Annotated in this window: 51 protein-coding genes, 1 tRNA gene and 1 pseudogene (1 of these 53 running past the window's edge); 34 read left to right on the top strand and 19 right to left on the bottom strand. The window is 62.4% G+C overall.

The window, feature by feature from the left end; genetic code table 11:
* Window positions 1-276, bottom strand: the 5' end (the start) of a protein-coding gene (locus HHL21_RS18990; RefSeq protein ID WP_229496595.1) for an RluA family pseudouridine synthase. The gene continues 729 nt to the left of window position 1, outside the view; 276 of the gene's 1,005 nt are visible here — the first part of the coding sequence; the start codon lies at window positions 274-276; its stop codon lies beyond the left edge, outside the window.
* 682 nt (window positions 277-958) lie between these two features.
* On the opposite strand from HHL21_RS18990, the gene HHL21_RS18985 reads away from it, so the two are divergent.
* From HHL21_RS18985 to HHL21_RS18950, 8 genes are all read left to right on the top strand, one after another.
* Entirely contained in the window at window positions 959-4,012 is a 3,054-nt protein-coding gene (locus tag HHL21_RS18985; RefSeq protein WP_169468781.1) for an Rne/Rng family ribonuclease, read from the top strand.
* 76 nt (window positions 4,013-4,088) lie between these two features.
* A complete protein-coding gene (gene chrA / locus HHL21_RS18980; RefSeq protein ID WP_229496596.1) occupies window positions 4,089-5,420 on the top strand; it encodes a chromate efflux transporter in 1,332 nt (443 codons plus the stop codon).
* Window positions 5,413-6,522: a GTP 3',8-cyclase MoaA gene (moaA, locus tag HHL21_RS18975; RefSeq protein WP_169468777.1), complete on the top strand. Its 1,110-nt coding sequence runs from the start codon at window positions 5,413-5,415 to the stop codon at window positions 6,520-6,522. The genes chrA and moaA overlap by 8 nt, the downstream gene beginning before the upstream one ends.
* A 190-nt stretch (window positions 6,523-6,712) precedes the next feature.
* Window positions 6,713-7,330: a molybdenum cofactor guanylyltransferase MobA gene (gene mobA, locus HHL21_RS18970; protein ID WP_169468775.1), complete on the top strand. Its 618-nt coding sequence runs from the start codon at window positions 6,713-6,715 to the stop codon at window positions 7,328-7,330.
* Complete coding sequence (moeA, locus tag HHL21_RS18965) at window positions 7,327-8,610, top strand: molybdopterin molybdotransferase MoeA (protein ID WP_169468773.1); 1,284 nt, start codon at window positions 7,327-7,329, stop codon at window positions 8,608-8,610. Before mobA ends, moeA begins: the two co-directional genes overlap by 4 nt.
* A 172-nt stretch (window positions 8,611-8,782) precedes the next feature.
* Complete coding sequence (locus HHL21_RS18960; RefSeq protein ID WP_169468771.1) at window positions 8,783-9,019, top strand: type II toxin-antitoxin system Phd/YefM family antitoxin; 237 nt, start codon at window positions 8,783-8,785, stop codon at window positions 9,017-9,019.
* Window positions 9,019-9,456, top strand: coding sequence for a type II toxin-antitoxin system VapC family toxin (locus HHL21_RS18955; protein WP_169468769.1), 438 nt, complete (start codon window positions 9,019-9,021; stop codon window positions 9,454-9,456). The genes HHL21_RS18960 and HHL21_RS18955 overlap by 1 nt, the downstream gene beginning before the upstream one ends.
* Before the next feature lie 150 nt (window positions 9,457-9,606).
* Window positions 9,607-10,191, top strand: coding sequence for a TMEM175 family protein (locus HHL21_RS18950; protein ID WP_169468767.1), 585 nt, complete (start codon window positions 9,607-9,609; stop codon window positions 10,189-10,191).
* Window positions 10,192-10,202: 11 nt separating this feature from the next.
* On the opposite strand, the pseudogene HHL21_RS18945 reads toward HHL21_RS18950, so the two are convergent.
* The 5 genes and pseudogenes from HHL21_RS18945 to cqsA form a co-directional block, all read right to left on the bottom strand.
* Window positions 10,203-11,726, bottom strand: a pseudogene (locus HHL21_RS18945) (acyl CoA:acetate/3-ketoacid CoA transferase); the annotation flags it as partial.
* Window positions 11,727-11,749: 23 nt separating this feature from the next.
* Window positions 11,750-13,069: a DNA recombination protein RmuC gene (locus HHL21_RS18940; RefSeq protein ID WP_169468763.1), complete on the bottom strand. Its 1,320-nt coding sequence runs from the start codon at window positions 13,067-13,069 to the stop codon at window positions 11,750-11,752.
* A gap of 4 nt (window positions 13,070-13,073) precedes the next feature.
* The gene (locus HHL21_RS18935) at window positions 13,074-13,472 is read right to left on the bottom strand and encodes a group II truncated hemoglobin (protein WP_169468761.1); all 399 of its coding nucleotides are present in this window, start codon (window positions 13,470-13,472) and stop codon (window positions 13,074-13,076) included.
* The gene (locus HHL21_RS18930; RefSeq protein WP_169468759.1) at window positions 13,456-14,223 is read right to left on the bottom strand and encodes a sterol desaturase family protein; all 768 of its coding nucleotides are present in this window, start codon (window positions 14,221-14,223) and stop codon (window positions 13,456-13,458) included. The genes HHL21_RS18935 and HHL21_RS18930 overlap by 17 nt, the downstream gene beginning before the upstream one ends.
* Window positions 14,224-14,265: 42 nt before the next feature.
* Window positions 14,266-15,510 (bottom strand): alpha-hydroxyketone-type quorum-sensing autoinducer synthase, encoded by a 1,245-nt coding sequence (gene cqsA / locus HHL21_RS18925; RefSeq protein ID WP_169468757.1) that lies wholly within the window; start codon window positions 15,508-15,510, stop codon window positions 14,266-14,268.
* 191 nt (window positions 15,511-15,701) lie between these two features.
* On the opposite strand from cqsA, the gene HHL21_RS18920 reads away from it, so the two are divergent.
* Window positions 15,702-17,012: a sensor histidine kinase gene (locus HHL21_RS18920; RefSeq protein ID WP_169468755.1), complete on the top strand. Its 1,311-nt coding sequence runs from the start codon at window positions 15,702-15,704 to the stop codon at window positions 17,010-17,012.
* A gap of 16 nt (window positions 17,013-17,028) precedes the next feature.
* Window positions 17,029-18,030: a response regulator gene (locus HHL21_RS18915; protein WP_169468753.1), complete on the top strand. Its 1,002-nt coding sequence runs from the start codon at window positions 17,029-17,031 to the stop codon at window positions 18,028-18,030.
* 58 nt (window positions 18,031-18,088) lie between these two features.
* Here the strand turns inward: HHL21_RS18915 and HHL21_RS18910 are convergent, their stop codons facing one another.
* Entirely contained in the window at window positions 18,089-20,620 is a 2,532-nt protein-coding gene (locus HHL21_RS18910) for an ABC transporter permease (protein WP_169468751.1), read from the bottom strand.
* Window positions 20,621-20,626: 6 nt separating this feature from the next.
* A complete protein-coding gene (locus HHL21_RS18905; protein WP_169468749.1) occupies window positions 20,627-21,649 on the bottom strand; it encodes an adenosine deaminase in 1,023 nt (340 codons plus the stop codon).
* 598 nt (window positions 21,650-22,247) lie between these two features.
* Here HHL21_RS18905 and HHL21_RS18900 point away from each other — a divergent pair.
* The 14 genes from HHL21_RS18900 (at window position 22,248) to HHL21_RS18835 (ending at window position 39,189) form a co-directional block, all read left to right on the top strand.
* Window positions 22,248-24,170: a PrkA family serine protein kinase gene (locus tag HHL21_RS18900; RefSeq protein ID WP_169468747.1), complete on the top strand. Its 1,923-nt coding sequence runs from the start codon at window positions 22,248-22,250 to the stop codon at window positions 24,168-24,170.
* A 63-nt stretch (window positions 24,171-24,233) separates the two neighbouring features.
* Window positions 24,234-25,502, top strand: a complete 1,269-nt coding sequence (locus HHL21_RS18895) for a YeaH/YhbH family protein (RefSeq protein WP_169468745.1) — start codon at window positions 24,234-24,236, stop codon at window positions 25,500-25,502.
* 17 nt (window positions 25,503-25,519) lie between these two features.
* Window positions 25,520-27,046, top strand: a complete 1,527-nt coding sequence (locus tag HHL21_RS18890) for a SpoVR family protein (RefSeq protein ID WP_169468916.1) — start codon at window positions 25,520-25,522, stop codon at window positions 27,044-27,046.
* A gap of 480 nt (window positions 27,047-27,526) precedes the next feature.
* A complete protein-coding gene (locus HHL21_RS18885; RefSeq protein WP_169468743.1) occupies window positions 27,527-28,186 on the top strand; it encodes an energy transducer TonB in 660 nt (219 codons plus the stop codon).
* 87 nt (window positions 28,187-28,273) lie between these two features.
* Window positions 28,274-29,236: a MotA/TolQ/ExbB proton channel family protein gene (locus HHL21_RS18880; RefSeq protein WP_206085911.1), complete on the top strand. Its 963-nt coding sequence runs from the start codon at window positions 28,274-28,276 to the stop codon at window positions 29,234-29,236.
* Window positions 29,237-29,239: 3 nt separating this feature from the next.
* Entirely contained in the window at window positions 29,240-29,677 is a 438-nt protein-coding gene (locus tag HHL21_RS18875) for an ExbD/TolR family protein (protein ID WP_169468740.1), read from the top strand.
* A 72-nt stretch (window positions 29,678-29,749) separates the two neighbouring features.
* Window positions 29,750-30,178, top strand: a complete 429-nt coding sequence (locus HHL21_RS18870; protein WP_206085909.1) for an ExbD/TolR family protein — start codon at window positions 29,750-29,752, stop codon at window positions 30,176-30,178.
* A gap of 93 nt (window positions 30,179-30,271) precedes the next feature.
* Window positions 30,272-31,501, top strand: coding sequence for a tetratricopeptide repeat protein (locus HHL21_RS18865; protein WP_169468739.1), 1,230 nt, complete (start codon window positions 30,272-30,274; stop codon window positions 31,499-31,501).
* Window positions 31,502-31,897: 396 nt separating this feature from the next.
* Window positions 31,898-32,869: a bifunctional riboflavin kinase/FAD synthetase gene (locus tag HHL21_RS18860; RefSeq protein ID WP_169468737.1), complete on the top strand. Its 972-nt coding sequence runs from the start codon at window positions 31,898-31,900 to the stop codon at window positions 32,867-32,869.
* Window positions 32,870-32,939: 70 nt separating this feature from the next.
* Entirely contained in the window at window positions 32,940-35,846 is a 2,907-nt protein-coding gene (ileS, locus tag HHL21_RS18855; RefSeq protein ID WP_169468735.1) for an isoleucine--tRNA ligase, read from the top strand.
* Window positions 35,847-35,865: 19 nt separating this feature from the next.
* Entirely contained in the window at window positions 35,866-36,381 is a 516-nt protein-coding gene (gene lspA, locus HHL21_RS18850; RefSeq protein WP_169468733.1) for a signal peptidase II, read from the top strand.
* Window positions 36,382-36,402: 21 nt separating this feature from the next.
* The gene (coaBC, locus tag HHL21_RS18845) at window positions 36,403-37,623 is read left to right on the top strand and encodes a bifunctional phosphopantothenoylcysteine decarboxylase/phosphopantothenate--cysteine ligase CoaBC (RefSeq protein ID WP_169468911.1); all 1,221 of its coding nucleotides are present in this window, start codon (window positions 36,403-36,405) and stop codon (window positions 37,621-37,623) included.
* A gap of 11 nt (window positions 37,624-37,634) precedes the next feature.
* Entirely contained in the window at window positions 37,635-38,084 is a 450-nt protein-coding gene (gene dut / locus HHL21_RS18840) for a dUTP diphosphatase (protein WP_169468731.1), read from the top strand.
* A 16-nt stretch (window positions 38,085-38,100) separates the two neighbouring features.
* Complete coding sequence (locus HHL21_RS18835) at window positions 38,101-39,189, top strand: M48 family metallopeptidase (protein WP_169468729.1); 1,089 nt, start codon at window positions 38,101-38,103, stop codon at window positions 39,187-39,189.
* Window positions 39,190-39,236: 47 nt separating this feature from the next.
* Here the strand turns inward: HHL21_RS18835 and HHL21_RS21970 are convergent, their stop codons facing one another.
* Window positions 39,237-39,371: a hypothetical protein gene (locus tag HHL21_RS21970; protein WP_267869622.1), complete on the bottom strand. Its 135-nt coding sequence runs from the start codon at window positions 39,369-39,371 to the stop codon at window positions 39,237-39,239.
* A 46-nt stretch (window positions 39,372-39,417) separates the two neighbouring features.
* Here HHL21_RS21970 and HHL21_RS18830 point away from each other — a divergent pair, with 46 nt between their 5' ends.
* From HHL21_RS18830 to HHL21_RS18820, 3 genes are all read left to right on the top strand, one after another.
* Window positions 39,418-40,398, top strand: a complete 981-nt coding sequence (locus HHL21_RS18830; protein ID WP_169468727.1) for an XdhC family protein — start codon at window positions 39,418-39,420, stop codon at window positions 40,396-40,398.
* A gap of 75 nt (window positions 40,399-40,473) precedes the next feature.
* The gene (locus tag HHL21_RS18825; RefSeq protein ID WP_229496594.1) at window positions 40,474-41,376 is read left to right on the top strand and encodes a DMT family transporter; all 903 of its coding nucleotides are present in this window, start codon (window positions 40,474-40,476) and stop codon (window positions 41,374-41,376) included.
* A 9-nt stretch (window positions 41,377-41,385) separates the two neighbouring features.
* Window positions 41,386-42,258: a DNA-3-methyladenine glycosylase family protein gene (locus HHL21_RS18820; protein WP_169468725.1), complete on the top strand. Its 873-nt coding sequence runs from the start codon at window positions 41,386-41,388 to the stop codon at window positions 42,256-42,258.
* A gap of 83 nt (window positions 42,259-42,341) precedes the next feature.
* On the opposite strand, the gene HHL21_RS18815 is transcribed toward HHL21_RS18820, so the two are convergent.
* Window positions 42,342-42,418 (bottom strand) — tRNA-Met (locus tag HHL21_RS18815).
* 160 nt (window positions 42,419-42,578) lie between these two features.
* On the opposite strand from HHL21_RS18815, the gene HHL21_RS18810 reads away from it, so the two are divergent.
* The 5 genes from HHL21_RS18810 (at window position 42,579) to HHL21_RS18790 (ending at window position 46,828) form a co-directional block, all read left to right on the top strand.
* The gene (locus tag HHL21_RS18810) at window positions 42,579-43,160 is read left to right on the top strand and encodes an NUDIX hydrolase (protein ID WP_169468723.1); all 582 of its coding nucleotides are present in this window, start codon (window positions 42,579-42,581) and stop codon (window positions 43,158-43,160) included.
* Between the two features lie 9 nt (window positions 43,161-43,169).
* Window positions 43,170-43,898, top strand: a complete 729-nt coding sequence (aat, locus tag HHL21_RS18805) for a leucyl/phenylalanyl-tRNA--protein transferase (RefSeq protein WP_169468721.1) — start codon at window positions 43,170-43,172, stop codon at window positions 43,896-43,898.
* A 61-nt stretch (window positions 43,899-43,959) separates the two neighbouring features.
* Window positions 43,960-44,688 (top strand): arginyltransferase, encoded by a 729-nt coding sequence (locus tag HHL21_RS18800; RefSeq protein WP_169468719.1) that lies wholly within the window; start codon window positions 43,960-43,962, stop codon window positions 44,686-44,688.
* A gap of 53 nt (window positions 44,689-44,741) precedes the next feature.
* Window positions 44,742-45,785: a quinone-dependent dihydroorotate dehydrogenase gene (locus tag HHL21_RS18795; protein ID WP_169468717.1), complete on the top strand. Its 1,044-nt coding sequence runs from the start codon at window positions 44,742-44,744 to the stop codon at window positions 45,783-45,785.
* Window positions 45,782-46,828: an aldo/keto reductase gene (locus HHL21_RS18790; RefSeq protein ID WP_169468716.1), complete on the top strand. Its 1,047-nt coding sequence runs from the start codon at window positions 45,782-45,784 to the stop codon at window positions 46,826-46,828. Before HHL21_RS18795 ends, HHL21_RS18790 begins: the two co-directional genes overlap by 4 nt.
* 27 nt (window positions 46,829-46,855) lie before the next feature.
* Here HHL21_RS18790 and HHL21_RS18785 read toward each other — a convergent pair whose 3' ends face one another.
* The 6 genes from HHL21_RS18785 to HHL21_RS18760 form a co-directional block, all read right to left on the bottom strand.
* Window positions 46,856-47,929 carry a sulfate/molybdate ABC transporter ATP-binding protein gene (locus tag HHL21_RS18785; protein WP_169468714.1) on the bottom strand — a complete coding sequence of 358 codons (1,074 nt, stop codon included), beginning with the start codon at window positions 47,927-47,929 and terminating at the stop codon, window positions 46,856-46,858.
* A 1-nt stretch (window position 47,930) separates the two neighbouring features.
* The gene (gene cysW, locus HHL21_RS18780; RefSeq protein ID WP_169468712.1) at window positions 47,931-48,848 is read right to left on the bottom strand and encodes a sulfate ABC transporter permease subunit CysW; all 918 of its coding nucleotides are present in this window, start codon (window positions 48,846-48,848) and stop codon (window positions 47,931-47,933) included.
* Window positions 48,845-49,696 (bottom strand): sulfate ABC transporter permease subunit CysT, encoded by an 852-nt coding sequence (gene cysT, locus HHL21_RS18775; protein WP_169468710.1) that lies wholly within the window; start codon window positions 49,694-49,696, stop codon window positions 48,845-48,847. The genes cysW and cysT overlap by 4 nt, the downstream gene beginning before the upstream one ends.
* Before the next feature lie 106 nt (window positions 49,697-49,802).
* Window positions 49,803-50,576 (bottom strand): sulfite exporter TauE/SafE family protein, encoded by a 774-nt coding sequence (locus HHL21_RS18770; protein WP_169468708.1) that lies wholly within the window; start codon window positions 50,574-50,576, stop codon window positions 49,803-49,805.
* A gap of 117 nt (window positions 50,577-50,693) precedes the next feature.
* Window positions 50,694-51,332, bottom strand: coding sequence for a peroxiredoxin (locus HHL21_RS18765; protein ID WP_169468707.1), 639 nt, complete (start codon window positions 51,330-51,332; stop codon window positions 50,694-50,696).
* Between the two features lie 101 nt (window positions 51,333-51,433).
* Entirely contained in the window at window positions 51,434-51,823 is a 390-nt protein-coding gene (locus HHL21_RS18760; RefSeq protein WP_169468705.1) for a diacylglycerol kinase, read from the bottom strand.
* 151 nt (window positions 51,824-51,974) lie between these two features.
* Between HHL21_RS18760 and HHL21_RS18755 the strand changes: the two genes are divergently transcribed.
* Window positions 51,975-52,754 (top strand): IclR family transcriptional regulator, encoded by a 780-nt coding sequence (locus HHL21_RS18755; RefSeq protein ID WP_169468703.1) that lies wholly within the window; start codon window positions 51,975-51,977, stop codon window positions 52,752-52,754.
* 181 nt (window positions 52,755-52,935) lie between these two features.
* Here the strand turns inward: HHL21_RS18755 and pbpG are convergent, their stop codons facing one another.
* The 3 genes from pbpG to HHL21_RS18740 form a co-directional block, all read right to left on the bottom strand.
* Window positions 52,936-54,009: a D-alanyl-D-alanine endopeptidase gene (gene pbpG, locus HHL21_RS18750; protein ID WP_169468701.1), complete on the bottom strand. Its 1,074-nt coding sequence runs from the start codon at window positions 54,007-54,009 to the stop codon at window positions 52,936-52,938.
* A 155-nt stretch (window positions 54,010-54,164) separates the two neighbouring features.
* Window positions 54,165-54,860 (bottom strand): nitroreductase, encoded by a 696-nt coding sequence (locus HHL21_RS18745; RefSeq protein WP_169468699.1) that lies wholly within the window; start codon window positions 54,858-54,860, stop codon window positions 54,165-54,167.
* Window positions 54,860-55,774 carry a DMT family transporter gene (locus HHL21_RS18740; protein WP_169468696.1) on the bottom strand — a complete coding sequence of 305 codons (915 nt, stop codon included), beginning with the start codon at window positions 55,772-55,774 and terminating at the stop codon, window positions 54,860-54,862. Before HHL21_RS18740 ends, HHL21_RS18745 begins: the two co-directional genes overlap by 1 nt.
* A 348-nt stretch (window positions 55,775-56,122) precedes the next feature.
* On the opposite strand from HHL21_RS18740, the gene phaP reads away from it, so the two are divergent.
* Window positions 56,123-56,692 (top strand): TIGR01841 family phasin, encoded by a 570-nt coding sequence (gene phaP / locus HHL21_RS18735; RefSeq protein ID WP_169468694.1) that lies wholly within the window; start codon window positions 56,123-56,125, stop codon window positions 56,690-56,692.
* Window positions 56,693-56,858: the final 166 nt, after the last annotated feature.

Here is a 56,858-nt window from a genome sequence, read left to right as displayed (position 1 = left end):
CTGGCTGGCTTTTTCGGCGATGCGGACCGGCGGGATGCGCACCACGTCGCCGCTTTCGAGGCGGTACATCTGGTCGATACGGCCCTTGTTGACACGTACTTCGCCCGAGCGCAGGATGCGATAGACGTGACTTTTCGGCACGCCCTTGCAGATCCGCAGCAGGTAGTTGTCAATACGCTGGCCAGCTTCTTCTTCGGTAATTGTGACGAACTGCGCTTGCGGTTGTTGTGGCGCCGGCTGTGATGAAGGGGGAACAACATCGTTTTGCATCTTCATTTGCTCTGTCTTCCCAGAAAATCTCTCTAAGTCCTTCATTTTGAATATATAATCGACAGGCGGCGGTCAAACCTCTGCTGGTGTAAGAATTAAAACGATATTTTACACAGGGGCGTCTCCATCGGCCTCGCCAAATTGCAAATTCGATGGAAAAAAATGTGTACGCACATTCCTGCGCGAATCAGGGTTGCACCGTAGTTGTAATCGGATACCGCGCATGAGTGCTGAATTGGATTGCTTGGAATTTTAAGGATAAGTACCGGCAAGCCGGCCTGTAGGCGGGCTCGCCGGATGATGGCGTCGATAACGCTTGTCGTTTTCGCCCGACCGGATTTGCGCCTCGTACCTGAGGCTTGTGAGGTAAAGGCAGACTGTATGCCTGGGTATCCAAGCCTTTGTATGTTCGCCAAACCGCGGTCTGGCCATTGATTTGCTCACCGCCTGGCTTTCAGCCGTGCCCCAGTTTGACCGGGCTGCATTCGGCAAGTTGCAGGTGATGCGTGCACTCGGCATGTCGATCGACCCCACAGCGCCTGTTACGGCCATGACGCGCAGCGTCAGCGCGCCGTACGCTTAGGCATACCCACCTCCGGCACTCCACCTTCTCGCGTACATCCCGTGTACTTTTTGCCGCTTTAAAAAGCGGCACTGGATCGGCCTGCGGGCCGCGGAGTTAATAAAAATGAAACGTATGTTGTTTAACGCTACGCAGCAAGAAGAGCTGCGCGTAGCGATTGTCGACGGTCAGAAACTGATCGATATCGATATCGAAACGGCGGGTCGCGAACAGCGCAAGTCGAATATCTACAAAGGCGTGATCACCCGCATCGAGCCATCGCTGGAAGCCTGCTTCGTCAGCTACGGCGAAGACCGCCACGGCTTCCTGCCATTCAAGGAAGTCGCGCGTACCTACTTCCGCGAAGGCGTCGACGTGCGTAACGCATCGATCAAGGATGCGCTGCGCGAAGGCCAGGAGATCATGGTCCAGGTCGAGAAGGAAGAACGCGGCAACAAGGGCGCTGCCCTGACCTCGTTCATCTCGCTGGCCGGCCGTTACCTCGTGCTGATGCCGAACAACCCGCGCGGTGGCGGCGTATCGCGCCGTGTCGAAGGCGAAGAGCGCCAGGAACTGCGCGAAACCATGGACAAGCTCGACCTGCCGCAAGGCATGTCGGTGATCGCCCGCACCGCAGGCATCGGCCGCAACGTCGAAGAACTGCAGTGGGACCTGAACTACCTGATGCAACTGTGGCGCGCGATCGAAGGCGCCGGCAAGCAAGGCAATGGCGCTTTCCTGATCTACCAGGAATCCTCGCTGGTGATCCGCGCGATCCGCGACTACTTCCAGCCGGACATCGGCGAGATCCTGATCGACACCGACGACATCTACGAGCAGGCCCATCAGTTCATGAGCCACGTGATGCCCGACATGGTGCACCGCGTGAAGCGTTACAGCGACGACGTGCCGCTGTTCTCGCGCTTCCAGATCGAACACCAGATTGAAACCGCGTACTCGCGCACCGTGCCGCTGCCATCGGGCGGCGCCATCGTGATCGACCACACCGAAGCGCTGGTCTCGGTCGACGTCAACTCGGCGCGCGCGACGCGCGGCTCGGACATCGAAACGACCGCCTTCAACACCAACTGCGAAGCGGCCGAAGAAGTTGCCCGCCAGCTACGCCTGCGCGACCTGGGCGGCCTGATCGTGATCGACTTCATCGACATGGAAGTGGCGAAGAACCAGCGCGAGGTGGAAACCCGCCTGAAAGACGCGCTGCACCACGACCGCGCCCGCGTCCAGATGGGCAAGATCTCGCGCTTCGGCCTGATGGAACTGTCGCGCCAGCGCCTGCGTCCGTCACTGTCCGAAGGCAGCCACGTGACCTGCCCGCGCTGCTCCGGCACCGGCCACATCCGCGACACCGAATCGTCGGCCCTGCAAGTCCTGCGCATCATCCAGGAAGAGGCGATGAAGGAAAATTCGGCCACCATCCACGTGCAAGTGCCAGTGGACGTCGCCGCCTTCCTGCTCAACGAAAAGCGCGGCGAAGTGCTGAAGATCGAGAACCGTCACCGCATCAGCGTGATCCTGATCCCGAACAAGCACCTTGACACGCCGCATTACAAGCTCGAGCGCATCAAGCACGACGACCCGCGCCTCGAAGACACCCAGGCCAGCTATAACCTGGCTGAGCAGGCTGAGACCGACATGGCCTACAGCAAGCGCCAGAAGGAAGACGTCAAGCCGCGCCAGGAAGCCGTCGTCAAGACCATCACCCCGGCCCAGCCTGCGCCTGTGGTGGACCGCTCGACCGTCGAAGTGCCGAAGGTTACCGCGCCAGTGCTGACCGCACCGGCGGAACAAGGGTTCTTCGCCAAGCTGAAGGCCTTCATCTTCGGCCCTGAAGAAACCGTCGTGGTCGCCCCGCCAGCACCTGCAGCGCCGAGCAAGCCGGCAGCCGGCGACCGTGGCGACCGCAATGTCCGTGGCCCGCGTGGCCGTGGCCGTGGCGCCAAGCAAGGCGGCCGTGAGCGTGACGAGCGCGAACCAAAAGCTGGCCAGGACGACACCGTCAAGGCAGCGGAAGCCGACACCAAGCCAGCGCGTCCACCGCGCCAGCCGCGTCCGCCGCGTGAGCCACGCGAGCAGGCCGAGGTAACGGCAGCGGCGCCGCGTGGCGAGCGTGCAGAGCGTGGCGAGCGTCCTGAGCGTCCGGCACGCCAGCCGCGCGAGCGCGCCGAGCGCACCCCGGCCATCGAAAGCCGTACCGACGAGCTGGCAGTGGCGCCTGTCGTGGCAGCCGCGGCAGCTGTCGTGAATGTTGGCGGCGAAGTTGCCGAGCAGGAAGCACTGGCGCCGAAGACCATCATCACCATCGGCCCGAACGGTGAAGAGATCGAAGTCGAAGCTGGCGGCGATGAACCGCGCCGCCGCCGTCGTCGTGGCGGCCGCAACCGCAATCGCCGCGATCGCGACCAGGTTGACGGCATGGAAGGCCAGGAAGGCGAACTCGAAGGCGAAGGCGAACAAGCTGCTGAAGCAACGTTCAGCGTTGCTCCTGAAGCAAGCGCCGTAGCGGCAGTGCCAGTTGAGGCGGCTGCGGTCGCGGAAGCGGCACCCGTCGTCGAAGCTGCCCCGCTAGCTGAAGAGAAAGCGCCAGTCGCGGAAGCGCCAATGGCAGCGACCGCGGTCGTCGCCGCAGCCGTCGCTGAATCCGGCGCTGCGCCGGTTCCATCGGCAGAGTATGTGGCTTCCGAAGCGATGGCCGAAGCATCGGCTGCAGCTGAAGTGACGGCGGCTCCGGTTGTGGCCGAAGCTGCAGCACCAGCTCCAGTAGCAGTTGAGCCGATCGCAGCAGAGGTAGCTCCGGCGCCTGTAGCGGCAGAGCCATCGTATGCCGAGCCGACCATCTTCACGCCTGATCCGGTAGCGGAACTGGTCGCGGAGCCTGTTGCAGCCGAGCCAGCGAAGGTGGAAGCAGCACCTGCGCCAGCCCCTGTTCCTGTTCCAGCTGCTGTAGCCCCGGCAGCCGCGGCTGCACCGGCACCGATCGCCGACATCAACGAGCTGCTCGGTTCGGCAGGCCTGGTGATGGCATCGACCGATCCTGCAAAGCTGCGCGCAGCGCAGGAAGCAGCGGCGCAAGTTGCTCCACCGGCCCGCAAGCCGCGCGAGCGCAAGCCATTGCCGCCGCAAGCTGACGAGCCGCTGATCCAGGTCGATACCCGTCAATAATCCGATGGGTGGTTGATACATAAAAAGGGAAGCTTCGTGCTTCCCTTTTTGTTTGATGACGAGGCTTATGCAAACGATGCTTCCCCGCGACACCGCTCCTCCCCCAGTTACCCTGTCCCGGGCCTTCTGGTACTGGCTCAAACTCGGCTTCATCAGCTTCGGCGGCCCCGCCGGCCAGATCGCGATGATGCACACCGAACTGGTCGAACGCCGCCGCTGGATCTCGGAGCAGCGCTTCCTGCACGCGCTCAACTACTGCATGCTACTGCCCGGTCCCGAAGCCACCCAGCTTGCCGTCTACATCGGCTGGCTGATGCACCGCACGCGCGGCGGCATCATTGCTGGCGCGCTGTTTGTGCTCCCATCGCTGCTGCTCCTGATGTTGCTGTCATGGATCTACCTCGCCTACGGCAGCCTGCCCGTCGTTGCTGGAACCCTCTACGGCATCAAACCAGCCGTCGTGGCCATCGTCCTCGCCGCCGCCTGGCGCATCGGCACGCGCTCACTGCGCAATCCCGCGATGATTGCAATCGCCATCGCCGCCTTCCTCGCAATTGCAGTTGTCGGCCTGCCCTTCCCCGCCATCGTCCTGGCAGCCGCAGTGATCGGCCTGACCGGTGGCCGCGCATGGCCGCACCTGTTCCAGGTCGGCGGCGCGACACTCGACAGCAAGGCGTCGTACGGCCTGGCGATCATCGACGACATAACCCCAACCCCGGCGCACGCACGCTTTTCACCCAAACACCTGTTGAAAGTCGCCTTGATCGGGGGCGGACTCGGCGCAGCGGTCTGGCTGCTGCTGGCAAGCCGCTACGGCGCCTCCCACACGCTGGCGCAGATGGGCTGGTTCTTCACCAAAGCCGCCATGCTGACCTTCGGCGGCGCGTACGCCGTGCTTCCGTACGTCTACCAGGGCGGCGTCGAGCAGTACCACTGGCTGACCGCCACCCAGATGATCGATGGCCTCGCCCTCGGCGAAACCACGCCCGGCCCGCTGATCATGATCGTTGCCTTCGTCGGCTTCGTCGGCGGCTGGACCCACGCACTGTTCGGCACCGACAGCCTGCTGCTGGCCGGCGTTGCCGGAGCGGCAGTGGCTGCCTTCTTCACATTCCTGCCGTCATTCATTTTCATTCTCGCCGGCGGCCCGCTGGTCGAGTCAACGCGCGGGAACGTCCGCATGACTGCGCCGCTGACGGCGATCTCGGCAGCCGTGGTCGGCGTCATCGTCAGCCTTGCCTTGTTCTTCGGGCAGCATGTATTTTTCGTTGACGGACGCATCGACTGGCCAGCGGTAGCGATCAGCGCGGCGGCATGCATCGCACTGTTCCGGTTCAAGACAGGGACCATCAAACTGATTGCCGCCTGCGCCCTTGCTGGCCTCATGCTATCGTATTGGAATGGCTGAAAAAACAATCATGTTCCGGGACGAACGCAACACCTCGCCCGTGATTCCGCGAGTCCTCGAAACGCCCACCGGCCTGCTGGGCGATACGCTCGCACGCCCGCTGCACGACCTGCGCATCTCGGTCACGGACCGCTGCAATTTCCGCTGCGTGTACTGCATGCCGAAGGAAGTGTTCGACAAGGACTACGCCTACCTGCCGCAAACCTCGCTGCTGTCGTTCGAAGAAATCACCCGCATCGCGCGCCTGTTCGTCGCGCACGGCGTTGAAAAACTACGGCTCACCGGCGGCGAACCGCTGCTGCGCAAGAACCTCGAACGCCTGGTCGGCATGCTGGCCGAGCTGCGCACACCGGGCGGCAAACCGCTCGACCTCACGCTGACCACCAACGGCTCGCTGCTCGCGAAAAAAGCGCAGTCGCTGAAAGACGCTGGCCTGAACCGCGTGACGGTATCGCTCGACTCGCTCGACGACGCCATCTTCAAGCGCATGAACGACGTCGACTTCGCGGTCGCCGACGTGCTGAACGGCCTCGATGCCGCGCACAAGGCCGGGCTAGGACCGATCAAGGTCAACATGGTCGTCAAGGGCGGCATGAACGACCAGGAAATCGTACCGATGGCGCGCCACTTCAAGGGCAGCCCATACATCCTGCGCTTCATCGAATACATGGACGTCGGCGCATCGAACGGCTGGAACATGCGCGAGGTGGTGCCGTCGGCCGAAGTGGTGCGCCGCGTCTCGGCCGACATGCCGCTGCTGCCGATCGACGCGAACTACACCGGCGAGACCGCGGCGCGCTGGCGCTACGCGGACGGTGGCGGCGAGATCGGCGTGATCTCCAGCGTCACCCAGGCCTTCTGCCACGACTGCTCGCGCGCGCGCCTGTCGACCGAGGGCAAGCTGTACACCTGCCTGTTCGCGACGCGCGGCAGCGACCTGCGCGCGCTGCTGCGCGACGGCCGCAGCGACGCCGAAATCTCGACCGCGATTGCCCACATCTGGCGCGCGCGGACTGACCGCTATTCTGAAACGCGAACGATTAACACCGAGGGATTGGTACTCGGAGCGAGAAAAGTCGAAATGTCATACATCGGCGGCTAATCACGATAGGGAGAGTCGTCATGACAGATCAGAAAAAATTGGAATGGCGTCGAACTAAATCGACAACAAACGACTGGACGTTATTTTTTTCGTTACTTCGAGAATTTGAGAATATGGACTCGTTTAAGCGAAATCAACCTCCGCCATACAAGCCTCGAAAGCAATCAGCCAGCAGGAAGCGTTTCAAGCAATGACAGAACGTACCAAGATTACCGGATTGATCCTGGCAGGCGGGCGCGGTAGCCGCATGGGCCACGTCGACAAGGGCCTGCAAACGTTCCGCGGAAAGCCGATGGCGACGCACGTTATCGAACGGCTTGCGCCGCAGGTGGCATCGGTTGCCATCAACGCAAACCAGAACCTCGATCAGTACGCGGCGTTCGGCGTCCCAGTCTGGCCGGACGATCTGCAAGGCTTCGAAGGTCCGATGGCCGGGCTCGAAACAGGCCTGCGCCGCTGCACTACCGACTATCTCGTGACCGCGCCGTGCGACTCCCCGTTCCTGCCGGCGGATCTCGTCGAACGCCTGTCGGCGGCGCTTGAAGAAAACGGCGCCGACCTGGCGCTGGCGGAAACCGAGGAGCCGGGCGACAGCGGCGAAATGCGCGTCCAGCCGCACCCGGTCTTCGCCCTCGTCAAAAGAGCTGCCCTGCCCCATCTCGCCAATTTCCTTGCTACCGGCGGCCGCCGCATGGATGGCTGGTACGGCGCGATCAAGGTCGTGCGGGTGCGCTTCGACGACGCCAGCGCCTTCCGCAACATCAACACCCTGCGCGAACTGCAGCAGTTCGAGAGCGAAGAAGAATGAAGAACACGACACTGAACGACGTTACCAGCTGCCTGTCCGACTACGATCCAGATGCGCTTCCCGTGCGCCACGCGCAGCGCATCATCAACGACTTCATCACCCCTGTCAGCGCGATTGAAAAAGTCGCGCTGCGCTCCGCGCTGGACCGCGTCCTTGCCGCCGACATCATCTCGCCGATCAGCGTTCCGGCCCACGACAACTCGGCGATGGACGGCTACGCACTGCGCGGCGCGGACCTGAGCGAATCGTCAGCCACGACGCTGAAGGCAATCGCCACGGTGTATGCGGGCCGGCCATCGGGCATCGTTCCACAACCAGGCGAATGCGTCCGCATCATGACGGGCGGCGTCATGCCGGAAGGCTGCGACAGCGTAATCCCGCAGGAACATGTGGGCTCGATCGGCGAGACCACCATCACGATCACCCCTGGCACCATCCGTACCGGCGACAATCGCCGCTTCGCCGGCGAAGACCTGCTGGCGGGCAGCGCGGCGATCGCAAAAGGGAAAATCATCCGCCCGGCCGACCTTGGCCTGATCGCGTCGCTGGGCATCGCGGAAATCCCGGTGATGCGCCGCCTGCGCGTCGCGTTCTTCTCCACCGGCGACGAGCTGCGTTCCATCGGCGAACCGCTTGAAGCCGGCTGCGTCTACGACAGCAACCGCTACACCCTGTTCGGCATGCTGACGCGGCTCGGCTGCGACATCGTCGACATGGGCATCGTGCGCGACGATCCGGCAGCGCTGGAACAGGCGCTGCGCACTGCATGCGAAAACGTCGACGCGGTGATCACCTCGGGCGGCGTGTCGGTCGGTGCCGCCGACTACACGAAGCAGATCATGGCCGAACTGGGCGACGTCACGTTCTGGAAGATCGGCATGCGGCCCGGCCGTCCACTGGCCTTCGGCCGCATCAATTCGAACGGCAAGAGCGCCTTCCTGTTCGGCCTCCCCGGCAATCCGGTAGCGGTGATGGTGTCGTTCTACTTCTTCGCCCGCGCGGCCCTGCTGCGCATGATGGGTGCGGAGGCGCCGCAGCTGCTGGTGAAGGTGAAGTCGGCTGGCGCATTGCGCAAGAAGCCGGGACGCACCGAATACCAGCGCGGCATCTTGTCGACGAACGAGCATGGCGAACAGCAGGTTCGGATCACCGGCTCGCAGGGATCAGGCATCCTGCGCTCGATGTCGGAGGCGAACTGCATGGTCGTGCTGCATGACGAGCAAGGCAATGTCGCTGCGGGACATATGGTCGACGTGATTCTGTTTGAGGGCCTCGCATAGCTCGAAACGGAGGACCTGTTCGAGTTGCGCTGGCGGAAATAGCTATCGGAGAACTGCCCGTGGCCGGTTCCGGTGAGCGCCTTTATCAAAGTCGAAGTCACGAGGGCGAGCACCTTCGTCCCCGATTCCCATGCTATGATTTAATGACCATCTGGATAGTCATGAGGAAATCATGCACACCTTCACTCTGGCAGAGGCCAAGGCCCAACTAAGCCGGCTGATTGCAATGGTGGAAGCGGGTGAAGACGTCACCATCACCAAACGCGGCCAAGCCGTTGTGCGCCTCATCCGCAGCACGCCGGCTCGTCAACAGCTTCCCAGCCTGGCGGAACTTCGCGCCCGATTACCGCAACAAACCGAGGCTGCGGGCGAATTCATTCGAGGGCTTCGGGATAGCGATCGTTATTGATGCGTTACGTTGATACCAGCGTATTAATCGCATACCTGATACCCGAAGCCAGCAGCGCCGTTGCCGAGGCATTTATGTTGAGTGCCGGCGCGCCGCTTGCCATCAGCAGCTGGACGGAGGTCGAGTTGCTGTCGGCGCTCGGGGTGAAAGTGCGTACAAGGCAGCTCAGCAAAGCGGCGGCCCATGACGTGGTCGACACCTACAGTCGATCGGTTGCGCCCCAGCTGTATCGCATTGCGGTAGACGATGCTGATCATCGTCAGGCGGTGATTCTGTTAGATGGCTGGCGTACGGCATTGCGTGCAGGTGATGGATTGCATCTCGCTGTCGCCGCAGCACATGGGGCGGCTGTCTATACATTAGATCGCGGCATGGCCATATCAGGCGCAACCCTTGGCATTCCTGTCAGGCTGTTAGGCCCGCATCGCTGCGTATGAAGCATATGGGCCAAAATCGAACACTGATTTGGCGGGATCAGCATAACTGAGGCAGGGAAGTGGAAAAAAACCTTGAAGCATTTAGCGATGGCGGTACGCTCAGTTAGCTAGCCGATGGCGGCTGCCGAAAGTAAATACGGAGAAAAGTGGATGGGCAAAAACCGGCTTGAAGCATTCAGCGATGGCGTCATCGCGATTATCATCACCATCATGGTGCTGGAACTGAAGGTCCCGCACGCAACGGACCTGCAGGCACTCGCGCCTTTGTGGCCAGTATTTGTCAGCTACGTGCTCAGCTTCATTTACGTCGGCATCTACTGGAACAACCATCATCACCTGATGCACGCGGCGCACTCGATCAGCGGCCGCGTCTTGTGGGCTAACCTGCACCTGCTGTTCTGGCTCTCCCTGATTCCGTTCGTCTCTGGCTGGATGGGAGAGAATCACTTTGCCACCCTCCCGGTCGCCGCCTACGGTTTCGTGCTGTTCATGTGCGCAGTCGCTTACGCTGTGCTGGTGCGCAGCCTGACCAGCCATCACCAGGAGAACACGATGCTGGCCGAGGCGATTGGTTCCGACCGCAAGGGCAACCTGTCGCTCGTGCTCTACCTGTCCGGCATTGCGCTGTCATTCGTACACCCGTGGATCGGTTTCGCGGTGTACGCGGCTACGGCAGCGATCTGGCTGGTTCCCGACACACGTATCGAGAGCCGGCTAGGTCAGGAACATCACTAGACTCATGATGCGAAGAGATCGGCGGACATCAGCTTGAGCGATGCGCTCACCGCCGGTTTGAAATCCATCTGCGCCAGCACATCGCGCTCGAGGTCCACACCCGGCGCGATTTCAATCAGCTCCAGTCCACTCTCGACCAGCCTGAAGACGCAGCGCTCAGTAATGTAGATTGCTTCCTGGCCGCGACGGTATGCATGCTCGCCCGAATACGTGCGATGCTCAACCTGATCGACAAACTTCGTGCTGCGGCCTTCGCTCACGATCCGCAGTAGCCCACCTTCCACAGCGATCTCCAGCCCGCCTGCGGTAAAGGTCCCGACGAAGACCACCTTCTTCGCGTTCTGGCTGATGTTGATGAAGCCACCCGCTCCAGCAAGGCGTGAACCGAATTTGCTGACATTGAGGTTACCGTGCTGGTCCGCCTGCGCCAGCCCGAGCACCGCCACATCGAGCCCGCCGCCGTCATAGAAATCGAACTGGTAGGGCTGGTCGATCACCGCTTCGGCATTGGTCGCCGTACCGAAATCGAGGCCCGATGCCGGCATGCCGCCGATCACGCCGGCTTCCGCCGTCAGCGTGATCTTGTCGAGCATCTGCCGTTCTGCCGCCGCCTGCGCCACGCCTTCCGGCATGCCGATGCCGAGGTTGACGACGTCGCCCTCATGCAGTTCCATCAAAGCGCGCCGCGCGATGATCACGCGCTCCGACAACGGTGCAGGTTTGATGGACGATAGCGGAACACGGACTTCGCTCGCATACGCTTCGCTGTACGTCGTTCCGAACGTCTGCTGGTGGTACTCGGGCTTTTCGGAGACGACGACGTAGTCCACCAGGATGCCGGGCACCTTCACCTGGCGCGCGTTGAGCGTTCCGGCATCGACGACTTTTTCGACCTGCACGATTACGATACCGCCGGAGTTATGCGCCGCCATCGCAATCGCCAGCGCTTCGAGCGTCAGCGCTTCCTTTTCCATCGTGACGTTTCCATTGGCGTCAGCGGTGGTGCCGCGGATAATGGCCACGTCGATCGGCTGGGCCTTGTAGAACAGGTATTCGTCGCCGCCGATCGTCATCAGCTCGACGAGATCGTCGCGAGCGCGTTCGTTGATCTTGCCGCCGCCGTAGCGCGGATCGACGAAGGTGCCCACACCGACTGACGACAGCAGGCCCGGTTTGCCGGCGGCGGTGTCGCGGAACAGCTGGCTGATGACGCCCTGCGGCAGGTTGTACGCTTCGATCTCGTTATCGATAGCGAGCGCCTGGAGCTTGGGCACCAGCCCCCAGTGGCCGCCGATCACGCGCTTTACCAGGCCCTGGTGCGCGAAATGGTTCAGCCCCCGGTCCCTGCCGTCGCCCTGACCTGCCGCATACACCAGCGTGAGGTCGCGCGGCAGGCCGGTGGAGGTGAAGCGCTGTTCAAGCGCCACTGCGATGTTCTCCGCAAAGCCCACGCCGACAAAACCGCCGGTTGCGACAGTCGCCCCGTCGCAAATCCGTTGTACCGCTTCTGCTGCCGTAACGACCTTGTTGCGCATCCGGGCTCCTGGCTTTTCAACCGTTAAGGGGTGTCGCTATCTCCTGCTTCGATTTCGGGTCCAAGCAGCAGCTGCGCCGCTTCGCTCGGGAGTGCTTCCACCGATTTCAGCCTGCGCGCCATCTGGCGGCTGCGGACTTCGGCGTTCTCGATGTTCTTGGCCGCCTTCTCCAGCGTCATTTTGGTCGCGTGGAGCACATCGCCAAATTTACCGAATTCGGTCTTCACAGCGCCCAGCACTTCCCACACTTCCGACGAGCGCTTCTCCAGCGCCAGCGTGCGGAAGCCCATCTGCAGGCTGTTGAGGATCGCGGCCAGGGTCGACGGCCCGGCGATCGACACGCGCAGCGTGCGCTGCAGGTCGTCGGCCAGACCCGGACGGCGCATCACTTCGGCGTACAGGCCCTCGGTCGGCAGGAACAGGATCGCGAAGTCGGTGGTGTGCGGCGGCGAGACGTACTTCTCGCAGATCGTCTTGGCCTCGTTGCGTACAGCGCGTTCGAGTTCTTTGCCGTAGAGCGCGACACCTTCGGCGTCGGCCCGGTCGGCCGCTTCCACCAGACGTTCGTACTGCTCCTTCGGGAACTTGGCGTCGATCGGAAGCCACACCGGCGCGCCGCCGTCGACCATGCCTGGCAGCTTGATCGCGAATTCGACGCGGGCGTTGGTGCCGGCGACCGTCTCGACGTTCTTCGCATACTGGTCGACGGTCAGCACCTGCTCCAGCAGCATCTCAAGCTGCACCTCGCCCCAGGTGCCGCGCGTCTTGACGTTGGTGAGCACGCGCTTCAGGTCGCCGACGCCCAGCGCCAGCTGCTGCATTTCACCCAGGCCCTGGTGCACCCTCTCCAGCCGCTCCGACACCTGCTTGAACGATTCGGTCAGGCGGGTTTCCAGCGTGGCGTGCAGCTTTTCGTCGACGGTCTTGCGCATCTCTTCAAGGCGCGCCGCGTTATCGGCCTGGAGGTCCTTGATCCTGGTTTCCAGCGTCGCGCGTACTTCCATCATCCGCTGCGAGTGCGACTCGGTCAGCGTCGTCAGCGTGCGCTGGAGGGTGTCCGCAAAACGTTTGAGCGCCACCGCCTGTTCCTCGCGCCCGCTGCTGGCTTGCAGCATGCTTTGCTGGCGCAGGCTGTCGAGCTGCTGGACAGTGGCGCCGTGGAACTGCGCGAGCGTTCCGCCCAGTTCCTGGCGGGTCGCCTGCGCACTGGCCTGCAGTTCGGCGCGCAGTTCGCGCTCCATCCGTTCGGAGTCGCGCCCGCGCCCGCGCAGCAGCAATGCCAGCTGCAGCGCGATCACGACGACGGCGAGTGCGGCCAGTGCAAGAAATTCAAGTTGGGTCATGTAGTCAGTCGGCCTTGTTGCGCATCCAGTCGGCGGTCTGGTAGAACGACTCCATCAGCCGCAGCCGCAGCGCTTCTTCGATGCCGACGTCTTCCATCGCCCACGCCATCGCGCGCAGCCATTGGTCGCGTTCGCCGGATCCGATGGCGAACGGCAGGTGGCGCGCGCGCAGGCGCGGGTGTCCGTACTTTTCGACGAACAGGTCCGGCCCGCCCATCCAGCCGGACAGGAACATGAACAGCTTGTCGCGCGAGCTGTCGTTCGGCTTCGGATGCATCGCGTGGATGCCCGCGAATTCCGGCTCCAGCTCCATCAGGTCGTAAAACCGGTCGACCAGTTCGCGCACGCGCGCTTCGCCGCCGATGACTTCATACAGGGTAGTAGGTTCACTCATGTGCGCCATGATAGCGCAGCGGAACCGCGTCGTCTTCCTTGCGCTGCATGGCGGCCTCATATTCCGGCATGTTGGTGCCCATCCAGCGGTCCCACAGGTTGAAGTACAACATGAAGTGGCCCTTGGCGCGCGCATGGTGCATGTTGTGGTGGGTGCTGGTGATGAACCAGCGTGCGATGCCGGGGCTGTAAAACTCGTAGCCAAGGTGGCTGATCACGTTCAGCACGGTGAGCACGACGATGTACGCGGCCACGGCATACGGGTGCACCGGCAGCACGAAGGCCAGCGGCGCGTACCAGGCCACTTCAACGACTGCTTCAAGCGGATGGAAGGCGTAGCTGGCAAACGGCGTCGGGTTGGTGAAGGTGTGGTGCAGCTTGTGCACGTGGCGGAAGACCTTCGGATGGTGCATGAAGCGGTGCGCCCAATAGTAGTAGGTGTCGTGGACGATGGCCATGATCGCCACCGATGCGGCGAGGTAGGTCCAGCCATGGTCAGCCACATCGAAGTAGCCGAGGCTCCATCCCGCTTCCGCGATCAGCCAGGTGACGGTCAGCAGCGATGAGAGGATCAGGATCGAGACGACGGACCAGAAGATTTCGCGTCTTACCTGCGCTGGACGCGGGCGCTGCTGGATGCGGTGCGCCGCATAGCGCTCGCGCCCCAGGGTCCAGACCAGCAGGTATGCGCCGCCCGCGCACAGCGCGTACACGGCGAGGAAGAACGCGGAGATTTCGAAGAACAGGGACAAGGTGGACATTTTGGACACTCCTTCATTATTTTTTTATTTGGATGCGCGGATTCAGACCAGCGTCAGGCGGCGGGAACGGCGCGTCGACGACCAGCTTTCCAGATCGACTTCGCCGCGCATGTCGTCGCAGGCGTCGAGCAGGCGGCGGATCGCGTCGCTTGTCAGGCCGGAGTTCAGCGTCAGGCGCACCAGCGAGCGGTTCTTGGCCGTGGCCGGTGCACAGAACACCGCGCCATAGACACCGCGCCGTTCGAGCGCTTTGCGCAGCGCCAGCGTTTTCGGTTCCGGGCCTGCCTCCAGCGCGATGATCTGTTCGGTGCCGTCGTCGACGTTGTAGCCAAGCTCGCGCAGGCCTTCGCGCACCTGCCTGGCGTTCGCGTGCAACGCGGCGCGGCGCGCGCCCGCCTCGGAAATCAGGTCGAGCGCGGCATCGAACCATGCCAGCTCGTGTTCGAGCAGGCAGGAACTGAAGATCGCCGGACGCGAGGCGGACAGGAAGTAACCCTTGAATTTGTTCGAACAGGTGATGAATCCCGCCCTCCCGGCAAACGCCTTGGCCAGCGACGCTGTGCGGAAGTGGACGCTGTCCTCCAGGCCCATCTCGGCCACGATGCCGGCGCCGCGCGGGCCATGCGTCCCCAGCGAGTGCGATTCGTCGACGATCAGGATCGAACCGCTGCGTTCGGCGATATCGACGATGTCGTGCAAGGGCGCGACGCTGCCGTTGGTGCTGTACAGCGCGTCGACGACGATCACCCCGCGGCCGTGCTTCTCGAGCTGGCGCGCGAGGTTGCCGGCGTCGTTGTGCAGGAACGGCACCCCTTCGGCGCGCGCCGACTGCACGCCTTCCCACAGCGAAGCGTGGGCCAGCATGTCGAGGTACACCGGCACCCCCGGCTCGGCGATGCTCTGGATCAGGCCGACGTTGGCCGCCCAGCCCGATTGCGCCAGCACGCCATCCTCGGCGCCCATGAAGTTCGCCAGCTTCGCTTCGAGCTGGTGCTGGCGGCTGCCTTCCTGGAGGAACACGGACGACATCAGCAAGCCGGCCTGGCTGGACTGCAGGCAACGGGCCTGGGCCGCGAGCAGGGTGGGCTCGCCGGAAATGCAGAGGTAGTCATTCCCGGCGAGCATGATGGCGCCCGCCTCCGCAGGTTTCCAGACATGCAAGTGTTCACCGCCAAGCAATTGCTCGACGCGGGTGATGTAGTGCTCATCCATGCGCCTGGTCACGAACGACGGCAGGCACTGTTCGGCGCGGATAAACAGGCTTTGTTGGCGGGCAGCGAGTGTCATGATTTCTTTCTCCTTGGTAAAAGAAGTTCATTGTGTGTCCTCGCGTTGCTCAACAATTTCGCAGCGGCGTGCAACATTGAGCCAGATCAAGTGCCTGATTGCAAAGGTGCGACAAGATCGCATTTGACAATTATCAATTTGCGCCAGCTCAACATTGAGTGGGGCCTTGGCGTGAAAAATGGCGGATTTACATGGATCAATGGATTGACAGGGTGAAGGCGGGTTTCGGCAAGGGACAGCAGGCAATGCTGCTCTGGCTGGTGCGCCAGGATCGCCAGTACAGCCACGCGTCCACCCGCTTCATGATGCTGGCGTGGGTCGGCTGCATCGGCCTGCCGCTGTATTACGCGGTCTGGACCTGGTGGTTCCCGCAGGAGTTCGAAAGCCTTGCGCTGCGCCTCGCCGGCGCCGCGCTATGCCTGCCGGCGGTGTGCTCGCGCCAGCCGTTCCCGCCGAAGGTAATGAAGGCCTACATCTTCGTTGGCGTCACCTACGTGCTGCCGTTCTTCTTCAGCTTCATGTACCTGATGAACCACGGCGCGGCCGTCTGGGCCCAGTCGCTGCTGATTGGCCTGATCGTGCTGTTCCACTTCGATACGCGGTGGGCGCTGTGCTCCTACCTGGTCGGCACCGCCCTCGCCTGCCTGGTGTTCGCGCTGGTCGACGACCCTGCCTTCCTGCTCAGCCACGAGGTACTGGAACAGCTGCCGCTGTACGGCTTCACGATCTTTGTCGTATCGATCGCCAAGGTGGGCCGCCGCGTGCTGGCCCAGGAAAAGCTGGCGGGGATGGCGCACGGGCTGGCGGCGGTATCGCACGAATTGCGCACGCCCCTCGTCACTATCGACGCCAATGCGCGCGGCATCAATCGCCGGCTCGGCAAACCGGGCCTGCCGGGAGAAGCCGACTGGCACGCGATGAGCGAAGCGATGGCGCGCATCCAGTTCGAGGTCAGGCACATGAACCACATGATCGACCTTTTCCTGCTGTCGGCGTCGGCCGTGAACCAGCAGCTGGAAGCAAACGAATACGTGTCGATGGCCGACGTCGTCGAATCGGTTATCAGGCGCTACCCGTTCACCGGTAATTCGCAGCGCACCGCCGTCACGGTGGACATCCGCGCAGACTTCAGCTTCGCCGGCCGCTACGAACTGTCCGTCGTCATCGTGCTCAACCTGCTGAGGAACGCGCTCAAGGCGCTGCATCGCGCCGGCAAAGGCAGGATCCGCATCGTGGTCGACGGCGCCCGCACGACGCCGCGCCTGCTGTTCATCGACACCGGCTGCGGCATCGCGCCGTCGCAGCTGCCACTGGTGTTCGAACGCTTCTACTCGTATCCGCCAAGTTCCGGCTCCGGCATCGGCCTCGCGCTGTGCAAGGAGATCATCAAAGCCTGGCACGCCAGCATCCGCGTCGCCTCGCGCGAACACGGCTACACGATGTTCGTGCTCGAATTCCCCAAGGTTCAGCTGGCGGCGCCCGCGCCTGCGCTGGCCGCTTAACCGTATCGGCGCCCCCATGTCCCTCCCCATCTACCACCACCCCAGCCTGACGGTCCTGGTCGACGACAGCGACAACTTCCTGCGCAGCCTGTCGTTCCAGCTCGACCCGACGCTCGCCAGCGTCGCCTTCCACGACACCAGCAGCGCGCTGGCCTGGCTATCGCAGCAACCCGGCATGCCGGACCAGGCAGAAGGTGCGCTGTCGGCCAGTTACGACACCTATCCGCGCAGGACGGCGCAATGCAGCGTCGCGCTCGACCTCGACCAGATCCACCGCATCAGCTTCCAGGCGCGGCGCTTCATGACGCCATCGGTGCTGGTGGTCGACTACTCGATGCCGCAGATGAACGGGGTCGAACTGTGCGAAGCGGTGCGCCACCTGCCGTGCAAGAAGATCCTCTTCACCGGAGCGGCGGACGAGAAGGTGGCGGTCGATGCCTTCAATCGCGGGCTGATCGACCGCTACATCAAAAAGAGCGACGAGAATGCGCTGGAGCGGCTCGAAAGCGAGATCCATGCGCTGCAGCGCGAGTATTTTTCGGCCCGCTCGGAACCGCTGCGCGACCTGCTCGCGCTGCACAGCTACAGCTTCGTGGCCGATCCGGCGGTGGCGGCGCTGGTGCGCGATCTGGTGGCGGAACACAGGATCGTCGAGCACTATCTGTTCCCGAATCCGGCCGGGCTGCTGATGTACGACACCGCGGGCCGCGCGATGCTGCTGGTGGTGGAGAGCGAGGCCGGGATGAATGCGCACTACGAGATCGCCATCGACAACGCGGCGCCGCAATCGCTGCTCGACGCACTGCAGGAGCGGCGCGTGATCCCTTACTTCCATGACGGCGACGGGATGTACACGGCGGCGTTTGCGAATGAGTGGCACAAGTACGTCGCAGCGGCGCAGGTGTGCAGGGGCGAGCAGAATTACTTCTGGGCGCTGTTCAGGCTCGAGGCGGGGGTGATCGCGAACGAGACTTACTCATACAACGATTTTTTGCGCACGCACCAGGGGCAGCAATAATTCCTCCCCCGGGCACGCATCGCGGATTGCTGCCTTGGCGGCAATCCGCCTTCGGGCCTTAGGCTTCGCGCAAGGTCTGCAACGGCGGCTGCCTGAGCACCATTCTCAATCCCAGCCATCCGCCGATAATCGCGCACAGCGCCCCGACAACCACACCCGCCAGCCAGACCGTCGGGCTAAACGTCCACGGGAACTTGAACTGGTACGTCGCCAAGGCCCAGCCCAACGCCGCCGCCCCCGTTGCCGCCAGCAACCCGGCCAGCCCGCCCACCAGCGAAAACTCGATCCACTGGGCCCGCGACAGCTGCTTGCGCGTCGCCCCCAGCGCGCGCAGCAGCCCGGCCTCGCGGGTGCGCTCGTCCTGCGAGGCCATCAGCGCCGCATACAGAACCAGCACTCCTGAAGCCAGCGTGAACATGAACAGGAACTCGACCGCCACGACCACCTGATCGACCACTTCCTGCACCTGGCGAATGATCCCGCTGACGTCGATCACCGTCAGGTTGGGGAACTCGCGCGACAGCGAATTCCCAAGCGCTGCGCCGTCTCCCGGCAGGTGGAACGCCGTCATGTAAGTCTGCGCGGCCGACTCCATCGCGGCCGGATTAACGATGACGAAGAAGTTGGCCCGCATCGATCCCCACTCCAGCTTGCGCAGGCTGGTGACCTTCGCATCGACATCGAGCCCGCCGATATTGAAGCGCATGACGTCGCCCAGCTTGAGCCGCAGCGTCTTCGCGATGCCCTGCTCCACCGATGCCTCGGCCACGCCGGGTGCGTCGCTGAACCACTTGCCGGCGACGATCTCGTTCGTCGCCGGCATGTCCTTCATCGTCGACAGGTTGAACTCGCGGTCGGACATGCGGCGCGCGTCGTCGTTGTCGTAGGTGTCGCGCGTGATCGCCGTGCCGTTGACCGAGGTCAGGCGGCCGCGGATCATCGGATACAGCACCACTTCCTTCACCCCGGCGCCGCGCAGGCGCTGTTCAATGGCCGGCTTCTGGTCGCCCTGGATGTTGATCACGAAACGGTTTGGCGCATCGGGCGGGGTCGCGGTGCGCCACGCCTGCGTCAGGTCGCCGCGTACGACGGTCAGGATCAGCAGCGCCATCAGGCCCATCGCCAGCGATACCACCTGCACGACGGTCGCGCCGGGACGGCGCTGCAGCGAGGTGACGGCAAACCGCCAGCTCTGGTTGTCGAACGCGCCGCGCAGCCGCTTGAGCGAGCGGAGGCCGAGCCATGCCACCAGCGCAAACAGGGCAAAGCCGAACAGGAAGCCGGCCGCCGTCAGCAGTGCCAGCCTGATATCACCCGCCTGCCACAGCAGCAGTCCGACAAACACGCAGATGCCCAGCCCGTAAGTGGCCAGCGCCATCGGCTTCGGCGCTGCCTGCTCGCGCCGGATGACGCGGTTGTGCGGGACATTGCGCAGCTGGAGCACCGGCGGCAGCGCGAAGCCAACCAGCAGCAGCATGCCGGTTGCGACTCCCTGGAATGCGGGCAGCAGCGAAACCGGCGGCAGGTCGGCGGCGACCAGGTTGCCAAGCAGTTCGAGCAGGATGTAGTGCGCGCCGAAGCCAACCAGCACGCCCACCAGGCTGCCCGCCAGGCCAACCAGCGTGAATTCGATCAGGTACAGCGCGGTGACCTGGTTTTGCGTGAGTCCGAGGCAGCGCAGCATCGCGCAGGCGTCGAGGTGGCGCAGCATGAAGCGGCGCGCGGCCATCGCGACCGCCACCGCGGCCAGCATCGCCGACAGCAGGCCGACCAGCGACAGGAAGCGGTCGGCGCGGTCCAGCGTCGCGTTCATTTCAGGGCGGCCGTTTTCGAGCGACTCGATGCGCACGCCCTTGACCTTGCCAGCCGAGATCTGGTTCTTGAGCCAGGCTTCGTATTCGGAGACGCGCGCCATGTCGTTGTTCGATGGCGAAGCCACTTGCATGCGGTAAGTCACGCGCGAGCCGTTTTCGACCAGCCCGGTCGCGGCCAGGTCGTCCAGCGCCATCATCACGCGCGGGGCGAAGTTGACGAACGCGGCGCCGCGGTCCGGTTCGGTGGCGATGAGCTGGGCGATCGCGAAGCGCTTGTCGCCCACCGTGATGGCGCCGCCTACGCGGGTGTTCAGCGCGGTGAGTATCTGCGGGTCGACCCACACCGTGCCCGGCGCCGGCGTGTCGCGCGTGCGTTCGCCCAGCGCTTCGCCAGCCTGCGCCGGGTCTTGCGTGATCTTGACCTGGCCGCGCAGCGGGTAGCCTTTGGAGACCGCCTTGATCGACGCCAGCTGGGCCATCGAGTCTTCGCCCTCGCCCGCCTGCGCCATGCTTGGGAAGACGACCGTATCGGCCAGCACCAGGCCGCGCCGTTCGGCTTCGCGCCGCCATTCGGGCTGGACCGGCTGGTCGGCGCCGACCAGCAGGTCGGCGCCGAGCAGCTGGTGCGCGTCGCGGTTCAGGCCCGTGCGCATGCGGTCGATGAAGAAGCCGACCGCCGACAGCGCCGAGACGGCGACGATCAGGGCGATCAGCAGGAAGCGCAGTTCGCCGGCGCGCCAGTCGCGCGCCGTCATGCGCAGGGATTGGCTCAGCATGTGCGTTTAGTCCTTGCTTGCAGTGGATTGCTGGAAGAAGCGGTCGACCTCGCTGAGGTAGCCCCGCTTCGCTTCGCCTTCGAGGAAGGCTGCGCTAAAACTGTTGCGTGCCAGCGTACGCGCGTGCTCGACGCCGAGCGGCAGTGCATCGAAGGTGCTCAGGAAGTTCTGGTTGATGTAGCCGCCGAAATAAGCCGGGTCGTCCGAGTTGATTGTCACGACCAGGCCGGCGTCGAGCAGGCGCAGGAGGTTGTGGTCGTCCATCTTGTCGAACACGCGCAGCTTGATGTTCGAGAGCGGGCAGACCGTCAGCGCGACCTGCTCGCGCGCCAGGCGTGCGGTCAGTTCGGCGTCCTCCAGGCAGCGCACGCCGTGGTCGATGCGCTCGACATTGAGCAGGTCGAGCGCGGTTTCGATATAGGCCGGCGGGCCCTCCTCGCCCGCGTGCGCGACCAGGTGCAGGCCGAGCTGGCGGCAGCGTTCGAACACGCGGCAGAACTTCTCGGGCGGATGGCCGCGCTCGGACGAGTCGAGCCCGACGCCGATGAACTTGTCGCGGAACGGCAGCGCTTCCTCCAGCGTGGCGAGCGCCTCGTCTTCCGGCAGGTGGCGCAGGAAGCACATGATCAGCGCGGCGCTGACCGGGCTGTCCTGGCAGGCGCGCCAGATGCCGTTGATGACGGTCTCGAACGGCACCCCGCGCGCGGTGTGGGTCTGCGGGTCGAAGAAGATCTCGGCGTGGCGCACGTTGTCGGCCTGCGCGCGCGCCAGGTAGGCGGCCGTCATGTCGTAAAAGTCCTGCTCCTTGAGCAGCACGCTGGCGCCGGCATAGTAGATGTCGAGGAAGGACTGCAGGTCGGTAAACGCGTACGCCTTGCGCAACTGGTTGACGGATGGGTAAGCCAGGGAAACGCCATTTCTTTGCGCCAACGCAAATATCAGTTCGGGTTCAAGCGAGCCTTCGATGTGTATGTGCAATTCGGCCTTCGGCATCTGCTGCAAAATGTTGCGCATCTGTTCGTTGAGCATCGTAGTTCTCCGTGTTTTGCCACGTTGTGGTTCGTCTTACCGGGAAGTGTAGCGCACCCGCGCGGCCTCTTCAGTTCGCTGGGGAAAATGTCCCGGCCGGAGCGCGAAATCAGCTGCATTTTCGTGCGCCATTGCCCCGCTAGATCGTGCACTATCGATGACATGATTGTGAACTCGGCGCACTTCTTTCTCGGGCAAAATTACTCAGCAAAAAGGCCGTCGCAACGGTCGCAACGCGGTGCTGGAATGATCCAGGATCACATCATCGAAAATGGTGTTTTTTCCTTACGAATCAATGCATTACGATAGTATGCCACGGCCGCGCGACATTGCTTTGACTTCGAGAACTATTAGGCACATAATTAATTTCACAGGCGTAAGAAGAATTTTTTCAGCCGTTAAAAAAGCCGGGCAAGCCGGACACAAAAATAATTTTCGTCATCCATTTTTTGTCGTGAATCGTTAAGACAATAAATGTTCAGGACGTTCAAACAAGAAGGAGGACCTCGATCCTGCCGCCACGACCAGGGCCTGGACAGGACGCCGGATGCCGGCTGCCAAAACAGTGATCAGTGTAAGCACATTAAAGGACATTCAAATGACCATTTTTGACAACTACGCAGCTCGCTACGAGCGTACCCGTGAAGAGGAATATTCGCTTTCCGAGTATCTGGCACTGTGCAAGAAGGATCCGCTGACCTACGCCAGCGCGCCCGAGCGAATGCTTGCGGCGATCGGCGCGCCGAGACTGGTCGACACGCGTAACGACACGCGCCTGTCGCGCATCTTCGCCAACAAGGTCATCAAACTGTATCCGGCATTCGCGGAGTTCTACGGCATGGAGGAAGTGATCGAGCAGGTCGTCTCGTACTTCCGCCACGCGGCGCAAGGACTGGAGGAACGCAAGCAGATCCTCTACCTGCTTGGCCCGGTCGGCGGCGGCAAGTCGTCGATCGCGGAAAAGCTCAAGCACCTGATGGAACAGGTGCCGTTCTACGCGATCAAGGGTTCGCCGGTGAACGAGTCGCCGCTTGGCCTGTTCAACGAAGACGAAGACGGCGTCATCCTCGAAGAAGACTACGGCATCCCGCGGCGCTACCTGCGCACCATCCCGAGCCCGTGGGCGGTCAAGCGCCTGCACGAGTTCAATGGCGACATCAACAAGTTCCGCGTGGTGAAGCGCTACCCGTCGGTGCTCAAGCAGGTCGCCATCTCGAAAACCGAGCCGGGCGACGAGAACAACCAGGACATCTCTTCGCTGGTCGGCAAGGTCGACATCCGCAGGCTGGAAGACTATGCGCAGGACGATCCGGACGCCTACAGCTACTCGGGCGGCCTGTGCCTCGGCAACCAGGGCCTGATGGAATTCGTCGAGATGTTCAAGGCGCCGATCAAGGTGCTGCACCCGCTGCTGACGGCCACGCAGGAGAGTAATTACAAAGGCACCGAGGGCTTCGGCGCGATTCCGTTCGAAGGCATCGTGCTGGCGCACTCGAACGAGTCGGAGTGGAAGACCTTCCGCAACAACCGCAACAATGAAGCTTTCCTCGACCGTATTTACATCGTCAAGGTGCCGTACTGCCTGCGCGTGTCGGACGAAGTGCATATCTACGAAAAACTGATCCGCAATTCGTCGCTCGAGAAAGCGCCTTGCGCGCCCGGCACGATGAAGATGATGGCGCAGTTCGCGATCCTGTCGCGCCTGAAGGATCCGGAGAATTCCAGCATCTTCTCGAAGATGCTGGTGTACGACGGCGACAACCTGAAGGACACCGACCCGAAAGCCAAGTCGATCCACGAATACGCCGACTACGCCGGCGTGGACGAAGGCATGAACGGCCTGTCGACCCGCTTCGCCTTCAAGATTTTGTCGAAGGTCTTCAACTTCGACAATTCGGAAGTGGCGGCCAATCCGGTGCACCTGCTGTATGTACTGGAGCAGCAGATCGAGCGCGAGCAGTTCGCGCCCGAGCTCGAGCAGCGCTACTTCTCGTACGTCAAGGAGCACCTGGCGCAGCGTTATGTCGACTTCATCGGCAAGGAGATCCAGACCGCCTACCTCGAAAGCTATTCGGAGTATGGCCAGAACATCTTCGACCGCTACGTGACGTTTGCCGATTTCTGGATCCAGGACCAGGAATTCCGCGATCCGGACACCGGCGAAAGCTTCGACCGCGAAGCGCTGAACGCCGAACTGGAAAAGATCGAGAAGCCGGCCGGCATTTCGAACCCGAAGGATTTCCGCAACGAGATCGTCAACTTCGGCCTGCGCGCACGCGCCACCAACGGCGGGAAAAACCCGGCGTGGACCAGCTACGAGAAGTTCCGCACGGTAATCGAGAAGAAAATGTTCTCGAATACCGAGGAACTGCTGCCGGTGATCTCGTTCAATGCAAAAGCCAGTGCGGAAGACGCCAACAAGCATGCCGACTTCGTCGCGCGCATGGTGGAAAAAGGCTATACCGCCAAGCAGGTGCGCCTGCTGTGCGAATGGTACCTGCGCGTTCGAAAATCGTCGTAAGATGGAAGTACCGGACCGGCGCAGGCGCGCCGTCCGGGCACGAATTTCAGCAGGAGGTCCGCTTTGACTTACCTCATCGACCGACGCTTGCAAGGCAAGAACAAGTCAGCGATCAACCGCGAGCGCTTCCTACGGCGTTACAAGAGCCAGATCAAGGATGCCGTCGGGCGCGCCATCAAGGGCCGCTCGATCACCGACATTGAGAACGGCGAAAAGGTCTCGATCCCCGTCAAGGACGTGGGCGAGCCGCATTTCGGCCACGCGCATGGCGGCGTGTGGGAGACCGTCAACCCCGGCAATACCGAATACCAGAAAGGCGACCAGTTCAACCGCCCGCGCAGCGGCGGCGGGGCCGGACGGGGACGGGCCGGCAACAGCGAGGACACCACCCAGGACGACTTCATGTTCGAGCTCACGCGCGAAGAATTCATGAATTACTTCTTCGAGGACCTCGAGCTGCCCAACATGATCAAGACGCAGCTGACGCAGACGCCCGAATTCAAGAACCAGCGCGCCGGCTTCAACATGTCCGGCACGCCGTCCAACATCCATGTGCTGCGCTCCCTGCGCGGCGCGCTGGGGCGGCGCATCGCGGTGGGCGGCGGCTCGCGCAAGGAGATCGCGCGCCTCGAGGATGAGCTGACCCGGATGCTGGCCGAGGGCATGCCCGAGGACGACCCGGCGGTGCTGGAAGTGAAGAAGGAGCTGCAGCGCCAGCACACCCGGCTGCTGGCGATCCCCTTCATCGACCCGTTCGACCTGCGCTACAGCAACCGCATCAAGGTGCCCAAGCCGAGCACCCAGGCCGTCATGTTCTGCATCATGGACGTCTCCGGCTCGATGGACGAAGGCCGCAAGGACACCGCCAAGCGCTTCTTCATCCTGCTGTACCTGTTCCTCAAGCGCGTCTACGACAAGATCGATGTGGTGTTCATCCGCCACCATACGGCAGCGGCCGAGGTGGACGAAAACGAATTTTTCCACTCGCGCGAATCGGGCGGCACCGTGGTGTCGTCGGCGCTGCACCTGCTGCAGAAAATTATCAGCGAGCGTTACGGCAGCGGCGACTGGAACAGCTACGTGGCGCAGGCTTCCGACGGCGACAACTGGGACAACGACTCGGTGCTGTGCAAGCAGCTGCTGATCAACGCCATCATGCCGCAGGTGCAGTATTACACCTACGTGGAGATCACCGAAGGTCCGCAGCAGAACCTGTGGGAACAGTACGCCGAAGTGATGGATCATCACCGTAACTTCTCGATGCAGAAGATCGTCACGCCGGCCGACATCTATCCGGTGTTCCGCGAATTGTTCAAGAAGCAGGTGAAATAGCCGAGAGAGTATTGACGATGCCCAGAGACCCGAAAAATCCGCGCGCCCTGCCCGAACAGTCGGAGTGGACCTTTGACCTGATCGAGCACGCGCACGAGGAAATCCGCCGCGTGGCCAGCAGCTTCGGCCTCGACACCTACCCGAACCAGCTCGAAATCATCACCGCCGAGCAGATGATGGATGCCTACACCTCGGTCGGCATGCCGGTCTCGTACAACCACTGGTCGTTCGGCAAGCACTTCCTGACCACCGAGAAGAGCTACAAGCGCGGCCAGATGGGCCTCGCCTACGAAATCGTCATCAACTCGAACCCGTGCATCGCCTACCTGATGGAAGAGAACAGCCTGGCGATGCAGGCGCTGGTGATCGCCCACGCCGCCTACGGCCACAACTCCTTCTTCAAGGGAAACTACCTGTTCCGCACCTGGACCGATGCCGACGCGATCGTCGACTACATGGTGTTTGCGAAGAACTACATCGCCGAATGCGAGCGGCGCCACGGCATCGACGCGGTGGAGCTGCTGCTCGATTCATGCCATGCCTTGCAAAACTACGGGGTCGACCGCTACAAGCGCCCGGCCAAGCTGTCGATGGCGCAGGAGAACGCGCGCCAGAAAGAGCGCGAGGAGTATGCACAGTCGCAGGTCAACGCGCTGTGGCGCACGGTGCCGCGGCGCGACGAGGAAGTGGCCGACGAGGCGGTGCCGCGCTTCCCGCCCGAGCCGGAAGAGAACCTGCTGTACTTCATAGAGAAGTACGCGCCGCTGCTGGAGCCGTGGCAGCGCGAGCTGGTGCGCATCACGCGCAAGATCTCGCAGTATTTCTACCCGCAGCGCCAGACCCAGGTGATGAACGAAGGCTGGGCCACCTTCTGGCACTACACGATCTTGCAGGAACTATATAAAGAGGGCGTGGTCGGCGACGGCTTCATGCTCGAGTTCTTGCAGAGCCATACCAACGTGGTCTACCAGCCGCCCGCCACCAGCCCGTACTACAGCGGCATCAACCCGTATGCGCTTGGCTTTGCGATGATGAGCGACATCCGCCGCATCTGCGAGAACCCGACACCGGAGGACCGCGAGTGGTTCCCCGGCATGGCCGGCACCGACTGGAAGAAGGCGCTTGATTTCGCCATGCGCAACTTCAAGGACGAAAGCTTCATCGCCCAGTACCTGTCGCCCAAGCTGATCCGCGACTTCCACTTCTTCGCCGTCCTCGACGACGACAGGAACGACAAGCTGACGGTCTCGGCGATCCACGACGAAGCGGGCTACCGCTACGTACGCCAGCAACTGGCCGAGCAGTACAACCTGGGCAACCGCGAGCCGAACATCCAGGTCTGGCAGGTCAATACGCGCGACGACCGCGCACTGACCTTGCGCCACACCCAGTTCCAGCGGCGCCCGCTGAACCAGCAGGCCCAGGAGGTGCTGCGCCACGTGGCCCGCCTGTGGGGCTTCGACGTCAGGCTCGAGACGGTCGACCCGTCCGGGCAAGTGGTCAGCAGCCTCGACGTCAAGCGCGAAAAGCGCCAGCGCGACTAGCCGCCTGCCGTATGTAGAGTATTGGTCCTGGCATAACCTGTGGCTATACCAGGACCAGCAAGTCCCCGCCCCTGCCATCCCCCCGCATGACTTTCAACAGAACGCCACCGCTTACCGAAACTGGCTATAGTTATAATATTAGCCATGCCCATCTGAATAATCTTTTGCGGGCTGACTTACTTTGGCACCAATGTATTGCCATATTCTATGGCAATGCGAATTTACAACGGCACCCAGGCAAATGCACAACAGATTGTAATTCTGTCTTTTCTTTCTTTCTTGAACTAGTTTCCGGCCCTCTGCGGCGCCTTCCGAACTACCGGAAGAGCTCGCTGCGAGAGGGTTTTCGCATGCAAAAACATATGTGAAAAAAAGAATTCGTAGGTATAATTCTTTGATGTCCCGGATGCGGCTCAAGATTTTGTCGTGTTTTGTGGGTTTAGTAGCAACAAAAAAGAGTTGGTATTGGAGAAAGCAGGCATGAATTTTTCGCATGAGAAGGACCCGGGAAAGAATTTCACTGGTATCGCGGTCGTTGTCATCCTCCACGCTCTCGTGGCATGGGGCATCGTCAGCGGTCTCGGGACCCGTATGGTCACCAAAATGGCCGAAGCCGTGGAGACAAAGATTATTGAAGAGGTAGCGCCTCCGCCACCACCGGAAGCACCGCCGCCGCCACCACCACCGGAAATGAAGGCTCCACCGCCACCATTCATTCCCCCGGTTGAAGTGAACGTGCAGCAGCCTCCGCCGGTACAAAACGCGATCTCGAATGCGACGAGCGTTAAACCGGCGAGCAACGAGCTTGCCCCACCGGCCCCACCAGCACCGACCTCAGCACCAGTAGCCAAAGCCGCTCCGATGCGCGTGGCAGCGGTTGCCGATTTCAGCACTTGCGCAAAACCAGAATGGCCTAAAGCCTCGCTGCGCAACGAAGAGACCGGCACCGTGACCCTGCAGTTCCTGATCGGTACTGATGGCCGGGTGGCAGATTCCAAGATCGTCAAGTCGTCTGGCTTCCGCGATCTGGACAAAGCGGCGGTAAGCGGCATCTCGAAGTGCCGTTTCAAGCCAGGTATGAATGACGGCAAGCCGGAACAAGCTTGGATGACAATGCAATACGTCTGGACGCTGGAATAAAAACCGAGACAGCAGTCAGGTCTCAAACTGTGATTTTCGTTGTCGATACGTTCAGCGAACTGATTATTTTATAAATTTGGAGGAAGCATGTTTAAGAATACCCGTTTGTCCGCTATGTTGGCGGCTGTCCTGTTCTCGCTCACGGCTGCCGGCGCACTGGTTTCCGCACCAGCGTTCGCGGACGCACCAGCTGCACCTGCAGCTGAAGCAGCTGCACCTGCAGCTGACGCAGCCGCACCGGCAGCTGACGCAGCCGCACCGGCAGCTGACGCTGCAGCTCCTGCGGCTGACGCTGCAGCTGCTGAAGCGGCACCGGCTGGCGACGTCGCTGCCGGCGAAAAAGAAGAAGTCAAGAACCCGTACGGCATCGAAGCCCTCTGGGAAGAAGGCGACTTCGTGTCGAAAGGCACCCTGATCATCCTGTCGCTGATGTCGATGGGTTCGTGGTACATCCTGATCACCAAGCTGATCGACCAGGCCAAGATCATGAAGCAGTCGAAAGAAGCCCAGGCCAAGTTCTGGAAAGCTTCGTCGATCGCAGCCGGTTCGGCAACCCTGAAAGAAGGCAGCCCGTTCCGCTTCATCGCTGAAACCGGCACCAAGGCAACCCAGCACCACGACGGCGCCCTGCTTGAGCAGATCGACCTGTCGACCTGGGTAACGATGTCGATCCAGCGCGCTGTTGAAAAAGTTCAGTCGCGTCTGCAAGACGGCCTGTCGTTCCTGGCAACCGTTGGTTCGACCTCGCCGTTCATCGGCCTGTTCGGTACCGTTTGGGGCATCTACAACGCGCTGACCGCTATCGGTATGTCGGGTAACGCGTCGATCGACAAGGTCGCAGGTCCAGTTGGTGAAGCACTGATCATGACCGCGTTCGGTCTGTTCGTCGCAGTTCCAGCAGTTCTGGGTTACAACTGGCTGGTCCGCCGCAACAAGTCGGCAATGGAAGATGTTCGCTCGTTCAGCGCCGACGTTCACTCGGTTCTGATCTCCGGTGCAATGTCCACCAGCGAAGCAGGTCGTGCTGCTGGTGCTAAAAAGATTGGGTAAATCATGTCAATGAGCGTCGGCTCCGAATCCGGAGATGAAGATGTAGTGATGTCAGAAATCAACACGACGCCGCTTGTCGACATTATGTTGGTTCTGCTCATCATCTTCCTGATTACGAGCCCGGTTGTCCTGAAGCTGCAAAACGTTGCGCTGCCTTCGGAAACCAACCAGGCCCTGAAGAGTAAACCTACCAACGTCAACATCGTTGTCAACAAAGATGGTGACATGTATCTGGGCCAGAAGCGTTTGGCCGATACGACGGAGCTGTTCGAATTCCTGAAGCAGGAAGCCGTTAAGCTGCCGCAGCCGGAAGTACATGTTCGTGGCGACCAGGAAACCCGCTACGAATACGTCGGCAAGGTGATTTACACGGCACAGCGTGCTGGGATTCAGAAGGTTGGATTCATTACCGAACCGCCAGATAAAACTGGCGGTCGTTAAGATCCTTCCTCCGCGCCGGGCCCTCCTCTGGAGTGGTCCGGCCGGTAAAGTCCCACCATTAAAGGAAACATTATGAGTATGAGTGTCGGAGCTCCAAAAGCTGGTGGCGATCCGGAACCGATGATGGAAATGAACATGACACCCCTGATCGACGTAATGTTGGTCTTGATTATCATGTTGATCATCACGATTCCGAAGCAAAACCACTCGGTCAATCTGAACATGCCTGTTGGCAATCCACCGCCAAGCAACATCAAGCCTGTCGTCGTCACCATCGACGTCGACTTCGATGGCACCATCCTGTGGGACGGCCAGGTTGTTCCAGATCGTGCTACGCTTGAGTCGAAGCTTGCTTCGGTCGCAGCGATGGCAGACCAGCCAGAAGTACATCTGCGTCCTAATAAGTTGGTGGCTTACAAATCTGTAGCCGGTGTCATGGCTTCTGCACAGCGTCTTGGCGTGACCAAGATCGGCATGGTCGGCAACGAACAGTTCCAGTAAGTCGCTATCGTTTGATTGACGTACAACGCAGGGATTCCCTGTGAGAAACAGCAGGGATTCCCTGCTGTTTCGCTTTTGATTGAAAGAACTTAAATGATCAAATCCCGCATCGCGCACCTCGGCCTCGTGTTGGCCGCTCTCGGTTTTATCGCTGCAACCCCAGTCATCGGACTGTCGATCGCCCACGCTGCTGAAGCGGTGCGCGCGGAAATCGGCGGCCCACTGCAAAACGCGCAGAAGCTGATGAAGTCGGGCAAGAACAAAGAAGCGCTGGCAGAACTGCGCAAGGCCGACGGCGTCAGCAACAAGACCCCCAACGAGTCCTACCTGATCGAGCGCGTGCGCGCTGCCGCGGCCTCGGCTGCCGGCGATTACGACACCGCGGCCCGTTCGTTCGAGAGCCTGATCGCATCGGGCAAGCTCGGCGCCACTGAAAAAGCCCAGTTCTCCGAAGGCCTGATTGGCATCTACATGCGCGCGCGCGACTTCGGCAAGGCCAATGCCGCGATCGAACGCCAGCTCAAGGACCGTCACGATCCGAAGCTGCGCGCTTACCTGATCCAGAACTACTTCGCGATGGGCAAGACCGGCGAAGCCACCCGCCTGCTCCAGGCCGACCTGCAAGCGGATGAAAAAGCCGGACGCCGCCCGCAGGAAGACCAGCTGCAGATGCTGTCGAACATCCAGAACAAGGGTGGCGACAAGAACGGCTACATCAACACCGTCGAAAAGCTGGCCACCTACTACCCGAAGGAAAGCTACTGGCTGATCCTGCTGAACCGCATCTCGGGCAAGCCCGGCTTCTCCTCGCGCCTGTCGGTGGACGTGCTGCGCCTGCGCATGCACCACAACATGCTGAAAAAGCCGAGCGACTACATGGAACTGGCCCAGCTGGTTCTGCGTGACGGCGCGGCCGGCGAAGCGGTCAAGATCATTACCCGCGGCTACAAGGAAGGCATCCTCGGCGTAGGCCCGGATGCCGCGCGCCACCAGCGCCTGAAGGACCTGGCCGACAAGAACCTGGCCGAGATCAAGACCAAGGCAGCAGCGAACGAAGCTGACCTGGTCAAGACTGGCGACAAGGACGGCCTGGTAAGCCTCGGCTACGCGCTGGTCAGCGCTGGCGAGAACGCCAAAGGCATCGCGATGATGGAATCCGCGATCAAAGCTGGCGACCTGAAGCGTCCTGACGACGCCAAGCTGCGCCTGGGCCAGGCATACGCCATGGCTGGCAACAAGTCGAAAGCTGTCTCCACGCTGCGCACGGTTGGCGGCAAGGACGGCACGGCTGAAATCGCACGTTACACGATCATGTCGCTGTAATCGCAACGCGAAAAACGCCTTAGAGGGCGCTGCCAGCGAAAGCCGGCAGCGCCTTTTTCTTTGTTGAACACTCAATTCGGGGTCCGTCCCCGGGGACGGACCCCGAAGGTTAAGGACGTATAACCATTCATCTCTTCGTAGGGCGGGAAGCGTGGCCGCCGCCGAGGCGCACCCGCCTTTTTGACCTTCGGGGTCTGTCCCCGGGGACGGACCCCGATGTTGCCGATGTTGAATGGCGGTGCTTCTCCGAAATACGGCGACGCGTCGTTGGGTGGAAAAGGACAAAGCCCGCATTCCGCCGCCGCAAATCGCCCCGCCCTTCCCTATACCGTGTGCAACACGCAACTTGACCGTATAATCCACTATTTAGCAGCAGATTTTCCGGCCACAAATCCTATGAAGGTTTTTCGGGGACTTCCCAACGACAGGGCGCGCGCGCCTTGTGCTCTCACGATCGGCAACTTTGACGGTGTCCACCTGGGCCACCAGGCATTGTTGGCGCGCGTGCGCGCAGCCGCGTCCCGCCTCGGCATCGAAGCCGCCGTGATGACCTTCGAGCCGCATCCGCGCGAGTTCTTCGCCGATCGCCTGAAGGACCCGTCCAAGGCCCCCAGGCGCATCGCCAACCTGCGCGACAAGCTCGAGTCGCTTGCCGCCGCCGGCATCGACCGCGTCATCGTCGAACACTTCAACGAACACTTCGCCTCGATCGCGCCGGAAGACTTCACCCAGCGCGTGCTGGCCGATGGCCTGCACGTCAAATGGCTGATGGTTGGCGACGACTTCTGCTACGGCGCCAAACGCGCCGGCAATGTCGAGATGCTGAAGGAAGCCGGCAAGCGCCACGGCTTCGAAGTCGAGACCCTGCCCACCGTGATGCATGGAGAGCGCCGCATCTCCTCGTCGGCCGTGCGCAGCGCGCTGGCTGAAGGCGACCTGGCCACCGCGCGCGAGCTGCTCGGCCACTCCTACGCCATCTCCGGCCACGTTATCCACGGCCAGAAGCTGGGACGCACGCTCGGCTTCCCCACCCTGAACCTGCGCGTGGCGCACCGCCCCGCCCTGTCGGGCATCTTCGTGGTGCAGGTCCACGGCCTCGCCGCGTATCCGCTGCCTGCCGTGGCCAGCATGGGCGTGCGCCCGACCGTCGACGACAGCGGCCGCGTGCTGCTCGAAGTGCACCTGTTCGATTTTTCCGAGTCCTGCTACGGCAAGCTGCTACGGGTCGAGTTCCTCGAAAAAATCCGTGACGAGGAAAAGTACGACGACCTCGACACCCTGACCGCCGCCATCGCGCGCGACTCGGGCCAGGCGCGCGACTACTTCGCACAACGCGCCGGCGCCCTGACCGCGACCGACCGAATTTGACCGGGACCACCATGCCGCCGCGCGGCGCGCCTCATCCCGAAAAACCAGATACACACGATTGAAGAAAAACATGTCCGATACCAGCAAACCAGCAGACCAGCAAAAACCACAGCAAGCCCCGAAGGGCGGCAAGAAACCGGAAAGCAAATACCCGGTCAACATGACCGACACCCCGTTCCCGATGCGCGGCGACATGGCCAAGCGCGAACCGGGCTGGGTCAAGCAGTGGCAGGACAAGAAGGTCTATGAGCGCATCCGCAAGGCCGCCAAGGGACGTCCGATGTTCGTGCTGCACGACGGCCCGCCGTACGCCAACGGCGACATCCACCTCGGCCACGCGGTCAACAAGATTTTGAAGGACATGGTCGTCAAGGCGCGCACCATCGCCGGCTTCGATGCGCCTTACGTGCCGGGCTGGGATTGCCACGGTATGCCGATCGAGATCCAGATCGAAAAACAGTACGGCAAGAACCTGCCGACCGCCGAAGTGCTGACCAAGGCGCGCGCTTACGCGCACGAGCAGGTCGAGCGCCAGAAGAAGGACTTCATCCGCCTGGGCGTATTGGGCGAGTGGGACAACCCGTACCTGACGATGGCATACCGTAACGAGGCGGACGAACTGCGCTCGCTCGGCAAGATGCTCGACAAAGGCTACGTCTACCGCGGACTGAAGCCGGTCAACTGGTGCTTCGACTGCGGCTCGGCGCTGGCCGAGGCGGAAGTCGAATACCAGGACAAGCGCGACCCGGCGATCGACGTCGGCTTCCCGTTCGCCGAACCTGAAAAGCTGGCGGCCGCCTTCGGCCTGCCTGCCCTGCCGGCGGGCGACGGCTTCATCGTCATCTGGACCACGACGCCATGGACCATCCCGTCCAACCAGGCGCTCAACGTCAACCCTGAGATCACCTACGCGCTGGTCGAGACCAGCCGTGACGGCAAGCCGCTGCTGCTGATCCTCGCCGCCGACCTGGTCGAAGCCTGCCTGCAGCGCTACAAGCTCGAAGGCAAAGTGGTCGCAACCACCACCGGCGAAAAACTGGGCGGCATCGACTTCAAGCACCCGCTGCACGCGAAGGACGCGTTCTTCGACCGCCGCTCGCCGCTGTACCTGGCCGACTACGTCACCACCGAAAGCGGCACCGGCGTGGTCCACTCGGCGCCCGCCTACGGCCAGGACGACTTCATCTCGTGCAAGGCGCACGGCATGAAGGACGACGAAATCCTGACCCCGGTGATGGGCGACGGCCGCTTCGCATCCACCCTGCCGCTGTTCGGCGGCATGACGATCTGGGAAGCGTCCAAGCCGATCTGCACCGCGCTGACCGAAGCAGGCGCCCTGTTCGAATTGAAGATGTTCGATCACAGCTACATGCACTGCTGGCGCCACAAGACCCCGATCGTCTACCGCGCCACCTCGCAGTGGTTCGCCGGCATGGACATCACCCCGAAAGGCGGCGGCGCCACCCTGCGCGAGAGCGCGCTCAAAGGCATCTCGGAGACCCGGTTCTTCCCGGACTGGGGGCAGGCGCGCCTGCACGGCATGATCGCCAACCGTCCGGACTGGACCCTGTCGCGCCAGCGCCAGTGGGGCGTGCCGATGGCCTTCTTCATCCACAAGGAGACCGGCGAGCTGCACCCGAACACCCCTGAACTGCTGGAAAAAGTCGCCCAGCTGATCGAGAAGGAAGGCATCGACGCCTGGCTGAAAGTGGAGCCGGCCGACTTCCTCGGCGACGACGCCGCCATGTACATCAAGAACAAGGACACCCTCGACGTCTGGTTCGATTCCGGCACCACCCACCAGACCGTGCTGCGCGGTTCGCACGCGGGCCAGTCGCAGTTCCCGGCCGACCTGTACCTCGAAGGCTCGGACCAGCACCGCGGGTGGTTCCACTCGTCGCTGCTGACGTCCTCGATGCTCAATGGCCAGCCGCCCTACAAGGCGCTGCTGACGCACGGCTTCACCGTCGACGCGGAAGGCAAGAAGATGTCCAAGTCGCTGGGTAACACGCTGGCGCCGCAGAAGATCTCCGACACGCTCGGCGCCGACATCCTGCGCCTGTGGGTCGCCTCGACCGATTACACGGGAGAGCTGTCGATCAGCGACGAGATCCTCAAGCGCGTGACGGAATCGTATCGCCGCATCCGCAACACGCTGCGCTTCCTGCTGGCGAATACCTCGGACTTCGACCATGCGAAGAACGCAGTCGCGGTGTCCGACCTGCTCGAGATCGACCGTTACGCGCTGGCCAGCATGGCCGCGCTGCAGGCCGACATCGGCAGGCACTACGAATCGTTCGAGTTCCATCCGGTGGTGTCGCGCCTGCAGAACTACTGCTCCGAAGACCTGGGCGGCTTCTACCTCGACATCCTGAAGGACCGCCTGTACACCACAGCGATCGATTCGCACGCGCGCCGTTCGGCGCAAACCGCGCTGTGGCACATCACGCAAAGCCTGCTGCGCCTGATGGCGCCGATGCTGTCGTTCACTGCCGAAGAAGCGTGGGCGGTATTCGCGGGCGAACAGGCTTACCAGGACAGCGACGAAACCATCTTCACGCAGACCTACTGGGCGCTGCCGGAAGTAGCGGACGCCGCCACCCTGATGGCGAAGTATGCGACGCTGCGTGAAGTGCGCGCCGAAGTGACCAAGCAACTCGAAGAAGTACGCGGCTCTGGCGCCATCGGCTCGTCGTTGCAGGCCGAGCTGGCTATCAAGGCCTCGGGCGACAAGTACAAGGCGCTGGCGAGCCTGGACGATGAGCTGAAGTTCGTGTTCATCACCTCCAGCGCCAGCACCGAGGAAGTCGCCAGCGAGGCCGAGGAAGCGGTCGCCGTGACGGCGTCCGCCGCACCGAAGTGCGAACGCTGCTGGCACTACCGCCTTGATGTCGGCACCCACGCCGAGCACGCGGGCCTGTGCGGCCGCTGCTACAGCAACCTGTTCGGCAGCGGCGAAAAACGCGCCTTCGCATAAACCACCTACCTGACCACCAATGGCAACCAAAAAATCGACGTTCTCCGCCTCCTCGAAAGCGCGCTCCAGCCTCACTCCGTGGCTGGGCATCGCAGCGATCGTGATCCTGCTCGACCAGATCACCAAGATCACGATCGAACGGCTGTTCGTGTACGGCGAAGAACGCGTGGTCACCTCGTTCTTCAACCTGGTGCTGGCGTATAACCGCGGCGCCGCCTTCAGCTTCCTGTCCAACGAAAGCGGCTGGCAGCGCTACTTCTTCACGGCGATCGGCGTCATCGCGGTGGTGTTCATCATCACCCAGCTGCGCAAGAACGCCGGCCAGCGCATGTTTTGCTGGGCGATGGCGCTGATCATGGGCGGAGCGATCGGCAATGTGATCGACCGCCTGGCCTACGGCCACGTGATCGACTTCCTCGACTTCCACTTCGGCAGCCTGGGGCACTTCCCGGCGTTTAACATCGCCGACAGCGCCATCTTCATCGGCGCGGTGCTGTTCATCTACGACGAACTGCGGCGCGTGAACAAGAACTAAGCAAAGGGGCGGCACATGACGATGGACCTGAAGGGTAAGAAAATCGTCCTCGGCCTGTCCGGCGGGGTAGCGTGCTACAAGGCGGCGGAGCTGTGCCGCTCGCTGACGAAGGAAGGCGCCTCGGTGCAGGTCGTGATGACCGACGCCGCGACGCATTTCATCACCGCGGTGACGATGCAGGCGCTGTCCGGGAACACGGTCTACACCGACCAGTGGGACCCGCGCATGGCCAACAACATGGCCCACATCGACCTCACCCGCGACGCCGATGCGATCCTGATCGCGCCGTGCTCGGCCGATTTCCTCCGCAAGCTGGCCCACGGCGCCTGCGACGACCTGCTGTCGACCATGTGCGTGGCGCGCCCGCGCCGCCTGCCGCTGCTGGTGGCGCCCGCGATGAACGTCGAGATGTGGGAAAACCCGGCAACCCAGCGCAACGTGCGCCAGCTGGCGCTTGATGGCGCCTGCATCTTCGGCCCTGCGGCCGGCGAGCAGGCCTGCGGCGAAGTTGGCTTCGGCCGCATGCTGGAGCCGGAAGAACTGCTCGAAGAGCTGGTCGCCTCGTTCCAGCCCAAGGTATTGGCCGGCAAGCGCGTGCTGCTGACCGCCGGGCCGACGTTCGAAGCAATCGACCCGGTGCGCGGCATTACCAACCTGTCATCCGGGAAGATGGGCTATGCGATTGCCCGCGCCGCCCGTGAGGCGGGCGCCGAAGTCACGTTGGTGTCCGGCCCCACCACCCTGCCAACCCCGCACGGCGTGCGCCGCATCGACGTCAAGAGCGCGGCCCAGATGTACGACGCTGTCATGGCGGCCGTCGGCGGCCAGCACGTCTTCATCGGCGTGGCCGCGGTCGCGGACTGGCGCGTCACCAATGCCAGCGACCAGAAAATGAAGAAGCAGGATGACGGCGGCGCGCCCAACCTGCAGTTCGAGCAGAACCCGGACATCCTGGCCTCGGTAGCATCGACCACCTCGATCTCCGGCTGGCCGTACTGCGTCGGCTTTGCGGCCGAATCGGAAAACCTGGTCGAATACGGCGCCGTCAAGCGCGAGAAAAAGGGCATTCCTCTGTTGGTGGGCAATATCGGCCACCACACCTTCGGGCAGGATGACAACACGATCGTGCTGTTCGACGACAGCGGGCACACAGTGCTGCCGCGCGCAGACAAGCTTACGCTGGCGCGCCAGCTGATTTCAGAAATCGCAAAGCGCATCGAAAAGCGCTCCCTGCTCAAATAACAGAACCAACAATGAAAACAATCGACGTCAAGATCCTCGACCCACGCATGAAAGAACAGATGCCGGCGTATGCAACGGCCGGCAGCGCGGGGCTGGACCTGCGTGCCTGCATCGACGAAGCGGTCACCATCGAGCCTGGCCAGACCGTCCTGGTGCCGACCGGCCTCGCCATCCACGTCGGAGATCCGGGCTACGCCGCGATGATACTGCCGCGCAGCGGCATGGGCCACAAGAACGGCATTGTTCTGGGGAATCTGGTAGGCTTAATTGATTCTGACTATCAGGGACAACTGATGGTATCGACATGGAACCGCAGCCAGGCCGCCTTCACGCTCAACCCGATGGAGCGCCTCGCGCAACTGATCATCGTGCCGGTGCTGCAGGTTGGCTTTAACGTCGTTGAAGATTTCGATGCGAGTGAACGCGGTGCCGGCGGTTTCGGAAGCACCGGAAAACAATAATAAAGTGAGGACTACCATGACCCGTTTCGTCGGTCACCGCCCGGCATTGCTGGGCATATCGTTAGCATTACTCCTGTCCGCATGCGGCACCATCCAGCCGACTGCACCTGCATTTCCGGGCAAACCGGATCGTCCGCCGCAGGAAGACCAGCGCCCGGCGATCACGCCGCGCATGGCCGCTGCGGCGCAAATGCTGACCAAAATGGCGGCGCTCCAGGACCGCCTTTACCGCGTCGCGGCGCCGCTGTTGATCAACAACGCGCCGCTGTGCAAAAACCAGGCGCGCAACCTGCTTGGCTTCACCGCCAAGAACCGCTACTCCTATCCTGGCGAGTACAACGAAGCCGCGCACCTCGCCCTCGGCATGAACGATCGCCTGCAAGTGACCGGCGTACTGGCCGGAAGCGGCGCGGCCAAGGCCGGCCTTGAGATTGGAGACCGACTGGTTTCGGCGGGCGGCAAGCCGCTGCCGACTGGCGCGAATGCATCGACGCTGGCAGGTGCGGTGTTCGGGCCGCTGGTACGCGCCCAGTCCACGCTGCCCTTCGTCGTCGAACGCGATACGAAGCAGAAGCAGCTGTCGATTCCCGTCACGCGCGCCTGCGGCTTCGGCGTCGAACTCGGGAACTCGGACAACATCAACTCGTACGCGGATGGCTCGCGCGTGATGGTGACGCGCGGGATGATCAACTTCGTCGAAGCCGACGAAGAGCTTGCCTACCTGATGGCCAAGGGCATGGCGCACAACATGCTGGGCCACGCCTCGTCGCAGCGCAACGCGAGCACGATCGGCAGCATCATCGACAATCTGATGAGCACCCGGCCTGACACGTCGGTAACCATCGGCAGCGGCGGCATCAAGGCGATGCCGCAGGAACTGGACGGCGCAGCGGACAACCTGGCGATGTACCTGCTGGCGCGCGCCGGCTACCGGATTGAAGGTGCGACCGAGTTCTGGAAGCGGCTGGCGTCAACCCATCCGGCGACGGTGCTGAACGGGTATGTCGCGAATCATCCGGCGACTGCGTACCGCATCGCGGTGATCGAGAAGACGATTGCCGACATCAAGGCCAGGAAAGCCGCGGGCAAACCGCTGGTGCCGTAATCCCCACATCCCCGACATTCCCGCAAATGCGGGAATGTCCGGGATGATCAGCTCGGGAAATCCGGGAAAAACACCGCCATCACGTACGTCAGCACGCCCAGCATCGCCACGGTCGCTACCAGCACCAGCAATAAACGACCGAACTTCGGCGAGCCGTCGTCTTTTCTTTTATGATTGTCCATCTTCCCACTTGCTCCTTAGTCCTGGAGCACACAGTATATTCGATCGATGGACAGCATAGACCTCGAAGTTCTCAAGACCGCAGCGGGCTGGATCGGCGCCGGCCACCGCTGCGAACTCATCACAGTCATCAAAACCTGGGGCTCCAGTCCGCGCCCGATCGGGGCCACGCTCGCGATCTGCGATGACGGCCGCGTGGTCGGTTCGGTCTCGGGCGGCTGCATCGAGTGCGACCTGATCGAGCGCGTGCGCCAGAGCGGCATCACGCGCACCGTCCCCGAGATCGTCAGCTACGGCATCACCGCGGACGAGGCCCACCGCTTCGGCCTGCCCTGCGGCGGCACCATCGAACTGGCGATCGAGCCGCTGTCCAGCGCCAGCACCATCATCGACCTGCTCGAGCGCCTCGACCGCCACGAACTGGTCGCCCGCAACCTTAAGCTGCAAACCGGCGAAGTGACCTTGTCCCCCGCCCCCGCCGGCGCGGTGCAGCAGATCGCTGACGGCGTACTGACCACGATCCACGGCCCGCGCTGGCGCCTGTTCATCATCGGCGCCGGGCAGCCGTCGCGCTTCCTCGCGCAAGTGGCCACCGCGATGGATTACTACGTCACGGTGTGCGACCCGCGCGAAGAATACCGCGCAGGCTGGCAGCTGCCGGGCGTGCAACTGGTGCATTCCATGCCGGACGACCTGGTCATCGAAGCGCGGCTCGACCATCGCAGCGCCGTTGTCGCCCTCACCCACGATCCCAAGCTCGACGACCTGGCGCTGATGGAAGCGCTGAAGTCGGACGCCTTCTACGTCGGCGCGATCGGCTCGCGCGTAAACAATGCGAAGCGGCGCGAGCGCCTGAAAGAGTTCGACCTGAACGACGAACAGCTGGCGCGCCTGCATGGCCCGATCGGAATTTACATCGGCAGCAAGACGCCGTCGGAAATCGCGATATCGATCCTGGCCGAACTCACGGCCATCAAGAACGGCGTGCCGCAACAGCTGCGTGTGAAGCACGCCGACGGCCAGGCCTGATTCGAAAGCAAGAACCGGCTATCACGGGCCGGCGCAGGCAAACGACAATAACAATTTAAGAACCGGGATCGCTGAATGAACACCGCCAACATGCTCCGCCTCGTGCTGCTTGCCGCGATCTGGGGCAGCTCCTTCCTGTTCATGCGCATCGCGGCGCCGGTGCTCGGGCCCGCGGTGCTGATCGAGTACCGCGTCGGCTTCGCGGCCGTGTTCCTCGCGATCGTCGGCGTCATTCTCAAAAAGCGGCTCGACCTGCGCGCCAACTGGAAGCATTACCTTATCCTCGGCCTGCTCAATTCGGCCTTCCCGTTCCTGCTGTTCGCGTTTGCGGCGCGCACGCTGTCGGCGTCGGTGCTGTCGGTACTGAACGCCACCGCGCCAATGTGGGGCGCGCTGATCGGCGCCCTGTGGTCGCGCCAGGCGATATCCGGCCGCAGCGCGCTGGGACTCATCCTCGGCACCGCGGGCGTCGCGCTGCTGGTGGGCTTCGACCAGGTGACATCGCGTCCCGGCGCCGCCGTCGCGATTGCGGCGGCGCTTGTGGCGGCAGTCAGCTACAGCGTCGCCAGTGCATACGCTAAGACGGCTGAAAGTGTCGAACCGTTCGCCAATGCGCACGGCAGCATGTGGGCCGCCACGCTGCTCGTTATACCGGTGCTGCCCTTCTTCCCTGCACCGGCGGAACCGACCATCGGCATCATGGGGGCCGCGCTCGCATTGGGCATCCTGTGCAGCGGCATCGCATACATCCTTTACTTCAAGCTGATCCAGGATGTCGGCCCGACGTCGGCGCTTACCGTCACCTTCCTCAATCCGCTGTTCGGCATCCTGTGGGGCGCGCTGTTCCTCGGCGAATTGGTGGGATGGCACACGATCCTTGGCGCTGCCATCGTCATCACGGGCACGGCGCTGGTCACCGGCTTCCGCCCAGCCTTCCTGAGCCGTGCTATCGTGCCGCTTTCTCCAAAAAGCAAATAAGGCACACCGTTGCAGCAGATATCGATTGCACTCCCGGATGGCTACCGCAGTAGCGACGTCCTCGCATTTCACGGACGCGATGCCGAGGGCGTCGCCGAGCAGGTAACGGCAACGCGCATCCGCAAAGGCGTGGTGCTGGATGGCGTGCCGGTGGCGCTCGATATCGCGCTTGCGCCCGCTGCGGCGCGTATCGGTATTGAGGCCGATGCCGAACTGACGCCGCGCGCCCGGTCGCTGCTGGACGACGCGCTGCTCAATATTCTCGGCCTGCGCATCGATCCGGCCCCGTTCCTGAAGACCGCCGAAAACGATCCGCTAATGGGGGGCGCGGTCCGCCGCAACGCCGGCCTGCGCATCGTACAGTCCGCGACGATCTTTGAGGCTCTGACCTGGGCGATCATCGGCCAGCAGATCAACCTGACTTTCGCGATCGCGCTGCGCCGCACCTTCATCCTGCAGGCCGGCCGCCAGCACAGCAGCGGCTTGTGGTGCTATCCCGAGGCGGACGAAGTGGCCAGGCTGTCCGTGGAAGACCTCACCACCCGTAAATTCTCGCGTTCGAAAGCGGAGACACTGCTGCGCCTCGCGCAGCTGGTCGACGCCGGATCGCTCTCGCTGGAACGCACCGCCGACATCGAGGCCACCAGTGCCGCGCTGCTGGCGGTCAAAGGCATCGGCCCATGGACGGTCAACTACGCGCTCCTGCGCGGCTACGGCTACCCCGACTGCTCGCTGCACGGCGACGTCGCGATCCGCGCGGCTTTGCAGCGCTTGCTCGGCGAAGAAGCCAAGCCTGACATGGCGCGCACGGAAGCGCTGCTCGCGAACTATAAACCGCACCGCACGATGGCCGCGGCCCACCTCTGGGCCACGCTCACGTAAGGGCGTTCTCCCTGCCCCCCCCAAAGCGGAGACGCAAATGAAAAAGCCGTTGATCTTTTGCAAGATTCAACGGCTTTAAAATTTGGTTGCGGGGACAGGATTTGAACCTGTGACCTTCGGGTTATGAGCCCGACGAGCTGCCAGACTGCTCCACCCCGCGTCTGTGCAATCATTATAAGGGCCTTTGCCTAATTAGGCAATATTAATCCGAATAAGATGTGCGATAGCAGCACGCGGGGCGACAAGCGCCGCCGGTAGAGGTACGGCACAGCAGCCGCAATCGGTGTAAAGTAAGCGAAACACCATTATTCCAAGCGACTATGAAATTTTGTTCCGAGTGTGCCCATCCTGTCGACTTGCGCGTTCCCGAGGGCGACAACCGGCCACGCTACGTGTGCGCGCAGTGCGAGGCCATCCATTACCAGAATCCGAAGCTGGTGGTCGGATCGATCCCCGTCTGGGAGCAAGATGGCGAGCTGAAGATTCTTTTGTGCAAGCGCGCAATCGAACCGCGCTATGGCTATTGGACCTTGCCCGCCGGATTCATGGAAAACGAGGAGACCACCGCCCAGGCCGCCATCCGCGAAACCGAGGAAGAAGCCGGCGCCAACGTCGAACTGGGCGAACTGTTCACCTTGCTGAACGTTGCCCAGGTTCACCAAGTGCACCTGTTCTACCTGGCCCGCCTGCTCGACCTCGACTTTGCGGCCGGCGTCGAAAGCCTGGACGTCCAGCTGTTCTCCGAGCAGGACATCCCGTGGGACGACCTCGCCTTCCCGACCATACGCACCACGCTGGAACTGTTCTTCGCCGACCGCGTCAAAATGCGTGAGGGCGGCAGCTATGGCTTCCATAGCCGCGACCTTGTGCGCTCGATGCGCATGTCCAGCGACGCCGGTTAAACGCTCATCATGATTCCGTGGCTTGAAACGACTACGCCGTTCCCCGACGTATCCGAGGCGCTGACCATCGACGCGCCGGGCCTGCTCGCGGCCGGGGCCGATTTGTCGCCGCGCCGCTTGCTGGCCGCTTACCGCAACGGCATCTTCCCGTGGTTTTCCGAAGGCCAGCCCATCCTGTGGTGGTCGACCGACCCGCGCATGGTGCTGCACACCGACCGCTTCCGCATCAGCGACAGCCTGCGCAAGACACTGCGCAAGGTCGAGCGCAGCCGGATCGACGGCGGCCGCTGGCAGGTCACCTTCGACACCTCGTTCGAGCAGGTGATGCGCGCCTGCGCCGCCCCGCGCCGGGACGGGCCCGGCACCTGGATATCCGAAGAGATCATCAGCGGCTATACCGGCCTGCATGCGCTTGGCCACGCCCACTCGGCGGAGCTGTGGCTCGATGGCGAGCTGGTCGGCGGCGCCTACGGCGTCTGCATCGGCCGCATGTTCTACGGCGAGTCGATGTTCGCGCGGGTGACCGACGCGTCCAAGATCGCGCTCGCCTACCTGGTAGGCTTCCTGCGCAGCGAAGGCGTGCGTATGGTCGACTGCCAGCAGGAGACCGGCCACCTGGCATCGCTTGGCGCCGCGCCGATCCCGCGCGCCGCCTTCCTCGAACATTTGCGGGCGGCCATCCGGCAGGGTGAAATCGAGGCCTGGAAACCGGTGCCGCCATTGACGGACGCGCGCTAGACTTGGCAAAGTTTCGTTACAATAGAATCAGGGTAAACCACTCGGCTTCGAGACCATCCGTATGACGCACCTGAACGACCTGCCATTCGCCACGCTGCAGTTCTACACGACCGCGCCGTACCCGTGCAGCTACCTCGATGCGCGGCACGCCCGCTCGCAGGTCGCTACCCCTTCCCACCTGATCAACGCCGACGTCTATTCCGAGCTCGTCAAAAACGGCTTCCGGCGCAGCGGCATCTTCACCTACCGGCCTTACTGCGACGGCTGCCACGCCTGCATCCCGGTGCGCGTCAAGGCCGGGGAATTCATCCCCAGCCGCGGCCAGCGGCGCGCGTGGGCGCGCCATTCGTCGCTGCTAGCCAGCGTCGCCAACCTCAGCTTCTCGGACGAGCACTACGCGCTCTACCTGCGCTACCAGACCACGCGCCACCCCGGCGGCGGCATGGACCAGGACAGCCGCGACCAGTACGCGCAGTTCCTGCTGCAAAGCCGGGTCAACACACGGCTGGTCGAATTCCGCGAGCCGGACGGCGTGCTGCGCATGGTCTCCATCATCGACGTGCTGTCCGATGGCCTGTCATCGGTCTACACCTTCTTCGACCCGGACGTGCCGGGCGCCTCGTTCGGCACCTACAACGTGATGTGGCAGATCGGCCAGGCGCGCGAACTCGGTCTGCCGCACGTGTACCTCGGCTACTGGATCGAGCAGAGTCCCAAGATGGCGTACAAAATCAACTTCCGCCCGCTGGAGGCGCGCATCAACGGCAGCTGGAGCCAGCTCGATCGATAGGCGGCGCCGTCCGCACACGGTAAAATGGGCGGTCTGTCCAACCTGAGTACCCCATGTCCGAAAAACTGCTGTACGCGCTTGCCCGCCCGATGCTGTTCGCAATGGACGCCGAATCGGCCCACAACCTGACCCTGCCGGCCCTGCGCCGCGCCGCCAGCCTCGGCCTGACTGGCGCCATTCGCAAACCCGATCCCGACCCGCGCACCGTCATGGGCATCACCTTCCCCAACCCGGTCGGCCTCGCGGCAGGCCTGGACAAGGATGGCGCCTACATCGACGGCCTTGCGGCGCTCGGCTTCGGTTTCATCGAAGTGGGAACTGTCACGCCGCGCGCGCAGCCCGGCAACCCGAAGCCGCGCATGTTCCGCATCCCGGCCAAGCACGCCATCATCAACCGCATGGGCTTCAACAACGGCGGCGTCGACGCATTCGTCGCCAACGTACAGGCATCGCGCTTCTACCAAAACAAGGAAGGCGTGCTTGGCCTGAACATCGGCAAAAACGCCGACACGCCGATCGAACGCGCGGCCGACGACTACCTGACCTGCCTTGAGAAGGTCTACCCATACGCCAGCTACGTGACGGTCAACATCTCGTCGCCGAACACCAAGAACCTGCGCCAGCTGCAGGACGCGTCCGAACTCGATTCGCTGCTCGCGCGCCTGAAGGAAGCGCAGTCGCGCCTGGCCGACCAGCACAGGAAATACGTGCCGCTGACGCTCAAGATCGCACCCGACATCGATGCGGACCAGATCGCGAACATCGCTGCCGCCCTGCTGCGCCACAAGATCGACGGCGTCATCGCCACCAACACCACCACCAGCCGCCGCGAAGTCGAGAACCAACGCCACAGCGAAGAAGCAGGCGGCCTGTCGGGCGCGCCTGTGTTCCAGCAATCGACGATCGTCGTGCGCGCGCTCAAGCGCGAACTCGGTGACGCCATTCCAATCATCGGCGTCGGCGGCATCATGCGCGGCGCCGATGCCAGGGCCAAGATTGAGGCGGGAGCCTCGCTGGTGCAGCTGTACAGCGGCCTGATTTACGCCGGCCCGGCACTGGTGCGCGACTGCGCGAAAGCGATCAAGGGCGTCAGTTGAAACGAGTGCTTCTCGGCGCGAGCAAGCTTGAAGTATCCAGCATCTGCCTGGGCACGATGACGTTCGGCGAACAAAACAGCGAAGCCGAAGCCCACGGCCAGCTCGATTATGCGCTCGAGCGCGGTATCAACTTCATCGACACCGCCGAGATGTACCCCGTCATGCCGCGTGCGGCGACGCAGGGATCGACCGAACGCTTTATTGGATCGTGGCTCAAGAAGTCAGGCAAGCGCGGCCAGGTCGTACTGGCCACCAAGGTCGCGGGGCCGAATCCGGCGCTGCACTGGATCAGGGGTGGCAAGAACAACCTCGACGCAGTCAACATCCGCGCGGCGGTGGACGCCAGCCTGCAGCGGCTCCAGACCGACTACATCGACCTGTACCAGATCCACTGGCCGAGCCGGAACGTGCCGGTGTTTGGCGCGACCGCGTTCGACCCGGTGAAGGAACGGCCGGACGTGGCGATTGAAGAGACGCTGGCCGCGCTCGCGGAGCTGATCGACGCGGGCAAGATCCGCAACGTGGGCGTGTCGAATGAAAGCGCGTGGGGCGTGTGCGAATACGTCAAGCAGGCCGAGATGAAGGGCCTGCCGCGCATTGCGACGATCCAGAACCTGTACAACCTGACCGCGCGCGGCTTCGAGACCAGCCTGCTGGACGAGACCTGCATGCGCGCGAACGTCAGCCTGCTGGCGTATAGCCCGCTATCGTTCGGGCAGTTGAGCGGGAAGTATTTGGATAATCCGAATGCGCATGGGCGGCTGACCATCTTCCCGCCGAACTGGAGCCCGCGCTATTTGCGGCCGCCGGTACTGCAGGCGGTGAAGGAGTACGTCGGGCTGGCGCGGGCGAACGGAATGACGCCGGCGCAGATGGCGCTCGCGTGGTGCTATTCGCGGTGGTTTGTGGCGTCGACGATCATTGGAGCGACGACGCTGGCGCAGCTGAAGGAAAATATCGACGCGGCACAGGCGACACTGTCCGATGACGTGGTTGAAGCGATCAACGCCATCCACACGCGGATCACCAACCCGGGCCAATAAGCGATACCCGTAAAAGCGCATCCGCCATCAAATAGCCGCGCCCTGATCCACAAATACCTGCATCCGCTTCGGCTTCACCAGCAAGGTCTCGCCCTCCTTCAGCTGCAGTTGCGCGAACCGTTCGTTCGGAATCACCGCCTCGATCAGTTGCGCATTATCTTCCCGCTCCAGGTCCAGCTGCGCCAGCGGCCCGATCGCGTGCGCACGGCGCAGCTTCACCACTATTCCCTCGGCGCCCGCGACATAACGGTCGACATCCAGGTCATGCGGCCGGACATACGCGATGCCCTGCGTATCCTGCACCTCAGCGTGATCCGGCACATCGAAGTTGACGCCGCCGCTGGCCAGCACGCCCTCATGCACGCGCCCATGGAACAGGTTCACATTTCCAAGGAAGCCATACACGAACGGCGACGCCGGATGGTTGTACACCGAGTCCGGCGTGCCAAGCTGCTCGACCTTCCCCTTGTTCATCAACACCACCTGGTCGGCAACTTCCAGCGCTTCTTCCTGGTCGTGGGTGACGAAGATACTGGTCACGTGCAGCTCGTCGTGCAAACGGCGCAGCCAGCGGCGCAGTTCCTTGCGCACCTTGGCATCGAGCGCGCCAAACGGTTCGTCGAGCAGCAGCACGCGCGGTTCCACCGCCAGCGCGCGCGCCAGCGCGATGCGCTGCCTCTGCCCGCCCGACAGCTGCGGCGGATAACGGTCGGACAGCCAGTCCAGCTGCACCAGCTCAAGCAGCTGCTTCACCTTCTGGCGGATCTGCTCTTCGCTCGGCCGCTCCTTGCGCGGCTTGACGCGCAGGCCGAAGGCGACGTTTTCAAATACGGTCATGTGCTTGAACAGCGCGTAGTGCTGGAACACGAAGCCGACCTGGCGCTCGCGCACGTGGCGCGCCGAGGCGTCGTCGCCGTCGAGCAGCACCTGGCCGGAGTCCGGGTGCTCGAGGCCCGCGATGATGCGCAGCAGCGTGGTCTTGCCGCAGCCGGAGGGCCCGAGCAGCGCGGTCAGTTCGCCTTGCGGGAACTGCAGCGAGACGTTATCGAGGGCGACGAACTCGCCAAAGCGTTTGTTGATGTTCCTGACTTCGATGGTCATTTCAGTGCTCCAGGATGCGTGCTGCTGCGGTTTCGGTCGGCGTCGATTCGTGCAGGCGCCATTCGACGAAGGCCTTGATCGCCAGGGTCACCAGCGCCAGCAGCGCCAGCAGCGAGGCGACGGCGAAGGCCGCGGCAAAGTTGTATTCGTTGTAGAGGATCTCGACGTGCAGCGGCATGGTGTTGGTCTCGCCGCGGATATGCCCCGACACCACCGACACCGCGCCGAACTCGCCCATCGCCCGCGCGTTGCACAGGATGACGCCGTACAGCAGGCCCCATTTGATGTTCGGCAGCGTCACGCGCCAGAAGGTGCTCCAGCCCGAAGCGCCCAGCACCAGCGCGGCTTCTTCTTCCTCGTTGCCCTGCGCTTGCATCAGCGGGATCAGTTCGCGCGCCACGAACGGGAAGGTGATGAACACGGTCGCCAGCACGATGCCCGGCACCGCAAACAGGATCTTGATATCGTTCTCCATTAGCCAGGCGCCGAACCATCCCTCCGCGCCGAACATCAGCACATAGATCAGGCCCGCGATCACCGGCGACACCGAGAACGGCAGGTCGATCAGCGTAAGCAGCACATTCTTGCCGCGGAATTCGAACTTCGCGATGCACCATGCTGCGCACACGCCGAACACGAGGTTCAGCGGCACCGAGATGGCGGCTGCAATCAGCGTCAGCTTGATCGCCGAGATGGCGTCCGGGTCGACGATGGCCGCGGCATACGCGTCCCAGCCCTTGGCGAGCGCCTGCACGAACACCGCGACCAGCGGCACGAACAGGAACAGCGTGAGGAATGTCAGCGCGATGGCGATCAGCGTGATCCGAACCCACGCAGGCTCGAACACGTTGGAAGTCGTCGGCAGTTCGCCGCGGCGCGCAACAACGACTGGTTTGGTATCAGGGATGACGGCGCTCATTTCTTGCCTGCCCTTCTACGCGTCCACGCCTGCAGCATGTTGATCGACAGGAGCAGGATGAAGGACACCAGCAGCATCACGACCGCGATGGCGGTGGCGCCGGTGTAGTCGTACTGTTCAAGCTTGGTGATGATGAACAGCGGGGTGATCTCGGAGACCATCGGCAGGTTGCCGGCGATGAAAATCACCGAGCCATACTCGCCGGTGGCGCGTGCGAAGGCCAGGGCGAACCCGGTCAGCAGCGCCGGCATGATGGTCGGGAAGACCACACGCGCGAAGGTCTGGAACGACGAGGCGCCAAGGCTGGCCGCGGCTTCCTCGAGTTCGCGCTCGGCTTCCTCAAGCACCGGCTGCACCGTGCGCACGACGAAAGGCAGGCCGATAAAGGTCAGCGCGACGACGACGCCTAGCGGCGTAAAGGCGACCTTGATGCCGACTTTTTCGAGGTACTGGCCGATCCAGCCGTTCGACGAATACAGCGCGGTGAGCGTGATGCCGGCCACCGCGGTCGGCAGCGCGAACGGCAGGTCGACCAGCGCGTCGATGAAGCGCTTGCCGGGAAAGCGGTAGCGCACCAGCACCCAGGCGACGATGCCGCCGAAGATGACGTTGATGAAGGCGCCGATTAAGGACGCGCCAAAGGTCAGGCGGTAGGAAGCCATCACGCGCTCGGAGGTCACGGCGCTCCAGAAAGCCTCCCACGTCATGGTGAAGGTTTTCAGGAACACCGCCGACAGCGGGATCAGGACGATCAGCGCGAGGTACAGGATGGTGAAACCGAGCGTCAGCCCGAAACCGGGCATGACCCGGTACGGCGCGGCGCGCGGCGTAGTAATCGTTACGGGCATTGCATCCCCTTGCTCACATATTGCAGATAAGGAACAATCGTCTCATGCAGTGATCAGAATACAAACGAAGTAATCGTCATTTGCATAGACGATTCGTGTCTTAGCCTTAGTAGATCAGCTTGGCGGCGACGCCGGTCAGCGTCATCGCGAGCAGGCCGCGCAGGAAACGCTCAGGTACGGCGCGTGCCACCCACGAGCCGAGCGTGATGCCGGGCAGCGAGCCGATCAGCAGCAGGGCGAGCAGCTCCCAGTTGATCGAGCCCAGCCACCAGTGGCCGAGTGCGGCGATCGCGGTCAGCGGCACGGCGTAGGCGATGTCGGTGCCCGCCACTTCGGCGGAACTGAGGCGTGGGTACAGCATCACCAGCAGCGTCGCACCGATGGCGCCGGCGCCGATGGAGGAAATGGTGACCAGCGTGCCGAGGACGGCGCCCGAGATGATTGTGGCGGACGCCAGCGCCCTGCCCTGCAGCTGGCGTTCCGGCCTGGCGTTAATCCAGGCCAGCATTTTTCCCTTGAACAGCAGCGCGACCACGGTCAGCAGCACCGAGCCGGCGATCGAATAGCGGATCAGCTGGCCGATCTCAGCGTCGAGCGTGCCGAAATGCTTGAGTGCGAGCGTGGCGAGCACGGCCGCCGGCAAGGCGCCGATGCACAGCAGCTTGACGATGTCCCAGTGCACGGTTCCGCGCAGGCGATGGGTGACGGTGCCGGCGGTCTTGGTGATGGACGCGAAGGCCAGGTCGGTGCCGACGGCAACCGAAGGCGGCACGCCGAACACCAGTGTGAGGAGCGGGGTCATCAAGGAGCCGCCGCCGACACCGGTCATCCCGACCAGCAGGCCGACCGCAAAACCCGAAACTATGTATGTCAGCAACATGAAGAACCCCCAAAGTGACTCCTAGGGTAAAGGGGCTCAGCTGTAAACCAAACAACAGCTTCCTCATTTGCTTATGCGGTTTCGGGGGAATTGGCCTGACTGCCCCCAAAGCGCTCCTTACTTGTTCGGCTGCGGCGTCAGGCGCAGGTACGGCTTTTCAGCCCTGAACCCTTTCGGATACTTCTGCTTGATGACATCCGGATCCTGCACGGTCAGCGGAATGATCACGTCATCGCCATCCTTCCAGTTGCCGGGCGTGGCCACGGTGTAGCCATCGGTCAACTGAAGCGCGTCGATCACGCGCAGCACTTCATCGAAATTGCGGCCGGTACTCATCGGATAGGTGATGGTGAGACGAATTTTTTTGTTCGGATCGATCACGAACAGCGAACGCACCGTTGCCGTGGCGGACACTTCCGGGTGGATCATGTCGTACAAGGTCGATACCTTGCGGTCGCTGTCGGCGACAATCGGGAAGCCGACCACCGTCTTTTGCGTCTCTTCAATATCCTTGATCCAGGTTTTGTGCGCGTCAGCCGGGTCGACCGACAGCGCGATCGCCTTCACGTTGCGCTTGTCGAACTCTGGCTTGAGCTTGGCGGTGAGGCCAAGCTCGGTCGTGCAGACTGGCGTGAAGTCAGCCGGGTGCGAAAACAGCACTACCCACGCATCGCCCGCCCACTCATGGAAACGGATGCTGCCGATTGAAGAGTCCTGCTCAAAGTCCGGCGCGGTGTCGCCCAAGCGTAATGTCATCGTCATCTCCATAGAAAGTTAAAGAAGCCCTTGATCATGGCAAAAATTGCACTCTCATATTGTGCGCCAGATCGACAATCTTGGACTAACTATGTAGTTATTTAGTAATAACGATTCGACAGAACGACGATCCAGGCAAGCGCTGCAATCATGATCGACAGCGCCACGGCGGCGCTGCCCAAGTCCTTGGCGCGCTTGGACAGGGGATGGTGTTCGAGCGAGATGCGGTCGACCACGGCCTCGATCGCCGAATTGATGATCTCGACCAGGAGGACCAGCAACAGGACCGAGATCAGGAACACTTTCTGGAAGGCCGACACAGGCAGAAGCAGCGCCACAACAGTCGCGATCAACACGACAATCAGTTCCTGACGGAACGCGTGTTCATGGCGCCACGCCGCCTGGAAGCCATCGATCGAGTTGACGAAGGCGCCAATGATGCGCTTGAATCCGCCCTTACTTTTGAATTCGCTGACAGGTTGTTGTTCCATGGGTTTTCAAATGTGCATGTTAGGGCGCCATTATGCCCCGCGCCGCGAAATTGTACGAGGTTTCAGCATGCGATGGTCGAGGGCGATTGTCAGTTCTTTTCACATTATGGTATAAAGTATTCTACTTATACTGCAGCGCACCAACCACATCATGAAAATGGAAACTGTCGAACCCGCGAAGACGTCGATCCAGGTGATCGAACGGATGGTCGCCCTGCTTGATGCGCTCGCCACGTACGCGGACCCGGTCAGCCTGAAGGAATTGTCGAAGGTATCCGGGCTGCACCCCTCGACGGCGCACCGGATCCTGAACGACATGGTGGTTACCCGCTTTGTGGACCGGGTCGAGCCTGGCACGTATCGCCTCGGCATGCGCCTGCTGGAACTGGGCAACGTGGTCAAGAGCCGCCTGTCGGTGCGGGAGGCGGCCCTGGACTTCATGCGCGCACTGCACAAGAAGACTCAGCAGACGATTAATCTTTCGGTTCGGCAAGGCGATGAGATCGTGTATATCGACCGTGCGTTCTCGGAACGCTCCGGCATGCAGGTGGTGCGCGCGATCGGTGGACGCGGTCCGCTGCACCTGACCTCGACCGGCAAGCTGTTCCTCTCCGTGGATGATCCGAAAGCCATCCGCGCCTACGCGACGCGAACTGGTCTCGCCGGACACAACAAGAATTCGATCACCGACTTGTCCAAGCTCGAGCGCGAGCTGAGCCTGGTGCGGGCGCGCGGCTACGCGCGCGATAATGAAGAGCTGGAACTGGGTGTGCGCTGCATGGCAGCCGGCATTCATGATGACTCGGGCAAACTGGTCGCCGGCCTGTCGATTTCCGCGCCAGCCGACCGCTTGCAGGAAGAGTGGCTGGAAGACCTGGTGACCACGGCAGCCAAGATTTCCGCGACCCTCGGATATTCGCCAGTGCGCTAGCGCGCCGTCCAGGCAATATCGCTTTGCCTGTCGCTCATCAGGACGCCTGGCAAGCGCCGGCAGCGCTGCCGCCAACGCGGGGATGATGACGAGTGAAACCTTGTGGTGATGCGCGACAAGCTGACGCGCTCGGATGTGCCGGTACAGGCGGCCGGTCAGCGTGAAACCGTGCGGCCGCCGCCTACGACAAGCCAGGCGGCTTGAGTGCCTCGAGCCAGCGCCGCATGCGGCCGGCGTCCGCCGTTCGCGACTGTTTGCCCTTGGAATCGAGGAACACCATGATCACAGCGCGCCCCTGGATGATCGTCTGCATCACCAGGCAACGTCCTGCTTCGTTGATGAAGCCGGTCTTCTGCAGGCCGATATCCCAGTCCGGCAGCGACACCAGGTAGTTGGTATTGCGGTACTGAACCAGCCGGCCATTGGCGGCTACGGCGGAACCCGGATCGGTGGAGAACTCGCGCAGCAGCGGCTGCTGGTGCGCCGCCATGACCAGCTTGGCAAGGTCGCGTGCGCTGGCCACGTTGCGGCTCGACAGGCCGCTGGAATCGACGTAGCGGGTGTCGCTCATGCCCAGTTCATGCGCTTTCGCGTTCATCGCCGCAACAAATCCCTGGATGCCGCCCGGATAATTACGGCCCAGTGCGGCTGCAGCGCGATTCTCTGAACTCATCAGCGCGATGTGCAGCATTTCGCGGCGGCTCAGGCGCGAGCCGACGCGCAGGCGCGAGGTCGTGAATTTTTCGCGGTCGACGTCGTCGTCCGACACGGTGAGCATTTCGTCCATGTCCTGTTGCGCCTCGACGACGACCAGGCCGGTCATCAGCTTGGTGATCGATGCGATCGGCAAGGCCACGCCGGCGTTTTTTTCAAACAGGACTTCGGAATTGGTCTGGTCCAGCACCAGCGCGACGCTGGAAGCCAGGTCGAGCGGATCGCGGGTCAGGTTGAGGCCGGCCTTGTCGCCCGCCGTGATCGAACGGACGACCTGCGCTGCCGCGGTCAGGCGCTGGTATACCACTTTGCGCTTGCCGCGCACGGTGATGACGCGGCGGACCGACTTGTCGCGCGTGGTGACCGTGACACGGTTGGCGGCGGCTTCGCGGCGCTTGTAGCGCGGCTTTTTCGCCGTGCTCTTTTTAACAACCTGCTTCTTGACTGTCGCCGAGCTGCCGCGCTGCTCGACCTTGGCCGCCTCTGCAGGGGTCATGGCAAACAACAAGGAGATAAGAGCACTCAACGCTAACTTGAACATCTGGAAATTCCTCTGACGCTACGGATTTACTTCTCGTTGCAGTGTAGCAAAGCACTCAGCGATCACAAGCAACTTAACATTCAAAGAAACCCTCGTGCAACAGTGCAAGGCCCGCGCGCAACAAATAATCTCTTCTGCTTCACCAGTATACGCGCTTATTCCAAAAACCGGACGAAGCCCGGGACAGGGTCGCGCTCGGTGATGAGTGAATTTTCAATCTTGCTCCTGTCGGCGTAACCGAGCGCCATTCCGCACACCAGCATCTCATTGCCCGGCAGGCTAAGCTGCTGTTCGATAATGCGGTGGAACTGCGTAAATGCCGCCTGCGGGCAGGTGTCGAGTCCGCGTCCGCGCGCTGCAACCATGATGCTCTGCAAGAACATGCCGTAGTCCAGCCACGAGCCCTGGTCCATGATCCGGTCGATCGTAAAGATAAGACCGGCGGGCGCGTCAAAAAATCGGTAGTTGCGCGCGTGCTGGGCCGCCATTCCCGCCTTGTTTTCCCGCGTCAGGCCGAGCAGCGCGTACAGGTCCCATCCCACCTTGCGGCGGCGGTCGACATACGGCGCCACCCATTCGCGCGGGTAATACGCGTACTCCTCGGTGTGCTCGCGGGCCTGGGCCGGATCGGCATAAGCGGCCGTGATCGCGTCGGAAAGCCGCTCCTTCGCCTGCCCGGTCAGCACGTACACCTTCCACGGCTGGGTGTTGCTTCCGGAGGGGGCGCGCGATGCGACGTCCAGGATTTTCTCGATATCTTCGCGTGCTACCGGCGTCGGCAGAAATGCGCGGATCGACCGGCGCGAGGTGATGGCGGCATCGACAATTTCCTGTTGCTGGCTTGCTATCATTACTTCTCCTGTTTTTTGACAACCAATGCGACACCCGCGACGGCGACCAGCATACCGGCCACGCCCGCCAGGCTCAACGATTCACCGAACGCGAGCCACGCCATGATGGCCGTGGTCGGCGGCGTCAGGTACAGCAGGCTGGTGACCGCGGTGGCCTCGCTGCGCCTGATCAGCTTGAAGAGCAGGAAGATCGCGCCAATCGAGAGCGCCAACCCGGACCACAGCAATGCGGCGATGAACTCAGGGGTCCATTTTACTGTGGCAAGACCGGGATCGAGGTCCTCAAACACCACTGCCAGCGGCAACATGACCGCGAAGGCAGCGGCGAACTGGACAGCGGTGCCGGTACGCAGGTCGAAACTCGGGCAGAAACGGCGCTGGTACATTGTCCCTGCCGTAATACTTGCCAGTGCAAACAGGCAGTAGCCAATAGCCAGTGGGGACAGGCCCGACAGGTTGATCTTCGAATACACCACAAGACCGACGCCAGCCAGGCCGAGCATCAGCCCGAACCACTGCCGGCGGCGCACGGTCTCGCCGATCAGCGGCGCGGCTGCGGCGGTCAGAATCGGCTGCATGCCGACAATCAACGCGCATACGCCGGCAGGCATCTCAATCTTGATGGCGGACCACACCCCGCCAATGTATCCCGCTTGCAGCAACAGGCCGGCGACCGCCAGGTGAAGGATATTCCCCCTGGGCCACGGCGCCCTGGCAATCACGACCCATGGCAGCAGCGCCACCAGCACCAGTCCGCAACGCAACAGGATGAAGGTCAGCGGGGGCGCATACGGCAGCCCGAACTTCGCGACGATAAAACCGGTGCTCCACAGGAAGACAAAGAAAATCGGAATCGGGGCAAGCCAGGAGTCAGGGTGGCGCGACGCAACATTTTCTGCAGGACTGTTTGACATGGATCAATACGCGCCGGAGCGCGGGTAGGCGTTGCGGTGCGCGGAAAGTGGTCGATAGCGCGGAAAAAAATCAGTCTAGCATGTGCTGGCGCCAAACGTTGCGCGAGAGCATTTCCCCCTATGAGAATCTAGCCGATTCGCATAAAAATGCGTCAAAGAAATGACGTACGGAAAGGGAAAGCAATAAAAATGGTGCGGCGCACAATGAACGCTTGACTTCAGGTTCAATTTCATTAAAATAGGACCTTGTTGCGCCGCACAACGGCCAAGGTATCGAGATTCCCTGTTTCACCGGTAGTTTGCAACAATTGATCAATAAAACGGTTTCAACACATCTGGAGAAATTATATGTTTGCATTCCCTGAACAATTTTCGAACGCCACCAAAGCCAACCTCGACGCACAGTTCGCGATCTTCTCGTCGCTAACCTCGAAAGCATTCGAAGGCGTGGAAAAGCTGGTCGAACTGAACATTACCGCTGCCAAGGCAACGCTGGAAGAGTCGACCCAGACCGCCAAGCAGCTGTTGGGCGCCAAGAACCCGCAAGAGTTCTTCACCCTGAGCGCAGCCCAGGCCCAGCCGACCGCTGAAAAAGCACTGTCGTATGGCCGCCAGGTAGCCGCCATCGCTGCGGGCACCCAGCAAGAATTCAGCCGCGCAGCTGAAGAGCAGATCGCCGAGAACGGCCGCAAGGTTATGTCGCTGGTTGACGAAGTATCGCGCAATGCCCCGGCCGGCACCGAAAACGCAGTTGCTGCGTTCAAGGCAGGCATCAACAATGCCAACGCTGGTTACGAGCAGTTCACCAAGACCGCAAAGCAGGCCGCTCAGGTCATCGAGACCAACGTCAATTCGGCTGTAAACCAGTTCACGCAAGCTGCTGATAAAGTTACGGCACGCGCTACCGCCAAGGCTTAATACGCTTTAGCAAGACGCATGCAAAAATGCCTCGCTGGTTTGAACTGAACCCCAAAAGTTGGACACCAACTTTTGGGGTTTTTCATGTCGAAGTACACCGAACAATTTAAGCTCGCTGTCGTCCAGCAGTATTTGTCCGGCACCGCCGGCTACAATTTGGTCGCCC

This window comes from Massilia polaris (assembly GCF_012927275.1).
Classification (GTDB): domain Bacteria; phylum Pseudomonadota; class Gammaproteobacteria; order Burkholderiales; family Burkholderiaceae_D; genus Telluria_A; species Telluria_A polaris.
The sequence above is the reverse complement of the archived record's forward strand: the minus strand, read 5'-3'. Positions and strand labels throughout refer to the sequence as shown.

Bases quoted from the DNA above. Each gene is read 5' to 3' on its own strand.
- HHL21_RS18985 (WP_169468781.1), top strand. From the start codon at position 959: ATGAAACGTATGTTGTTTAACGCTACGCAGCAAGAAGAGCTGCGCGTA.
- chrA (WP_229496596.1), top strand. From the start codon at position 4,089: ATGCTTCCCCGCGACACCGCTCCTCCCCCAGTTACCCTGTCCCGGGCC.
- moaA (WP_169468777.1), top strand. From the start codon at position 5,413: ATGGCTGAAAAAACAATCATGTTCCGGGACGAACGCAACACCTCGCCC.
- mobA (WP_169468775.1), top strand. From the start codon at position 6,713: ATGACAGAACGTACCAAGATTACCGGATTGATCCTGGCAGGCGGGCGC.
- moeA (WP_169468773.1), top strand. From the start codon at position 7,327: ATGAAGAACACGACACTGAACGACGTTACCAGCTGCCTGTCCGACTAC.
- HHL21_RS18960 (WP_169468771.1), top strand. From the start codon at position 8,783: ATGCACACCTTCACTCTGGCAGAGGCCAAGGCCCAACTAAGCCGGCTG.
- HHL21_RS18955 (WP_169468769.1), top strand. From the start codon at position 9,019: ATGCGTTACGTTGATACCAGCGTATTAATCGCATACCTGATACCCGAA.
- HHL21_RS18950 (WP_169468767.1), top strand. From the start codon at position 9,607: ATGGGCAAAAACCGGCTTGAAGCATTCAGCGATGGCGTCATCGCGATT.
- HHL21_RS18940 (WP_169468763.1), bottom strand. From the start codon at position 13,069: ATGACCCAACTTGAATTTCTTGCACTGGCCGCACTCGCCGTCGTCGTG.
- HHL21_RS18935 (WP_169468761.1), bottom strand. From the start codon at position 13,472: ATGGCGCACATGAGTGAACCTACTACCCTGTATGAAGTCATCGGCGGC.
- HHL21_RS18930 (WP_169468759.1), bottom strand. From the start codon at position 14,223: ATGTCCACCTTGTCCCTGTTCTTCGAAATCTCCGCGTTCTTCCTCGCC.
- cqsA (WP_169468757.1), bottom strand. From the start codon at position 15,510: ATGACACTCGCTGCCCGCCAACAAAGCCTGTTTATCCGCGCCGAACAG.
- HHL21_RS18920 (WP_169468755.1), top strand. From the start codon at position 15,702: ATGGATCAATGGATTGACAGGGTGAAGGCGGGTTTCGGCAAGGGACAG.
- HHL21_RS18915 (WP_169468753.1), top strand. From the start codon at position 17,029: ATGTCCCTCCCCATCTACCACCACCCCAGCCTGACGGTCCTGGTCGAC.
- HHL21_RS18910 (WP_169468751.1), bottom strand. From the start codon at position 20,620: ATGCTGAGCCAATCCCTGCGCATGACGGCGCGCGACTGGCGCGCCGGC.
- HHL21_RS18905 (WP_169468749.1), bottom strand. From the start codon at position 21,649: ATGCTCAACGAACAGATGCGCAACATTTTGCAGCAGATGCCGAAGGCC.
- HHL21_RS18900 (WP_169468747.1), top strand. From the start codon at position 22,248: ATGACCATTTTTGACAACTACGCAGCTCGCTACGAGCGTACCCGTGAA.
- HHL21_RS18890 (WP_169468916.1), top strand. From the start codon at position 25,520: ATGCCCAGAGACCCGAAAAATCCGCGCGCCCTGCCCGAACAGTCGGAG.
- HHL21_RS18885 (WP_169468743.1), top strand. From the start codon at position 27,527: ATGAATTTTTCGCATGAGAAGGACCCGGGAAAGAATTTCACTGGTATC.
- HHL21_RS18880 (WP_206085911.1), top strand. From the start codon at position 28,274: ATGTTTAAGAATACCCGTTTGTCCGCTATGTTGGCGGCTGTCCTGTTC.
- HHL21_RS18875 (WP_169468740.1), top strand. From the start codon at position 29,240: ATGTCAATGAGCGTCGGCTCCGAATCCGGAGATGAAGATGTAGTGATG.
- HHL21_RS18870 (WP_206085909.1), top strand. From the start codon at position 29,750: ATGAGTATGAGTGTCGGAGCTCCAAAAGCTGGTGGCGATCCGGAACCG.
- HHL21_RS18865 (WP_169468739.1), top strand. From the start codon at position 30,272: ATGATCAAATCCCGCATCGCGCACCTCGGCCTCGTGTTGGCCGCTCTC.
- HHL21_RS18860 (WP_169468737.1), top strand. From the start codon at position 31,898: ATGAAGGTTTTTCGGGGACTTCCCAACGACAGGGCGCGCGCGCCTTGT.
- ileS (WP_169468735.1), top strand. From the start codon at position 32,940: ATGTCCGATACCAGCAAACCAGCAGACCAGCAAAAACCACAGCAAGCC.
- lspA (WP_169468733.1), top strand. From the start codon at position 35,866: ATGGCAACCAAAAAATCGACGTTCTCCGCCTCCTCGAAAGCGCGCTCC.
- coaBC (WP_169468911.1), top strand. From the start codon at position 36,403: ATGGACCTGAAGGGTAAGAAAATCGTCCTCGGCCTGTCCGGCGGGGTA.
- dut (WP_169468731.1), top strand. From the start codon at position 37,635: ATGAAAACAATCGACGTCAAGATCCTCGACCCACGCATGAAAGAACAG.
- HHL21_RS18835 (WP_169468729.1), top strand. From the start codon at position 38,101: ATGACCCGTTTCGTCGGTCACCGCCCGGCATTGCTGGGCATATCGTTA.
- HHL21_RS21970 (WP_267869622.1), bottom strand. From the start codon at position 39,371: ATGGACAATCATAAAAGAAAAGACGACGGCTCGCCGAAGTTCGGTCGT.
- HHL21_RS18830 (WP_169468727.1), top strand. From the start codon at position 39,418: ATGGACAGCATAGACCTCGAAGTTCTCAAGACCGCAGCGGGCTGGATC.
- HHL21_RS18825 (WP_229496594.1), top strand. From the start codon at position 40,474: ATGAACACCGCCAACATGCTCCGCCTCGTGCTGCTTGCCGCGATCTGG.
- HHL21_RS18810 (WP_169468723.1), top strand. From the start codon at position 42,579: ATGAAATTTTGTTCCGAGTGTGCCCATCCTGTCGACTTGCGCGTTCCC.
- aat (WP_169468721.1), top strand. From the start codon at position 43,170: ATGATTCCGTGGCTTGAAACGACTACGCCGTTCCCCGACGTATCCGAG.
- HHL21_RS18800 (WP_169468719.1), top strand. From the start codon at position 43,960: ATGACGCACCTGAACGACCTGCCATTCGCCACGCTGCAGTTCTACACG.
- HHL21_RS18795 (WP_169468717.1), top strand. From the start codon at position 44,742: ATGTCCGAAAAACTGCTGTACGCGCTTGCCCGCCCGATGCTGTTCGCA.
- HHL21_RS18785 (WP_169468714.1), bottom strand. From the start codon at position 47,929: ATGACCATCGAAGTCAGGAACATCAACAAACGCTTTGGCGAGTTCGTC.
- cysW (WP_169468712.1), bottom strand. From the start codon at position 48,848: ATGAGCGCCGTCATCCCTGATACCAAACCAGTCGTTGTTGCGCGCCGC.
- cysT (WP_169468710.1), bottom strand. From the start codon at position 49,696: ATGCCCGTAACGATTACTACGCCGCGCGCCGCGCCGTACCGGGTCATG.
- HHL21_RS18770 (WP_169468708.1), bottom strand. From the start codon at position 50,576: ATGTTGCTGACATACATAGTTTCGGGTTTTGCGGTCGGCCTGCTGGTC.
- HHL21_RS18765 (WP_169468707.1), bottom strand. From the start codon at position 51,332: ATGACATTACGCTTGGGCGACACCGCGCCGGACTTTGAGCAGGACTCT.
- HHL21_RS18760 (WP_169468705.1), bottom strand. From the start codon at position 51,823: ATGGAACAACAACCTGTCAGCGAATTCAAAAGTAAGGGCGGATTCAAG.
- HHL21_RS18755 (WP_169468703.1), top strand. From the start codon at position 51,975: ATGAAAATGGAAACTGTCGAACCCGCGAAGACGTCGATCCAGGTGATC.
- pbpG (WP_169468701.1), bottom strand. From the start codon at position 54,009: ATGTTCAAGTTAGCGTTGAGTGCTCTTATCTCCTTGTTGTTTGCCATG.
- HHL21_RS18745 (WP_169468699.1), bottom strand. From the start codon at position 54,860: ATGATAGCAAGCCAGCAACAGGAAATTGTCGATGCCGCCATCACCTCG.
- HHL21_RS18740 (WP_169468696.1), bottom strand. From the start codon at position 55,774: ATGTCAAACAGTCCTGCAGAAAATGTTGCGTCGCGCCACCCTGACTCC.
- phaP (WP_169468694.1), top strand. From the start codon at position 56,123: ATGTTTGCATTCCCTGAACAATTTTCGAACGCCACCAAAGCCAACCTC.